The 57,671-nt window shown below is 43.2% G+C and carries 48 protein-coding genes (2 of these 48 cut by a window edge); 46 read left to right on the top strand and 2 right to left on the bottom strand.

The genetic code is table 11. The features are described 5' to 3' along the window. The 32 genes from BQ8014_RS18895 to BQ8014_RS18725 all read left to right on the top strand — a co-directional run. A protein-coding gene (locus tag BQ8014_RS18895) for a S41 family peptidase (RefSeq protein ID WP_080905717.1) crosses the window boundary here: on the top strand, nucleotides 1-1,493 show its final stretch. 1,741 nt of this gene lie to the left of the window's left edge; 1,493 of the gene's 3,234 nt are visible here — the last part of the coding sequence; its start codon lies beyond the left edge, outside the window; the stop codon is at nucleotides 1,491-1,493. 728 nt (nucleotides 1,494-2,221) lie between these two features. Then, on the top strand, nucleotides 2,222-3,028 hold the full coding sequence (locus tag BQ8014_RS18880; protein WP_080905714.1) for a MotA/TolQ/ExbB proton channel family protein: 807 nt from the start codon (nucleotides 2,222-2,224) through the stop codon (nucleotides 3,026-3,028). Nucleotides 3,029-3,097: 69 nt separating this feature from the next. After that, on the top strand, nucleotides 3,098-3,706 hold the full coding sequence (locus BQ8014_RS18875; RefSeq protein WP_080905713.1) for an ExbD/TolR family protein: 609 nt from the start codon (nucleotides 3,098-3,100) through the stop codon (nucleotides 3,704-3,706). A 55-nt stretch (nucleotides 3,707-3,761) separates the two neighbouring features. Continuing rightward, nucleotides 3,762-4,421, top strand: a complete 660-nt coding sequence (locus tag BQ8014_RS18870; protein WP_080905712.1) for an ExbD/TolR family protein — start codon at nucleotides 3,762-3,764, stop codon at nucleotides 4,419-4,421. Nucleotides 4,422-4,449: 28 nt separating this feature from the next. Beyond that, nucleotides 4,450-5,271: an energy transducer TonB gene (locus BQ8014_RS18865; RefSeq protein WP_080905711.1), complete on the top strand. Its 822-nt coding sequence runs from the start codon at nucleotides 4,450-4,452 to the stop codon at nucleotides 5,269-5,271. Nucleotides 5,272-5,338: 67 nt separating this feature from the next. After that, on the top strand, nucleotides 5,339-5,539 hold the full coding sequence (locus BQ8014_RS18860) for a hypothetical protein (RefSeq protein WP_080905710.1): 201 nt from the start codon (nucleotides 5,339-5,341) through the stop codon (nucleotides 5,537-5,539). 74 nt (nucleotides 5,540-5,613) lie between these two features. After that, a complete protein-coding gene (locus BQ8014_RS18855) occupies nucleotides 5,614-6,564 on the top strand; it encodes a PstS family phosphate ABC transporter substrate-binding protein (RefSeq protein WP_080905709.1) in 951 nt (316 codons plus the stop codon). A gap of 31 nt (nucleotides 6,565-6,595) precedes the next feature. Next, nucleotides 6,596-8,221, top strand: a complete 1,626-nt coding sequence (locus tag BQ8014_RS18850) for a tetratricopeptide repeat protein (RefSeq protein ID WP_080905708.1) — start codon at nucleotides 6,596-6,598, stop codon at nucleotides 8,219-8,221. Between the two features lie 210 nt (nucleotides 8,222-8,431). Beyond that, nucleotides 8,432-8,782 (top strand): NADH-quinone oxidoreductase subunit A, encoded by a 351-nt coding sequence (locus BQ8014_RS18845; protein WP_080905707.1) that lies wholly within the window; start codon nucleotides 8,432-8,434, stop codon nucleotides 8,780-8,782. After that, on the top strand, nucleotides 8,773-9,336 hold the full coding sequence (locus BQ8014_RS18840) for an NADH-quinone oxidoreductase subunit B (protein ID WP_080905706.1): 564 nt from the start codon (nucleotides 8,773-8,775) through the stop codon (nucleotides 9,334-9,336). Before BQ8014_RS18845 ends, BQ8014_RS18840 begins: the two co-directional genes overlap by 10 nt. Before the next feature lie 23 nt (nucleotides 9,337-9,359). Further along, nucleotides 9,360-10,988 carry an NADH-quinone oxidoreductase subunit D-related protein gene (locus tag BQ8014_RS18835; protein WP_080906070.1) on the top strand — a complete coding sequence of 543 codons (1,629 nt, stop codon included), beginning with the start codon at nucleotides 9,360-9,362 and terminating at the stop codon, nucleotides 10,986-10,988. 30 nt (nucleotides 10,989-11,018) lie between these two features. Further along, nucleotides 11,019-12,125, top strand: a complete 1,107-nt coding sequence (nuoH, locus tag BQ8014_RS18830; RefSeq protein ID WP_080905705.1) for an NADH-quinone oxidoreductase subunit NuoH — start codon at nucleotides 11,019-11,021, stop codon at nucleotides 12,123-12,125. A gap of 21 nt (nucleotides 12,126-12,146) precedes the next feature. Beyond that, nucleotides 12,147-12,761, top strand: a complete 615-nt coding sequence (locus tag BQ8014_RS18825; protein WP_080905704.1) for a 4Fe-4S binding protein — start codon at nucleotides 12,147-12,149, stop codon at nucleotides 12,759-12,761. A 20-nt stretch (nucleotides 12,762-12,781) separates the two neighbouring features. After that, on the top strand, nucleotides 12,782-13,285 hold the full coding sequence (locus BQ8014_RS18820; protein ID WP_080905703.1) for an NADH-quinone oxidoreductase subunit J family protein: 504 nt from the start codon (nucleotides 12,782-12,784) through the stop codon (nucleotides 13,283-13,285). Nucleotides 13,286-13,300: 15 nt separating this feature from the next. Beyond that, nucleotides 13,301-13,648: an NADH-quinone oxidoreductase subunit NuoK gene (gene nuoK / locus BQ8014_RS18815; RefSeq protein WP_080905702.1), complete on the top strand. Its 348-nt coding sequence runs from the start codon at nucleotides 13,301-13,303 to the stop codon at nucleotides 13,646-13,648. A 23-nt stretch (nucleotides 13,649-13,671) separates the two neighbouring features. Continuing rightward, nucleotides 13,672-15,609, top strand: coding sequence for an NADH-quinone oxidoreductase subunit L (gene nuoL, locus BQ8014_RS18810; protein WP_080905701.1), 1,938 nt, complete (start codon nucleotides 13,672-13,674; stop codon nucleotides 15,607-15,609). Between the two features lie 21 nt (nucleotides 15,610-15,630). Next, the gene (locus BQ8014_RS18805; protein WP_080905700.1) at nucleotides 15,631-17,109 is read left to right on the top strand and encodes a complex I subunit 4 family protein; all 1,479 of its coding nucleotides are present in this window, start codon (nucleotides 15,631-15,633) and stop codon (nucleotides 17,107-17,109) included. Nucleotides 17,110-17,156: 47 nt separating this feature from the next. Beyond that, nucleotides 17,157-18,590, top strand: a complete 1,434-nt coding sequence (locus BQ8014_RS18800) for an NADH-quinone oxidoreductase subunit N (RefSeq protein WP_080905699.1) — start codon at nucleotides 17,157-17,159, stop codon at nucleotides 18,588-18,590. A 98-nt stretch (nucleotides 18,591-18,688) separates the two neighbouring features. Next, a complete protein-coding gene (locus BQ8014_RS18795) occupies nucleotides 18,689-19,408 on the top strand; it encodes a MotA/TolQ/ExbB proton channel family protein (RefSeq protein WP_080906069.1) in 720 nt (239 codons plus the stop codon). Between the two features lie 27 nt (nucleotides 19,409-19,435). Beyond that, entirely contained in the window at nucleotides 19,436-19,846 is a 411-nt protein-coding gene (locus tag BQ8014_RS18790) for an ExbD/TolR family protein (RefSeq protein ID WP_080905698.1), read from the top strand. A 366-nt stretch (nucleotides 19,847-20,212) separates the two neighbouring features. After that, nucleotides 20,213-23,371: a SusC/RagA family TonB-linked outer membrane protein gene (locus BQ8014_RS18785; RefSeq protein WP_080905697.1), complete on the top strand. Its 3,159-nt coding sequence runs from the start codon at nucleotides 20,213-20,215 to the stop codon at nucleotides 23,369-23,371. Between the two features lie 18 nt (nucleotides 23,372-23,389). Then, nucleotides 23,390-24,871 carry a RagB/SusD family nutrient uptake outer membrane protein gene (locus BQ8014_RS18780; RefSeq protein ID WP_080905696.1) on the top strand — a complete coding sequence of 494 codons (1,482 nt, stop codon included), beginning with the start codon at nucleotides 23,390-23,392 and terminating at the stop codon, nucleotides 24,869-24,871. A gap of 273 nt (nucleotides 24,872-25,144) precedes the next feature. Continuing rightward, entirely contained in the window at nucleotides 25,145-25,732 is a 588-nt protein-coding gene (locus BQ8014_RS18775; RefSeq protein WP_080905695.1) for an RNA polymerase sigma factor, read from the top strand. Nucleotides 25,733-25,791: 59 nt separating this feature from the next. Further along, a complete protein-coding gene (locus BQ8014_RS18770) occupies nucleotides 25,792-26,694 on the top strand; it encodes a FecR family protein (protein ID WP_080905694.1) in 903 nt (300 codons plus the stop codon). A 134-nt stretch (nucleotides 26,695-26,828) separates the two neighbouring features. Beyond that, nucleotides 26,829-30,254, top strand: coding sequence for a TonB-dependent receptor (locus BQ8014_RS18765; RefSeq protein WP_080905693.1), 3,426 nt, complete (start codon nucleotides 26,829-26,831; stop codon nucleotides 30,252-30,254). 18 nt (nucleotides 30,255-30,272) lie between these two features. Continuing rightward, entirely contained in the window at nucleotides 30,273-32,105 is a 1,833-nt protein-coding gene (locus BQ8014_RS18760) for a RagB/SusD family nutrient uptake outer membrane protein (RefSeq protein WP_080905692.1), read from the top strand. A 66-nt stretch (nucleotides 32,106-32,171) separates the two neighbouring features. Further along, nucleotides 32,172-33,242: a DUF4855 domain-containing protein gene (locus tag BQ8014_RS18755; protein WP_080905691.1), complete on the top strand. Its 1,071-nt coding sequence runs from the start codon at nucleotides 32,172-32,174 to the stop codon at nucleotides 33,240-33,242. Between the two features lie 77 nt (nucleotides 33,243-33,319). After that, nucleotides 33,320-35,596: a DUF6259 domain-containing protein gene (locus tag BQ8014_RS18750; protein ID WP_139785153.1), complete on the top strand. Its 2,277-nt coding sequence runs from the start codon at nucleotides 33,320-33,322 to the stop codon at nucleotides 35,594-35,596. A 65-nt stretch (nucleotides 35,597-35,661) separates the two neighbouring features. Beyond that, nucleotides 35,662-37,041, top strand: a complete 1,380-nt coding sequence (locus tag BQ8014_RS18745; protein WP_080905689.1) for a DUF5018 domain-containing protein — start codon at nucleotides 35,662-35,664, stop codon at nucleotides 37,039-37,041. Nucleotides 37,042-37,637: 596 nt separating this feature from the next. Continuing rightward, a complete protein-coding gene (locus BQ8014_RS18735; protein ID WP_080905687.1) occupies nucleotides 37,638-38,948 on the top strand; it encodes a Gfo/Idh/MocA family protein in 1,311 nt (436 codons plus the stop codon). A 22-nt stretch (nucleotides 38,949-38,970) separates the two neighbouring features. Continuing rightward, entirely contained in the window at nucleotides 38,971-40,620 is a 1,650-nt protein-coding gene (locus tag BQ8014_RS18730) for an alpha-L-rhamnosidase-related protein (protein ID WP_080905686.1), read from the top strand. 141 nt (nucleotides 40,621-40,761) lie between these two features. Then, complete coding sequence (locus tag BQ8014_RS18725; protein WP_080905685.1) at nucleotides 40,762-42,210, top strand: sialate O-acetylesterase; 1,449 nt, start codon at nucleotides 40,762-40,764, stop codon at nucleotides 42,208-42,210. Nucleotides 42,211-42,390: 180 nt separating this feature from the next. Here BQ8014_RS18725 and BQ8014_RS18720 read toward each other — a convergent pair whose 3' ends face one another. Next, entirely contained in the window at nucleotides 42,391-43,083 is a 693-nt protein-coding gene (locus BQ8014_RS18720; RefSeq protein ID WP_080905684.1) for an NAD-dependent deacylase, read from the bottom strand. Nucleotides 43,084-43,508: 425 nt separating this feature from the next. Between BQ8014_RS18720 and BQ8014_RS18715 the strand changes: the two genes are divergently transcribed. From BQ8014_RS18715 to folE, 14 genes are all read left to right on the top strand, one after another. Then, on the top strand, nucleotides 43,509-44,096 hold the full coding sequence (locus tag BQ8014_RS18715) for an FKBP-type peptidyl-prolyl cis-trans isomerase (protein WP_080905683.1): 588 nt from the start codon (nucleotides 43,509-43,511) through the stop codon (nucleotides 44,094-44,096). A gap of 14 nt (nucleotides 44,097-44,110) precedes the next feature. Continuing rightward, on the top strand, nucleotides 44,111-44,818 hold the full coding sequence (locus BQ8014_RS18710; protein ID WP_080905682.1) for an FKBP-type peptidyl-prolyl cis-trans isomerase: 708 nt from the start codon (nucleotides 44,111-44,113) through the stop codon (nucleotides 44,816-44,818). Between the two features lie 174 nt (nucleotides 44,819-44,992). Beyond that, nucleotides 44,993-45,448 carry an Lrp/AsnC family transcriptional regulator gene (locus BQ8014_RS18705; protein ID WP_080905681.1) on the top strand — a complete coding sequence of 152 codons (456 nt, stop codon included), beginning with the start codon at nucleotides 44,993-44,995 and terminating at the stop codon, nucleotides 45,446-45,448. 123 nt (nucleotides 45,449-45,571) lie between these two features. Continuing rightward, a complete protein-coding gene (locus tag BQ8014_RS18700; RefSeq protein ID WP_080905680.1) occupies nucleotides 45,572-46,969 on the top strand; it encodes a S8 family peptidase in 1,398 nt (465 codons plus the stop codon). Further along, entirely contained in the window at nucleotides 46,953-48,284 is a 1,332-nt protein-coding gene (gene xseA, locus BQ8014_RS18695; protein ID WP_080906068.1) for an exodeoxyribonuclease VII large subunit, read from the top strand. The genes BQ8014_RS18700 and xseA overlap by 17 nt, the downstream gene beginning before the upstream one ends. 7 nt (nucleotides 48,285-48,291) lie before the next feature. Beyond that, nucleotides 48,292-48,489: an exodeoxyribonuclease VII small subunit gene (gene xseB, locus BQ8014_RS18690; protein WP_080905679.1), complete on the top strand. Its 198-nt coding sequence runs from the start codon at nucleotides 48,292-48,294 to the stop codon at nucleotides 48,487-48,489. Further along, on the top strand, nucleotides 48,486-49,160 hold the full coding sequence (locus tag BQ8014_RS18685) for a 2-C-methyl-D-erythritol 4-phosphate cytidylyltransferase (RefSeq protein WP_080905678.1): 675 nt from the start codon (nucleotides 48,486-48,488) through the stop codon (nucleotides 49,158-49,160). The genes xseB and BQ8014_RS18685 overlap by 4 nt, the downstream gene beginning before the upstream one ends. Nucleotides 49,161-49,170: 10 nt before the next feature. Further along, nucleotides 49,171-51,267 carry an ATP-dependent DNA helicase RecG gene (gene recG / locus BQ8014_RS18680; RefSeq protein WP_080905677.1) on the top strand — a complete coding sequence of 699 codons (2,097 nt, stop codon included), beginning with the start codon at nucleotides 49,171-49,173 and terminating at the stop codon, nucleotides 51,265-51,267. A gap of 293 nt (nucleotides 51,268-51,560) precedes the next feature. Beyond that, complete coding sequence (locus BQ8014_RS18675; protein WP_080906067.1) at nucleotides 51,561-52,865, top strand: M23 family metallopeptidase; 1,305 nt, start codon at nucleotides 51,561-51,563, stop codon at nucleotides 52,863-52,865. A gap of 92 nt (nucleotides 52,866-52,957) precedes the next feature. Beyond that, nucleotides 52,958-53,503: a DUF1599 domain-containing protein gene (locus BQ8014_RS18670; protein WP_080905676.1), complete on the top strand. Its 546-nt coding sequence runs from the start codon at nucleotides 52,958-52,960 to the stop codon at nucleotides 53,501-53,503. Between the two features lie 3 nt (nucleotides 53,504-53,506). Beyond that, on the top strand, nucleotides 53,507-54,781 hold the full coding sequence (locus BQ8014_RS18665) for a BT_3928 family protein (RefSeq protein ID WP_080905675.1): 1,275 nt from the start codon (nucleotides 53,507-53,509) through the stop codon (nucleotides 54,779-54,781). A gap of 17 nt (nucleotides 54,782-54,798) precedes the next feature. Continuing rightward, nucleotides 54,799-55,554 carry a triose-phosphate isomerase gene (gene tpiA, locus BQ8014_RS18660; RefSeq protein ID WP_080905674.1) on the top strand — a complete coding sequence of 252 codons (756 nt, stop codon included), beginning with the start codon at nucleotides 54,799-54,801 and terminating at the stop codon, nucleotides 55,552-55,554. A gap of 115 nt (nucleotides 55,555-55,669) precedes the next feature. Further along, entirely contained in the window at nucleotides 55,670-56,152 is a 483-nt protein-coding gene (locus BQ8014_RS18655; protein WP_080905673.1) for an SPOR domain-containing protein, read from the top strand. Nucleotides 56,153-56,167: 15 nt separating this feature from the next. Further along, a complete protein-coding gene (gene folE / locus BQ8014_RS18650) occupies nucleotides 56,168-56,761 on the top strand; it encodes a GTP cyclohydrolase I FolE (protein ID WP_080905672.1) in 594 nt (197 codons plus the stop codon). Between the two features lie 8 nt (nucleotides 56,762-56,769). Here the strand turns inward: folE and BQ8014_RS18645 are convergent, their stop codons facing one another. Further along, nucleotides 56,770-57,671, bottom strand: the 3' portion of a protein-coding gene (locus tag BQ8014_RS18645) for a hypothetical protein (protein WP_080905671.1). The gene runs 310 nt beyond the window's last position; only the last 902 of its 1,212 coding nucleotides appear in the window; the start codon falls outside the window, past its right edge; its stop codon occupies nucleotides 56,770-56,772.

The following is a 57,671-nucleotide window of genomic DNA, read 5'->3' as shown; positions in this document are numbered from 1 at the left end:
AAGGCCTGAGCGACCGGATCGTGAAGCTACCTTTGGCACCTGCTTTTTACCGCAATTTTTATTCCGACGGAAAAAAGGTTTATTATGGGAAGGAACGCTCCACTTTTGTCTATGATTTGGAGGAGCAGAAAGAGGAGTTGGTGGCGGATGCCAACATGTCGATAGAGCCGGGAGGAAAGAAAGCGCTTTTCCTGAAAGGGCGGAGCGATCTTTATGTGACCTCCATTCCTACCGGGAAGATCAGTCTGACCGATGCGGTCGATCTTTCCGGCTTACAAATCCCGGTCGATTATCCGAAGGAATGGGCGCAAATCTTCAATGAAGCGTGGCGAGCCTACCGGGACGGCTTTTATCTCGAAAATATGCATGGATTGGATTGGAAAGCTATCCGGAAAAAGTATGCCGCCCTGCTTCCTTATGTGAAAAACCGGCTGGACCTGAATTATGTGATCGGCGAGATGATTGCCGAGTTAAAATGTGGACATGCTTATGTCAATCCGGGTGAACTGGAGCGGCCGGAACGCATTAAGACCGGACTGCTCGGCGCGGAGATATCGAGGGATAAGAGCGGATTCTTCCGCCTGGAAAAGATTTTGACCGGCGCTTCCTGGAGTAAGGAATTGCGTTCGCCTCTTACCGAGCCAGGTATAAAGGCCAGTACGGGAGAATTCATCGTAGCCGTAGATGGCGTTCCCACTAACGGGGTGAAGAACTTTTTCGAACTCCTGGTTGGAAAGGCGGACGTTCCGACGGAACTTTCCATCAACGACAAACCCCAGTTGAGCGGAGCCCGCAAAGTGGTTATCCGTCCCTTGGAAGAAGAATATTCCCTGTATCATTACGAATGGGTGCAGAATAATATGAAGAAAGTCGATCAAGCTTCGAATGGGAAGATCGGATATATTTATATTCCCGATATGGGACCGGAAGGCCTGAATGAATTTGCCAAACATTTTTATCCGCAACTGGATAAAGAAGGTTTGATTATTGACGACCGGGCGAACGGCGGAGGGAATGTGTCCCCCATGATTCTGGAGCGTTTGGCGCGGGAACCTTACCGGATGACGATGAGACGCGGGTCGAGCCGGGTCGGAACCGTACCTGATGCTGTGCAGGTCGGCCCGAAAGTCTGTCTGATCAATAAGTATTCAGCCTCGGACGGGGATCTCTTTCCGTGGGGATTCCGGGCCCTCGGATTAGGAAAACTGATCGGAACCCGTACCTGGGGAGGCATTATCGGGATTAGCGGTTCCCTTCCCTTCATCGACGGAACGGATTTGCGCGTACCGTTCTTTACCAGTTTTGATGTGGAAGGAAACTGGATTATCGAGAACCACGGCGTTGATCCGGATATCGTTGTCGATAATGATCCGGTCAAAGAATGGAACGGAGAAGACCAGCAATTGGACCGTGCCATCGAGGAGGTACTGAAGGAACTTAAAAGCCGGAAGCCGTTGCCTAAGGTGCCGGCTCCCCGCGTATGGAATAAATAAACCGTTCTATTTTTTGTATTTTAACACATTGAGTGCAAATATTACTAAAATCTCGGAGATTGTTTTTCCCTCCGTCTCTGCCTTTTGAACGTTCTTTCATCCGGATTCATTTTGTGTCCCTATTCTGTTTTCCGGATTGGGGTTCCGATTTTATCAAGCGGATTGCTCCGCTATCCGGTTTGAAAAACGGAAAGGAAGAGATGGGGAGAAAAGCTTTCTCTAAAGGGAGAAAAGTCCTTTTCAGAGAGAAATTTGCCATTAAAATGGGGATATTTAGGTTTTTTTTTGTTGATTGAATTATTTTAGGGAGTATAGCGTACAATTTATTGATTAAATTAATAACTTTCGCCACGAAAGATCTATTATCATCATGGGAAAGTATGTACGCCAATTGTTGTCATCACTATTAATCGGGTAGCATCAAAGGATGAATGCTCTAAAACGGGGTAAGTCCCCTTTTTTATCAGTTGTTTTTATGGGCAATTGCAAATGTGTTCAATAGATTTATTTCTTATTGGAAAGGAAAGAGTTGTGTAGTCGAGGGGAAGGAGGAAGAGTCACTTCCTATAATAATTGTTAAAGACGCCTTTAGTCATGAATCAATTACTAATTTTGCACGTAAGTCTTTTGTTTCGGATATGAAACTTTAGATACTACTCTTTAATAACAAATGAATAGATGAATGTAATATAGAATAAACAATTAATTAACAATTATTATTGATCATTATGGAAACAAAAAAAGGAACAAAGGTAAAAACGAGATCTAAAGGAGCTTCTGCCGGATTTATTATTGCAGGGTGTTTTATTGTAGCGTGTGTGTTTTTCTTCGGAATATGTGGAGATCCGGGGAATTTTGATGAAAAAGGACATCCTCTGACAGGTAATGTCTTCGGTACGCTTTATCAAGGTGGTGTCGTTATTCCTCTAGTTATGACTCTTCTTTTAACCGTACTTTCTCTTTCTGTTGAGAGATTTTTTGCATTAAACAGAGCAAATGGAAAAGGAAATGTAGATAAATTTGTGTATTCTGCAAAGCAAAAGATTGAAGCAGGTGATATCGCAGGAGCAAGCAAGCTTTGTGATGATCAGAAAGGTTCTGTTGCTAACATCCTGAAAGCCGGTTTGATCCGTTACGAAGATGTAGAGAAAATAACCAATTTGAATAACGATGAAAAAGCAGCGATCATCCAGAAGGAGATTGAAGAGGCAACGACCTTGGAATTACCTTATTTGGAAAAGAATATGAATATTATCGCGGCTATTTCCAGCTTGGGTACATTGTTCGGACTTTTGGGGACTGTGCTTGGTATGATCCGTGCGTTCGCCGCATTGGCCCAGGAAGGTTCTCCCGACTCGCTTGCCTTGTCAACCGCTATTTCCGAAGCCTTGTTGAATACCGCAATGGGTATCGCGACCGGTGCCTGTGCTATCATATTCTATACTTATTTCTCCGGTAGAATTCAAAATCTTACCAATGCAGTTGACGAAGTAGGTTTCGCAATCGGTCAGACTTATACAACAACTCACAAATAAGTATTGGTTCTTCTCACCGGGCAAATAAACCCCCGGATAGTTGGAACATAATAAAGAAAAAGAACGAGTATGTCAAAAGTAAAAACAAAGAAACATAGCGTCTGGATTGATATGACTGCGATGAGTGACGTGACCGTACTTTTGCTGACATTTTTTATGCTGACGTCCACTTTTATTCCTAAGGAACCGGTGCAGGTAATAACGCCCCAATCCGTTTCCGAGATTAAAATACCGGAGGCTAATATCTTAACTGTATTAGTGACTCCCAAAGGACAAATCTTTTTAAACTTGGATCGACCGAGCGATAAGAGGGAAGTATTGGAATTGATTGGTAAAGATTACGGAATTACTTTCACGAATAATCAGATCGCATCTTTCATTAATCAGACTACGATTGGGGTTCCGGTAGCCTCGCTTCCCAAATTCCTGGATCTTTCGATGGATGAGCAGGATGATGTCTTGAAGACGGGAGGCATACCGATTGATAGTACGAATAATCAATTTAAGCGGTGGGTAGAGCACGCAAGGGATGTCAATGAAAATTTGACGATCGCAGTAAAGGCTGACCAGGAGACTCCCTACCCGTTGGTTCGGCAAGTGATGAGTACCTTGCAGGATATCAAGGAAAACCGCTTTAACTTGGTTACAAACTTGAAAGGAATGCCTGAGGGCTTTTAAGCAACAAAGCAGAGAACATGCTGTATAAGTTTAATCAAATTAAAAACAGAAAAACATGGCTAGTATAGAAACAGGCGGCGATGGAGGAAAAAAAGGTAAACCCAAACAACAACAACTCAGGGTTGACTTCACACCGATGGTTGATATGAACATGTTGCTGATCACCTTCTTTATGTTCTGTACCACGATGAGCAAACCTCAGACGATGGAACTTGTTTTACCGACAAAGGATACAAAAGACATGACAGAAGAGGAGAAGAATAAGGTAAAAGACTCGAAGGCTATAACCGTCATCTTAGGTGAAAATGATAAAGTTTATTATTATTTTGGGAAGCCGGATTATGATGATTATACCTCGTTGAAAGAGACCGATTTTTCTCCGGAAGGCATCCGCAAGGTGTTAGTGGAAAGAAATATTGAGAATGTCCGTAAAATGCAGGAATTAAGGAAAAAGAAATATGCCAAGCAGATTTCTAATGAAGATTTCGACAAAGAGGCTAAGGAGATTCGTGCAAGTAAGGATGGACAGGTTGTTTTAATAAAGCCTACCGATGGATCGACCTTCAGAAATCTGGTCGATATATTGGATGAAATGGCCATTTGCAGTATTGGTGTTTATGCGATAGTGGAAATGACCGATGGCGATAACTTCCTGGTGGAGAATTTGCAGAAGAGCGGAGCTTTAACACAGCAGGCAGCTGCGGTTAAGCATTAATAATTAATCACATCTAAAGAAAAAAGAAATGTCAAAAGAAATTCGACTGGATTCGTCAGATTGGTGTGATTTTGTCTTTGAGGGTAAGAACAAAACATACGGCGCCTATAAATTGCGTGAATCGTCTTCCAAACGACACATGATCGCATTTGCAGTTGTTGTAGTCTTTGCTGCCTTCATTGCGGTCCTGCCGACACTGATCGAAACAGTTACACCAAAGAAAGAACGTACGCAGATGGTTGAGGTAACTCAACTTTCCGACGTGAAATTGGAGGAACAGATCAAGGAGCAAGACATTATTCGTCAACAAGAAGCTCCGCCGCCACCTCCATTGAAGAGTACAATTAAGTTTACGCCTCCTGTTATTACGGATGATGATAAAGTGAACGAAGAAGACCAGATGAAATCACAGGAAGATTTGATGGAAACAAAGATTCAGATCTCTGTGGCTGATATCAAAGGTACGGATGAAAAAGGAGGAGTGGACATCGCAGACTTGAAAGAACATAAGGTGATCGTTGAAGAAAAAGAAGAGAAACCGTATGTCGGAGTAGAGCAGATGCCGTCATTCCCCGGAGGTGATGCTGAATTGATGAAGTATATTACAAAGAATTTGAAGTATCCCGTTATTGCAGCGGAAAATGGTATCCAAGGACGTGTTATCATTCGCTTTGTGGTTAGCAAAACAGGAGATATCACGAACGTGGAAGTATTACGCGGGTTGGATCCTTCCTGTGATAAAGAGGCCGTTCGCGTTGTTCAATCGATGCCTAAATGGATTCCGGGTAAGCAGAACGGACGTAATGTTCCGGTTTACTTTACCTTGCCAGTGCAATATCGGTTGCAGTAATTTTAATGTATAATTAAAAGAGAAGGCATTGATAAGTAAATGTCTTCTCTTTTTTACCTAAAAAAGAATGATACAACAAGAAAAATCGAAATGGGGATTAATCTGGGGAGTCCTGATGGTCGTTATCTATGGAGGAATGGCCTATCTGTTGATTTTTACCGCTTTTTTTGAGGCGATTTTACCATTGGCGTTGCGTATCATTTTCGGTATTGTCTTTCTATTATATGGTATTTACCGAGCTTACCGCATTTGGAAAGGAAGATTCTGACTCGATTGTTTAGGCAGAAAGGAAAATTTGACTTCTGACAGTTGAATAAAGGTTGAAAATAAAAGGAGGAATAAATGAGAAAGCTATCGCTAGCTCTTGTTATATTGATAATTGTGCTTTTCTCATCCTGTAGAAGGAATAAGATAACACGGACGGATACTCCCACGAGCGGGGTTGCTACAATCGTTTGTGATGAATGTTACGCTCCTATCGTGAAAGAGGAGCTTGCCGTATTTCAGGGGATGAATCCGGATGCGGAAATTACTCCTGTTTTTACAAATGAAGTGGAAGCCATTAATTTGTTGTTAAAAGATAGTGTGCGTTTAATATTGGCGGCGCGAGAACTATCTACCGATGAGATGAATCTGATAAGGGAACGCAAACAAATCCCGCGGGTTCAGAAACTGGCAACTGACGGGGTTGCATTGATTGTGAATAATGCAAATGTGGATACCTTGATTAGCGTATCGACTTTGAAAAAAATAATGTCCGGTGAGATTACTCGTTGGAGCGAAGTGAGCCTGAAAGGAAAATCAGACTTAGGGGATGTAAAGGTGGTCTTTGATAATCCGAATTCGAGTACCATTCGCTTTGTAAAGGATTCCATATTGAAGGGGATTCCCCTTTCCGACCGTTTAGTCTCACAACCTTCGAATGCAGATGTCTTGGATTATGTGTCGAAAGTACCGAATGCCTTAGGTGTTATCGGCGTAAATTGGATCAGTAATCCGCGAGATACGACGAATCTCAGTTTTACGGAAAAGGTACGGGTTGTATCAGTCAGTTCATACGATGACCCGGATTTGGATAACAGCTATAAACCCTATCCGGCCTATTTGCAATTAGGTTTTTATCCGCTTGTCCGGAATCTTTATGTGATACTTACAGATGTGAGAGGAGGGCTCCCGGCAGGTTTTACCCATTTTTTGGGAGGAGATATAGGCCAGCGGATTATATTGAAAGCCGGTTTGGTTCCGGCCACAAGGCCTACCCGTTTAATTTCATTGAAAGAGACATTCGAGTAGAAAATAATATAAATAATAAATAATTAGAAAAATGAAGAAACAGAAGTATTTATTTACAACTCTTTTAGCCCTATTGGTAACCTCTTTTTCAACAGCCCAAAACAATATTGGCATTGAATATTTCAGTATGGGCGAATATGAGTCTGCAAAACAAATTTTCGAGAAAGAATTGTCGCAAAAGCCGGCGGAAGCCAACTACTATTTAGGAGAGATTGCTTTTGCACAAGGTAAATTGGAGGATGCTAAAACATATTATGCAAAAGGGTTGTCTGCTGATCCTGAATATCCTTTGAATAAAGTAGGCGAAGGAAAGCTTCTTTTGAAAACAAATAAGAATGCAGCCGAAGATGCTTTTTCTGCAGCGTTGAAGAAAAACAAGAAGAGTCCGGAAGTCAATGTAGCTATTGCACGTGCTTATTTTGAAAACGGATTATTGGAAGATGCGAAAGCAAAAATAGAAGACGCCCGGAAGTATGATAAAAAATATCCGGGGATTTATATCTTGGAAGGCGATATCTTATTTAAATCCAATCCGGGAGAAGCGGCAGGGAGATACGAACAAGCGATCTATTTCGATTCCAACTATGTGTTGGGTTATCTGAAGAGTGCGAAGGTTTATGAATCCATCCATCCTGCATTGGCTGTAGAAAAACTGCAAACGGTCATAAAGTTGAATCCTGACTATGTGCTGGCATATAAATACTTAGGTCAGATTAATACGTCGTCTGGACATTGGGAAGATGCTATTGCAGCATACCAGAAATATTTTGCTGCTTCTACTTATAACGTCGAAGATATTACCCGTTACGCTTCTGTCCTCTACTTTGCAAAAAAGTATGATGAATCGATTAAGCTCCTGGAAGAAGGTTTGAGTAAAGAACCGGATAACTATGTTTTAAACCGGTTATTGATGTATAACTTGGCTGATACGCAACAATTCGAAAAGGGCCTGCCGGTTGCAGACAAATTCTTTTCACTTAGCAATGGAAAAGAACATATCGGAAAGGACTATACGACCTATGCTATCCTTCTAAAAGAAGCAAAACAGTTTGACAAAGCTTTGGAACAATATAAGAAAGCGATGGAAGTGGATAAGGAATCTTCCGAAATATATGCTGAAATTGCAGATTTATACAGAGCGAGTGGAGATAATGCTCAGGCAGCCGAGGCCTATAAAAAGTATATAGAACTTCTTGGCGAAAATGTCGAAGCAAAAAATTATTATCAGTTAGGCTATTATTATTTGAACGCTGCCACGAATATTGATTCTTCCAAAGTAGATGCCGCTCAGATTAAAACACTGAGTGCAAGTTATCTTCATTCGGCTGATTCTGCTTTCGCAATCGTAATAGAACGTTTACCGGAAAGCTATACGGGTTATTTTTATAGAGCTCGCGTTAATTCATTATTAGATCCTGATACTGAACTCGGATTGGCAAGACCTTATTATGAAAAATTGGTAGAAGTTCTTACCAAAAAAGGAGATGATGAGGGAAGTAAAGACATGTTGCTTGAGTCTTATAAATATTTAGGATATTATTTCTATCTGAAAGAAGACAAACACAATGCCATCAACTACTGGGAAAAAATACTTTCATTATCTCCCGGTGATTCTACTGCAATCCAAGTGTTGGAACAGTTGAAAGGGAAAAAGTAATAATCATATAAACTGAAAGTGGCCTGTCAAGTAAAGAGACAGGCCCTTTTTTCTTGAATAGAGAGAGTGGCGGTTTTTTTTGTTAGTCATAAAAAAACGTTTACCTTTGCCGTCGAAAAAGAAAATACATTTTTAGTTTGTGTTTTTATAGTGTAAAAGTCTTTTTTTATGCCAAGAAAATAACAAAAACCGATATTATAAGATTACCGTATGAATTCTTCTTTATTTTTAGTTGTTCTTATTACGGGTATGTTTTTAGTCTGTGCGGGCTTAGGGTTGGCTTTGTTGCTTTCTCCAAGGTCTTTCAATGCACAAAAAGGTGAAGCATATGAATGCGGGGTACCCACTAAAGGCACTTCCTGGATGCAGTTTCGAGTAGGCTATTATTTGTATTCGATTTTATATTTGATGTTCGATGTGGAAGCGGTCTTTTTGTTTCCATGGGCGACTGTCGTTCGCGAACTTGGCGTGCCGGGTTTGATCAGTGTAATCTTTTTCTTATTTATCCTGGGCTTAGGCTTAGCTTATGCGTGGAGGAAAGGAGTCTTGAAATGGGAATGAAAAACATAAAAATAAAAGGCATAGCATACGATGAGTTCAAAGACAACGAATACCTGGAAAAGTACGTTGAAGAACTCAGATCACATGGTGTGAACTTGGTTGTGGGCGCTTTGGATGACTTGATCAATTGGGGACGCTCCAATTCTCTTTGGCCTCTGGCTTTTGCGACGAGTTGTTGCGGTATCGAATTTATGGCTGCTGCCGCTGCGCGGCATGACTTGGCCCGTTTTGGGATGGAGGTCACCCGAAACAGCCCCAGGCAGGCAGACGTGATTATTGTTGCCGGGACGATCGTCAATAAAATGGCTCCTCTGTTAAAACGTGTTTATGACCAGATGGCGGAGCCTAAATATGTCGTATCCATGGGAAGTTGTGCGATTTCCGGCGGGCCGTTTGTTAATTCTTACTATGTAGTAAAAGGAGTGGATGAGGTTATCCCGGTCGATGTCTATGTACCTGGTTGTCCTCCGCGTCCGGAAGCTCTTTTTTACGGATTAATGCAGTTGCAGCGAAAGGTTAAAGTTGAACGTTTTCTCTTTAAAGGCAATAAATGAATTTTCAGGCAGGGAGATTAATAATGGAAAAAATAAAAGAGATTATTTTGGCAGCCGTTCCTGAGGCTATTCTTGAAGACAAGCAAGTCTTAACCGTTACTGTTGAAGCAGACCAATTGCGTCTTCTGGCGAAAACTCTTCATGATAATAAGGAATTACCCTTTGACTTTTTGTCCCAACTGATCGGAATGGATTGGGGGGATTCTTTAGGAGTATTATACTTGCTCTCTTCTTCTGCTGATTTATCGAAGCAACTTCTGATAAAAACAGCCGTCAAGGATCGTCAAAATCCATTATTGTATACTGTTTCGGATATTTGGGAAACGGCAAACCTGAATGAAAGGGAAGTGTACGCTTTCTTCGGAATCCGTTTTATTAACCATCCGGATATGCGTCGTTTTATTCTTAACGACGACTGGCATGGTTTCCCTTTTAGAAAAGATTATGATGAAGATCCGGCTATCAATCCTCTGAGCCTTGAAAGCAAGGAGATTGTGGATGTGGCTCCACGCATTATAGAAACTCCCAACGGGCTGAAAGAGGAAAAAGTTCCGGTCTTTGATAAAGACGACTATATTATCAATATAGGGCCGCAGCACCCGTCTATGCACGGTGTGATGCACTTCAGGACCTCTTTAGAAGGTGAAATCGTAAAAAAAATAGATGTCCATAGCGGTTATATCCATCGGGGAATCGAGAAACTAAGCGAAAAGTTGACTTATCCGCAAATACTTCATTTTACAGATCGTCTGGATTACCTCTCGGCAAACATCAACCGGCATGCCCTTTGTATGTGTGTAGAGAAGGCCGCTTCCATCGAGATCCCGGAACGAGCCGAATATATTCGTGTTATTATGGATGAATTAAACCGTATCGAGTCGCATTTATTAGCTTGGGCTTGTATGTGTAATGATTTGGGAGCCATTACAGCTTTTATTTACGGGATGCGGGAACGTGAAATGATCCTTGATATTTTTGAGAAGACGTCCGGCGGACGATTAATCATTAATTATAATGTAGTCGGCGGAGTCATGTTTGATATCTATAAGGATTTTCAAAAAGATACAAAGGCCTTTATTATTCATATGCGGGAAAGCTTGAAAGAGTATCACCGCTTATTCTCCGGCAATGTCATCGCTTTAGGGCGTATGGTCGGAATCGGAATAATGAAAAAGGAAGATGCCGTTTCTTATGGAGTTACCGGTCCTGCCGGCCGAGGCTCCGGCTGGTCTTGCGACCTGCGGAAGTATCTCCCTTACTCAATATATGATAGGGTGGAATTTACAGAAGTTATCCGTACAGAATGTGATTCCTATGCGCGTTATTTGAATCGTTTGGATGAAATTGAAGAATCTTTGAAAATTATTGAACAGTTGGTCGATAATATACCTGAAGGAGATTTTCAGGCGAAGACCAAGGCGATCATTAAAATACCGGAAGGCCAATATTTTCAACGGGTGGAGACGGCAAGAGGTGACTTTGGCGTCTTTATCGAAAGCCATGGAGACAAGAATCCCTATCGTTTGAAATTCCGTTCTCCTTCAATGGCATTGGTTTCTATTATGCCTTTGATTTGTAAGGGAGAAAAACTTTCAGATTTGATTGGTATCGGAGGATCGATGGATTATGTTATCCCGGATATTGACCGTTAATAAGAATATTTACTCAAGCAAGAAAGATATATGTTGTTGGAAATTTCACATCCCTTGGAACTCTTTAAGCTAACCGCTTGGTTGGATAGTATGCTCCGAAGCCTTATGCCCGATTGGGGGGCACTCTTAATAGAGTTTGTGCTGATCGGACTTGTCTTATTGCTGGCTTATGCGGTGATTGCATTGGCTTTGATTTATATAGAAAGAAAAATTACAGCCTTTTTCCAGTGCCGTTTAGGACCAAACCGGGTGGGGAAATACGGAATCATCCAGTCGGTCGCGGATATGGTTAAGATTCTTTTAAAAGAAATCATTCCGATAGATCATGTAGATAAGATCTTATTTTACCTGGCACCATTCTTTGTTATTGTTTCTTCCATGTTGACTTTTGGGGCTTTGCCTTTCGGTAATGGGCTGCACGTTGTAGACTTTAATATCGGTCTATTTTATTTGATCGCAGTTTCTTCATTGAGTATTATTGGCGTTTTATTAGCCGGATGGTCCAGCAACAATAAATATTCGATGATCGGAGCCATGCGAAGCGGCGCGCAATTCATAAGTTACGAATTATCGGCCGGCCTTTCACTGATGACAATTGCCGTACTTTCCGGTTCTTTGCAGTTATCTACTATTGTTGAAAGTCAGACTTACGTATACCATTGGAATCTTTTCAGAGGACATATCCCGGCGCTGATTGCCTTTGTGATCTATTTGATCGCAGGCCATGCCGAGACAAACCGCGGGCCTTTCGATTTACCGGAAGCGGAGTCGGAACTTACGGCCGGATATCATACGGAATATTCCGGATTGCAATTCGGATTTTTTTATTTGGCGGAATACCTGAATATGTTTATCATTGCGGGTATCGCAACAACAGTCTTTTTGGGAGGATGGAATCCTGTCCAAATAGAAGGATGGAACGGCTTCAATGAAGTGATGAACTGGATTCCTTCTTATGTTTGGTTTTTTGCTAAAACAGGCGTATTGATCTTCTTAAGTCTGTGGGTACGTTGGACGTTCCCCCGTTTGAGGATCGATCAACTGTTAAATCTGGAGTGGAAATATCTGTTGCCGATCAATTTGGTGAATCTTGTTGTGATGGCGGTATTGGTCGTTTTCGGATTATATATTAAATAAGAATAGATTGATATACATCATATGAGTTCAGTTGGAAAATATTTTACGGGTATATTTAAGGGCATCGGGTCGTTGCTGTTAGGTATGTCTGTTACGCTTAAAGAGTTATTTACGAAGAAAGTAACCCAGCAATATCCCGAGAATCGGGCTACGCTTGTCATCTCCGACCGTTTCAGGGGAGAGTTGGTCATGCCGCATGATGAAAATAACGAACATGCATGTACCGCTTGCGGTATCTGTGAAATGAATTGCCCGAACGGAACAATTACCGTTAAATCGAAAATGATTGAAACGCCGGAAGGAAAGAGAAAGAAAGTGTTGGATGAATATTTCTACGATTTAGGGCAATGTACTTTTTGTAACCTTTGTGTAATTAGTTGTCCTTCTCATGCGATTCTATTCAGCAATCATTTTGAGAACGCCGTTTTTACTCGTTCCAAACTTCTTGAAAGATTAAATCATGAAGGTTCCAAGCTGCGGGAGAAAGCACCTGTAAAGAAGCCGGCTCCGGCTGTGGTTCCTTCGGACGGTGGAGAGAAGGTAAAGACGGAGGGAGAAGCAAAGCCTCAGCCTAAAGCGGAAGTGAATGTGCCGGTGAAAGAAAATAAAGAAGAAAAAGAAGAGAAAGAACAATAACCATTGGATATTCATACATCATGATAGAGCAAGTTATATTTTACATTTTAGCATTCTTTATTGTTGGTTTTTCCCTGTTGGCGGTTACGGAAAGACGCATCATTCGTGCGTCCGTTTACTTGTTATTTGTACTGTTGGGAACGGCCGGTTTGTATTTAATACTGGAATACCATTTTCTGGCTGCGGCGCAAGTTGCCGTTTATGCAGGAGGAATCATGGTCTTGTTTGTCTTTTCCATTCTTTTGACCGACCATCCCGGAGCTGAAGTAAAATATGAAAAACCGAAACGAATGATCATTTCGGCTTTTGCCGCTTTGGCAGGCATTGCCATTTGCGGGCATATCATTTATTATAATGTAAGCCGTGCATACCAATACATCGCCCAGGGAGAGATTGACATGAAGGACTTGGGGATGACTCTGATGGGGACGGGAAAATACCAATACATGTTGCCGTTTGAAGCAATAAGTTTGTTGTTGCTTGCCTGTATCATTGGTGGAATTTTGATTGCAAGAAAAAAATAAAAGATAGATATAGTTATGGGAGAATTAATTACAAGTTTTTTATCGGGAGGGCCGATACCCATGTTTGCTTATCTCATAGTGAGCACACTCATGTTCTTTATCGGGGTCTATGGGTTTCTCTCCAGGAAGAACATGTTGATGGTTTTGATCTCGATAGAGCTGATGTTGAATGCAGCGGATATTAATTTTGCCGTTTTTAACCGTTACTTATATCCGGAGCAGCACGAAGGACTTTTCTTTGCCTTGTTTGCGATAGGTATCGCTGCAGCGGAGACCGCGGTTGCGATTGCGATTATCATCAATATTTACCGGAATGTGAAGAGCATTTATATTGATGAGAATATAACAGAAATGAAAAACTAATTCAAAAGGCTATAAAATTAGATATGGATACATTTAATTATTCGATACTGATCCTCCTGTTTCCGGCAATATTTTTCATTATTATTGGCCTTTTCGGGAAATATATGAAGCCGATTGTGGCCGGAACATTAGGTACGATCTCACTTTCTGTTATTACGATATTGGCCTACATTACTGCGTACCAATATTTCTTTGTTGTAGGAACCGGAGCGGATGGAGCTTATCAGGCAATCAATGTTTTCCATTTCGAATGGCTTCGCTTCACAGATACTTTGCATATTGATTTGGGAATGTATTTGGATCCTATTTCAACCTTGATGCTGGTGGTCATTACTACCGTCTCGTTAATGGTACATATCTATAGCTTAGGCTATATGAAGGGAGAAATTGGTTTTCAACGCTATTACGCCTTCTTGTCTCTTTTCAGTTTTTCCATGCTGGGGTTAGTTGTTGCGACTAATATTTTCCAGATGTATATCTTCTGGGAGTTGGTGGGAGTTTCCTCTTTCTTACTGATTAGTTTTTATTATGTGAAACCTTCTGCGGTTGCCGCTTCCAAAAAAGCATTTATAGTGACCCGTTTTGCCGACTTCTTTTTTCTGGTCGGCATCCTGGTACTTTCTTTCTATACAAAAACGTTTGATTTCGAAGTTCTTACTACTGTCGGTTCCCCTGTCTTCGCCTCCTTTGCCGGAGCCTCTTTCCTGGGAATTTCGGTTCTTTCCTGGGCGATGATGCTTATCTTTATGGGAGGCGTAGGTAAATCGGCCATGATGCCTTTTCATATATGGTTACCCGATGCCATGGAAGGCCCAACTCCGGCCTCTGCTTTGATCCATGCTGCGACGATGGTCGTCGCAGGCGTTTTCCTGGTAGCCCGCCTATTCCCTATTTATGTATTCCAGACGCCGGAGGTCTTGACAATTATCGGATATGTCGGCGGTATTACTTCGATTTTCGCGGCGGTTGTCGCTTGTACACAAACGGATATTAAACGCGTACTCGCCTTTTCTACTATATCCCAGATTGCTTATATGATTACTTCGCTGGGTGTTTCCGGATGGGGCGGTCATGAAGGATTGGGCTATATGGCCTCCATGTTCCACTTGTTTACACACGCCTTCTTCAAGGCTCTGTTATTCCTTGGAGCCGGCGCGATCATTCATGCCGTGCATAGCAATGAGATGGATGCTATGGGAGGCTTGAAAAAATATATGCCGATATCACGTTGGACATTCCTTATCGCCTGTCTGGCGATTGCAGGTATCCCACCGTTCTCCGGCTTTTTCTCAAAAGACGAAATCCTGGCGGCTGCTTTCCACCATGATTTGTTTCTGTTTGCCTGTCTGTTTATTGGGGCAGGTTTGACCGCCTTTTATATGTTCCGTCTCTATTTCCGGATTTTCCATTACGAAAACGACAAAGTTTATCATCATACGCCGCATGAAGCGGAACCTTCCATGACGATTCCGTTAATTGTTCTGGGTGCATTCTCCGCTTTTTCCGGTTTCGTGCCTTTCTCAAAATTGATAACGACGGATGGGAAACCCTTCGAAGCGCATATCGATCCGCTTGTCGCCGGATTAAGCATCGGGGTGGCTGTGATTGGAATTGCCATTGCCTTCGTCATGTATCGTAAGAAGACATCCATCCCGGATCAGATTGTGGAGAAGATAAAATGGTTGTACACCGGAGCTTATCATAAATTCTATTTTGATGAACTCTGGCTGTTTGTAACCCGGAAAATCATATTTGCCCGGATCTCCATTCCGATAGCCCGTTTTGACCGCCGTTTTGTGGATGGATTCATGAACTCACTGGCTTATGTGACGAATGCGACTTCGGAAGCAATCAAAGGATTTCAGTCCGGCAGAATCCAGCAATATGCCTTTGTATATCTATTGGGTGCATTGATTCTGATCATCGGATTTACTTTCAGTATTTGGCAATTGATTTGTTAATAGATAGAAAAAGATAAAAAGATGAATATTCTTTCGTTATTTGTTCTCGTCCCTACATTGATGTTGCTGGCATTTATTCCTTGCCGCGAGATTAAACAGGTTCGTACCGTTGCACTGACCGGTGCGTTGATTAATATAGTTATGGCTTTGGCTTTGCTGTTCCTGTTTTATGCAGAACGCAATGCCGGGAATACAGCCGAAATGCTTTTTACTTATGACGCCGTATGGTATCAATCCCTGAATATTCATTATGCCATAGGAGTGGACGGTATCTCTGTCTTAATGATTCTCCTGACGGCTGTTATTGTATTGACGGGGACATTTGCTTCCTGGAACCTGCAACCTCTGACCAAGGACTTTTTCATGTGGCTGACAATGCTTTCCATTGGAGTTTACGGATTCTTCATCTCACTGGATATGTTTACGATGGTCTTCTTTTACGAAATAGCCCTGATCCCCATGTATTTGCTGATAGGCCTCTGGGGAACCGGAAGAAAAGAATATTCGGCAATGAAACTGACCCTGATGTTGATGGGCGGCTCCGCATTCCTTATGGTCGGAATCTTCGGAATTTATTACGCAACTTCTCCTACGGGAGACTTTACGTTCAATATACTGGAAATAGCGCATAACCATCCCATTGACGGAGCGGTTCAGCATTGGACATTCCCATTGGTTTTCCTTGGATTTGGCGTTTTAGGCGCTTTGTTCCCGTTTCATACCTGGTCTCCCGACGGTCATGCTTCCGCACCTACCGCGGTTTCCATGCTTCATGCCGGGGTGCTGATGAAACTAGGCGGATACGGTTGCTTCCGTATTGCCATGCGGCTTTTACCCGAAGCGGCTACCGAATTATCCTGGATATTTATTATCCTGACAGGCATCAGCGTTCTTTATGGAGCGTTCGGGGCGATTGCGCAGAATGACTTGAAGTATATCAATGCATATTCATCTGTGAGTCACTGCGGACTCGTATTGTTCGCCATTTTGATGGCGAATCATACGGCGATGACCGGCGCTGTTATGCAAATGCTTTCCCATGGATTGATGACTGCCTTATTCTTTGCTTTAATCGGCATGATTTACGGGCGAACCCATACGAGGGATATTCGTGAACTGGGGGGATTGATGAAGATCATGCCCTTCTTGGCGGTGGCTTATGTAATCGCCGGCCTTGCTTCCTTGGGATTGCCGGGACTAAGCGGTTTCGTGGCAGAGATGACCATCTTTGTCGGCGCTTTCCAACATTCCGAATTGTTCTATCGGATATTCACGATCATAGCCATTTCTTCGATTGTGGTGACCGCTGTCTATATTTTAAAAGTCGTTGGAAAAATATTATACGGCCCGGTGATCAATGAGCATCATAAGGAGCTGACGGATGCCGTCTGGTATGAAAAATTAGCTGTGATTACATTGATTGCTTGTGTAGCAGGAATGGGACTGTTCCCCGGATGGATTTCGAATCTGATCGGATCGAGTTTGGCCTACATTCATTGAACAGTAAAGAAGAATAGTTTGTAAACGTTGTAATATTAATAGATAAGATGGATTTAAGTAATTACTTGTTGTTGAAGCCCGAATTGTCACTCTTGGCGGTTTTTTCCTTGCTTATGCTTTATGATTTGTTCGCTTCAGACAAAGCTAAAAAATACTATTTCCCCATAGCATGTACCTTGTTTCTGGTACATACGGTCGTTTGCTTTTTCTTTCAGGATGCGGGAAGCTCTTTTGCCGGCATGTATGTGACGGGAACAGCTCAGATCACAATAAAATGCATTTTGAATATCGGAGTATTCATAATTTTCCTGCAGGCGAACGAATGGTTATCCAAACCGGAATCGGTGCTTAAACGGGGAGAGTTTTTCCTCTTGACCTTGCTGACATTGATGGGAATGTATTTGATGATCTCCTCCGGAAACTTCCTTCTGTTTTATATCGGGCTTGAAACCGCTTCCTTGCCGATCGCCGCTTTGGTCGCTTTTGATAAGTTTTTTCACCATTCGGCCGAAGCCGGCGCCAAATTCATCTTTAACGCCATCTTCTCTTCCGCCATTACGATCTTTGGACTCTCTTTTGTCTACGGCGCTTGCGGAACATTATATTATACTGATCTGACGACAAGCATAAGCGCCTCGCCTCTGATTATCATGGGGATGATCTTCCTTCTATCGGGGCTCTGCTTCAAGATCTCTTTGGTGCCGTTTCATTTATGGGCGGCCGATACTTACCAGGGAGCTCCGACAAATGTCACCCTTTATTTGTCTACCATTTCCAAAGGTGCGGCTGTTTTTGCATTGATGGTTATTTTATATACTGTCTTCCCTATTCTTGCTGAAATCTGGAAGCAAATGTTCTGGCTATTGATCTTGTTGACCATTACGATCGGTAACCTGTTTGCGATTCGCCAGAAGAATATGAAACGGTTCCTGGCTTTTTCTTCTATTTCGCAGGCCGGTTACATTATGCTGAGCGCCTTTACCGGAACAGCGCAAGGGATGGGGGCTACCATGTATTACATCTTCGTCTATATCTTCTCCAATGCCGCTGCTTTCGGAGTCATTTCGGCAATTGAAAACAAGACAGGGAAAGTAAATATGACGGATTATAACGGCTTGTACAAGACAAATCCCAAATTGTCATTGGCAATGATGATTGCCATGTTTTCGTTAGGAGGTATTCCTCCTACGGCTGGATTTTTTAGCAAGTTGTTTGTTTTCATGGCGGCGATGGAGCAGGGACAGGTGGTCATTGTCTTCTTGGCCTTATTGAATACCGTTATTTCTTTATATTATTATTTATTAGTTGTTAAAGCGATGTTCATTACGCCGAACAATACTCCGATTGAGACTGTTCAAACAGATAAGTACCTGAAGACTTCATTGGTGATATCGCTTGCGGGTATTGTTGTAATCGGCTTGATTAGTTGTTTCTATGAATATATAAGTACAACAGGATTTGGAATTATTAAAATTGGATAAAAATAAATAGGATTGCGATTGAATTCGACAAATATTCCCCGTAGAATGTTTGCCGGATTTTGTCGTGAGGTACAGGTAATTTAAATACTATGGATAATATGCTTTTAATATTGCTTCAAGCTGTGTCGGCAGAATTGACACCTCCGGCCGCAACTGAACCGGTAGTGACTCAAAGTTATTTTGATCTTTTATTAAAAGGAGGATGGATCTTATTGCCTCTCTTTTTATTGTCATTGTTGTCACTATACGTTATCATCGACCGCTGTTTAGTGCTCAAGAGGCTGGGATCCAAAGATCCGGTCTGGTTCTCGCGCGTATGGGAATTGGTGCAAGAGCAGAAACCGGAGAAAGCCGTCAAATTCTGTCACGGACGTTCGAATGCTTCGGCCAAAGTAGTCGCCGCCGGACTCAAGGAATATAAAAGTGATGACCAAGCGATACAGGATGCCATGCAAATAGAGGCCCGGCAACAGATCTCGATTATGGAAAGCCAGATGAACTATCTGGGAATTACAGCCTCCATTGCACCGATGCTGGGTTTTTTGGGAACTATCTTCGGAGTAATCACGATTTTTTATAATATTTCGATTACAAACGATCTCAGTATCGCGAGTATTTCGGATGGATTGTATCAGAAGATGATCTGTTCAGGAGCGGGTCTTTTTGTAGGTATTATCGCCTACACCGGTTATTACCTTTTAAATAGCCGGATTGACAGGATTGTATTGGGAATCGATAAAGACTCCAATGAAATACTGAAAGCCATCCGCTCGATTAAGAGGGGAGAAATCGCCGAGGTCGAGGCGGAAGAGGATTGAACAAGGAAAGAATAAAAAGCGGAGAATATGAAAATAGAACGTAGAAGAACCAGAAGTGCGGAGGTTTATACCGCCTCGTTAAACGACATCATGTTTTTCTTGCTGTTGTTTTTCCTGATTATCTCGACGATGATTACGCCGGCTGCTATTCGTGTTGCTTTACCTAATTCCAAAACCTCCAACGAGGTGGCGTTGAAGAAAAACATCAATCTAATCATTACGGCGGATCGCCATTATTTCATCGACAAGAAGGAAATAACATTCGAACAAATCGAACCGGAGCTATCCGCTATCCTTGCAACCAAAAAAGAAGGTGAGGAAGTGAATGTCCTTCTCCAGGCCGATCGTTCCCTGAATCTTCAGGATGTTGTAGATGTTATTGACATAGCCAATCAATTAAAGATAAAAATGGTACTCTTTACCCAAAAAGAGAAATAAGAATAAATCATAGTGAAAAAGTTAAAAAGGTTATTTTGCCCGGCAAAATAACCTTTTTTTATGCCCATTCTTCAAACTTTCTCCGGTGGAAATTGGAATCTTTCCGTTTGGATATGTGAAAAAGTTTACCTTAATAATAAATCAAATTGTAGATAGTTAACAACCTCTCTCTCTTATTCCTCATTTAGTGACCATTCGGAAGGAGTTTATTTGCTTGTTTTTGCGACAAAAGGTTTTCAAATATCATAAAAAGCGACTAAAATGAATTTAAAACAAACAAAATGCTTTCTATTTGGATAATATGATTATCTTTGCGCAGAGATATATTAAAAAGTGTGCCGGTAGGTTAAATTTAATCTGTGTTTTATGAGAAAAATGATCTTATGTTTTATCTCTCTAATGGTTATAGTAGGGATGAAGGCCCAAACATCTAAAATCACCGGAAGGGTGCTTTCAGAGGAAGATAAAGAGCCGATTATAGGGGCCTCTGTATTGGTAAAAGGAACAACGCGGGGAAGCGTAACTGATATCGATGGAAAGTTTTCGATTTCAGGCATACCGAGTGACGCAAAGACATTGCGTGTCTCATTCCTTGGCATGGAAACAGTAGAAATGCAGATTAAGGAAGGAGAAATGCAGATTCTATTGAAGTCCAACGCCGAGATGTTGGACGAGGTAATGGTCGTAGCTTATGGTACGGCCCGGAAAAGCAGCTATACAGGTTCGGCTTCATTAGTCAAATCAGATGCTATTAAAGATCTGCCGACGACCAATTTCCAAAATGCCTTGAATGGTAAAGTTGCCGGACTTCAGATAACCAATTCGTCCGGTCAGGCGGGCTCGACTCCAAGCATCCGGATTCGGGGAAACGGTTCGATTAATGCAAGTAATGAACCTCTTTATGTGATAGATGGAGTTCCTGTAGTTTCAGGAAATATCGGTCAGATGAGTGATTATACCTATTCTACGAATAATGTAATGAATTCTTTGAATCCTGAAGACATAGAATCAATATCCGTATTGAAAGATGCCGCCGCTTCTTCTTTATATGGTTCGCGTGCTGCAAACGGTGTGATTCTGGTTACAACGAAAAAAGGGAAAGTAGGGAGACCGGTTGTCAGCCTGAAAGCTACAATGGGGTTTACTCCATCCTGGGCTACCGATAATTATGAAATAGCAGGAGTGCAGGAACAGGTGAATATGCTGTATACAATCTTCCATGACTATCGTACGACTGGCAGGGGTGAGACAGATGCTCAAGCAAGTGCTTATGCTTTAGGCCAGTTAAATACGCGGTTTAACAAACATGGCTATGCTTTCAGTACTTCCGGTCCGGGAGCTTATGAAAACGTAGCCATCACGGAATATGACAATTCGGGGCGGGGCGGTAAATATTATGACTGGGAAGACGCCTATTTCCGTACCGCTATGTACCAAACCTATGACTTGGCGGTAAGCGGCGCCACGGATATTACGAATTATTATTCCTCTTTATCCTATACGAAAGATGAAGGACGTTTAAAGATCAACAGTTTCGATCGTGTTTCCGGACGTCTCAATTTATCCCAGAAGGTCGGAAAGCTCTTGGAATTCGATACGAATGTCAGTCTTTCGCGTACCTCTAAAAGCGGCTATAATGATACGCGTAATACCGGGGCAAACTATTTCATGCAAACGCGTAATTTATTATGGGGGCTTTACTGGCCTACCGACTATAAAACGGGAGAGCCATGGACGATCCGTTATGGAAGCTATGCCCAGAATGGAATTTATTATGATAAGGAGTGGGAAAATGAATCTCTTAACACACGTATTTCCGCCATCGAGACTTTGACTCTTCATCTTTTTCCGGGCATGGATGTACGTTCTATTTTTTCATACGATAATACGGCGGTAAAAGACCATTTGTATTATAGTGCCAATCATTTCTCCGGATCGTCTACCAGCGGGAGCGTGAACGAAATGCGTACTATTTATGAAAAAATGGTTTCTTCCACTACAGCTAACTATAACGCCAAATTCGGCGTTCATACCATTGGCGCTTTAGCCGGTTTCGAAGCCGAGAAGAACAAAACGGACTTTGTGCGTGCCACGGGCGAAGGACTTCCAACCAGTACGTTACATACGGTATCCACGGCCGGAACCCTTTCTGCCGCCGGGTATGACTGGGGATATGCGATGGTTTCCTTTCTTTCCAAATTGGATTATAACTACGATCAACGTTATTTTGCATCCGCTTCCTACCGGCGTGACGGTTCTTCCCGTTTAAGTCCGGATACCCGCTGGGGCGATTTCTGGTCGGTGGCCGGTGCATGGAAAATAGCGGGAGAAGATTTTCTCAAGGACAATCCGGTAATCAGCGATTTACGCCTTCGTGCTTCATACGGCGTAAACGGTACGCTTCCCTCCAGTAATTATGGGTATATGAATTTGATGTCTTATACCAGCAAATATATGGGTAGTCCGGGCGGAGCCATCACGACGCTGGCTAACAAGAACCTTTCGTGGGAAACAAGTTATACCTCCAATATCGGACTGGAGTTCGGCTTCTTCGGACAACGCCTCCATGGATCGGTAGAGTATTTTAACCGGGATTCCAAAGATCTTTTGCAGGACGTTCCTATTTCAACGGTAACCGGATTCTCTTCTACTTTGCAGAATATCGGCGAAATAAATAATAAAGGGGTCGAAATTGAAATAAGCGGAGATATTTTTCGAAACGCGGATTTCGTATGGAGCGCTTCGGCAAATGCGGCTTTAATTAAATCGAAAGTGACCAAGCTTTATAATGGAGCGGATATTATCTGGTATGATCCGACGGGAGGGGATGGCCGTGCCCAATATCTTTATAAGGAGGGAGAATCCACCCTTGCTTTCTACGGTTACGAATGGGCGGGCGTTGACAAGACGAATGGAAAAAGCGTTTATTATGTGAACGATCCGGATGACCCCAATGCCGGGGATTTTGAATTGAACGGTCGGGGGGCTACCTATGATTACAATAAGGCCAATTACAAGATCATCGGAGATGCCATGCCTAAGATGAGTGGCGGTTTCAGTACGAATGTTTCTTATAAAGGAATTGACCTGGGATTAAACTTTATTTACAAGATTGGCGGCAAATTATATGACGGGGCCTATAAAGATGTGGCGGATGACGGTTATTATTGGGAACGGATCCGTTCGAAGAGTTATTATGAAAACATGTGGACTCCGGATAATCCGAACGGTTCGCAGCCGGCGCTTTCAGGTATGGACCTCATGGATGCCATGCAGTATAGCACCCGTCAGATGCATGATGCCAGTTTCCTGCGTCTGAAAAATGTATCTTTAGGATATAATCTGCCCCGGACATGGACAAACAAGGCTTTGATCAGTAACGCCCGTCTTTTCTTTAACGCTTCCAACTTGCTGACTTTCTCAAAATATAAGGAAGCCGATCCCGAGGTGAACCAGTATGGGACCCGCGGTTGGGAAACACCCTATGGAAAAACATTTGTATTCGGTATTGAGTTGAAATTTTAACGAAGGAGGACACGAACAATGAAATATATTAAATCTTTAATTCTTTTTGCCGCTCTTGGAGTGCTGGGGCTTTCATCTTGCGATGGCTTTCTGGATATGCAACCCACGAGTTCCGGTAATGCGGAAACGGCTATTGCAACCCCTGCAGATGCGCAAGTGGTGATGAACGGTATCATGCGAGGGATGAGTTCATCCAACTATTACGGACGGAATTTTATAATGTACGGAGACGCCAAAGGGGGAGACCTGACGATCTATTCCGCCGGCCGGGGATTGGATGCCCTATACTCTTTTAATCATTCGGCGACAAGTAACAGTTATTCGGGATTTTGGAGTACAGGATATTATTGTATTATGCAGATTAATAACCTGCTTGAAAATATTGAGCGTTTGGAAACGGAGGGGGTAGAGGGTTTCTCCTTCTATAAAGGACAGGCCCTGACCTTGCGGGCGCTTATATATTTTGATTTGGTACGCCTGTACGGCCTGCCTTATAATTATAATAAGTCTTCCTACGGAGTCCCCAATGTAACAGAGACGCTTGGTGCAGACGCCCAGCCGGTACGTGCTTCCGTGGAAGAAAACTACAATCAGATTCTCGCCGATCTGGAGGCAGGGAAATCCCTTTTGGAAAGTAACAAATCTCTTCAAAACGGATATGTCGGTTATTATGCGAATATTGCCTTGCAAGCCCGAGTGAAACTTTATATGGAGAATTATGACGGAGCGCTTGCAGCAGCGAAAGAGATTATAGAAAAGAGCAACTATAAACTTTACGGACCGGCTGACTGGGTTGCATCATGGACTAAACAATACGGTTCGGAATCGATCTTCGAGATAGGTATCGATACGGAATCCGACCTGGGTACGGCCTCTCTTGGCCTTTATCTGATGCGTTTCAGACAAATAAGCGCTGCGTCAGGTTGGTTCCTGGCAAGCGACTATTATCTGGATCGGCTGAATGAAGACAATACGGATGTGCGCTGGGGTGTGATGGGCAATGACGAATATTGGGTGAATAATGGCATAGAACGCAAGGGCGCTTGCTATAAGTATCTTGGAAGCACTTCTTTGGATGGTGACGGCAAAGAGACGTACACGGCAGTTAATATCAAGGTTATCCGTCTTTCCGAAATCTATCTGATCGCTGCTGAAGCGGCCTTGAATGCTTCCACTCCGGATAAGGCCGCCGCTGCAGGTTATTTAAATGAGATTCGCAAGCGTGCTCCGGAATTACCTCTGGCCACGGCCGCTACCATTACGGACGATTTGATTTTGGAAGAACGCAGCAAAGAACTTTTCTGCGAAGGACAGCGTTTCTTCGATTTGATAAGGAAGAATAAAACGATCGAATTTAATGATGATTTTCAGGGCGTACCGGTCAGCAGACGCGGAAAGACGATCGATCGCACGTTCGGCATGATTGTTCTGCCTATTTCTCAAAGTGAGATCAATGCCAATCCTGCATTGAAAGATCAGCAGAACGAAGCCTACAAATAATAGGTATAGACTAAAACTATGCCGGAGAAAATGTGTCAAAAGTCATCATTTATCAACTGAAAAAATTGATAGCTATGAATGAATTCATTCATAGCTATCAATTTTTTCAGTCATAACTATGAACAAACGCATTCATAGTTATGAGTTTTTGTAGAATTTTCTTTTGATACATTTAGCCTCTTTTTCATGCCATCCCTATCTCTTTCAGTAAATTTTCAAGAAGAACGAATGCTTTATTAAAAAAATCTTTAATATTGTGCAACGTTAACTGTAATGGAAATCGAACAACTGATATACTTAATCTCCCAAGATGATCAGAAGGCATTTGAAAGCTTTTACCACCATTATTATGAGCAGATTTTTCGTTTTTGTTTTTACCTTCTAAAAGAGAAAGAGGCCTGCCGGGAGGTTGTCAGTAATGTTTTTTTTTCCGCATGGCAATCCCGGAAGAAATTACCGGAGGTACGGAATATGGAAACGTATCTATACGTGGCAACCCGTAATGAAGTAAACCGGTATTTATCCCAATCCTCCGGCTTTCGGGAAACGTCATTAGGAGAGATTCCGATGCAGTATGAAGCCTCCGATGATCCTTCGCCCGAAGAGGAATTGCAACGCAAGGAATTATCCGGACTGATAAGCCGCTTCGTCAGCGAACTTCCCGAGAGATGCCGTGTCATTTTCCTTCTAACGCATCAGGACGGGCTAAAGCCCAAAGAAATAGCCGAAATACTCTCCATAAGTGAGAGTACGATCCGCGTACAATTGAAGATTGCGCTCGAAAAGATTGCCAACCAGTTAAGGCCTTATTTTCCACAACTTGGTTTGCTGATTTTGCTTCTGTTAAATATAGTTAAGTAGGAGGTCTGGTTTAAACGGATTCCTTATCCGTTTACTCCTCATTATAAGAAAACAAAAGAATGAAAGACCTGGAAGACAAAAAACTTTCTGATTTGCTGGACTGCATCCATGTTTCATCCGAGGTGAAAGCGATGGGCGAAGAACTGCGCGATCCCATCTTCGGGGAAGTGCGTGGGAGAATCCGGAGGGCAAGCCGTCGCACATTACGCATGAGGATTGCTGTTGCCGCCGCTTCCGTCGCATTAGTGCTCGGCCTGACCGGTTATTTTTCCTATCAGGAAGGGTATAGGCAGCAAAAAAACCAATTGGTAGAAATGATGAATCCTTTAGGGATGAAATCTTCTGTCATATTACCGGATGGAAGTAAAGTTTTATTGAATGCCGGTACTGTCCTTCGGTATCCTTCCGCATTCGTGTCAGGTAAGCGGGAAGTTGAAGTCGATGGCGAAGCTTTCTTCGAAGTCACACATGACGCCGGTAAACAGTTTGTCGTGAAGTCCGGTGAGATCAGCGTGAAAGTCTTCGGAACCCTATTTAATGTAAAGTCATATAAGGAAGATCCGACGGTCGAAATCACGTTAGTGGAAGGGAAAGTAGGAGTCGGACTTTTGGAAAATCCGGATTTGGTTTATATCCATCCGGAATACCAATTCACTTTTGAAAAAGGCAGCAATAAATATGTTGTTCACAAGGTCGACATTGATCAATATACCGGATGGCGCGATGGCAAATTTCATTTCAGAAACCTAAAACTCGCCGAAATCGTTAAGCAATTAGAAAGAAGTTTTAATGTAAAGATACATATTGCTTCCGATTGTTTAAAGAATACCCTCTTCACTGGCGACTTTGTAAATGGTGAGAATATAAATCAGATCTTACGTGTCATGACAGCCGACCGGCGAATGAACTATCGAATGGAGAAAGATCAGATATATATAGAAGAAAGTAAAGAACTTAAATAAAATAGCCTATGGAGAATCCCCATTGAAAGAGATAAAAGAAAAACGGAAAATGTTTGCCGCATTTTCCGTTTTAGAAAGACTTTAAGTCTACATTGTCACAACACAATTTAATAACCTAAAATCAATACAAAGATATGAAATTATTTTCAAATCGTAGGCGGATCACGCCTAATTCAATGCTTGGTAAAATCCTTACTATTATGAGATTGTCAGCCTTGTTTTGTCTTTTGTCCATTTATTGTGCCTCTGCATCTATCAGCTATTCGCAAGTCACTAAAATTTCATTGAACATGGAAGACGCGACCTTGGAAGAAGTTTTTGATGCTATAAAAGCGCAAAGCGAATATTCATTCTGGTATCGAAATGAAGAAGTCAATTTAAACCAAAAAATATCAATCCATGCGGATGCCCAGAATATCGCCACAGTACTTGATCGTGTTCTTACAGGAAATAATCTTTCTTATAAGATAGATGAAAAAAGTATCATTATCTACAAAAAAACAGCTTTAGTTAGACAAGTCCCAACTCCTACCCAAATAAATCAACAGGTCCGGCGAATAATTGGGACAGTTAAAGACAGAAACGGAGAGCCTTTAGTAGGAGTAAATATCCAAGAAGTAGGCACTAATAACATTACTGTATCCGACATAAATGGCAACTACACAATAAATATAACGGGAAGTTCTTCTATACTAAAATTCACTTATGTCGGATTTAGATCTTCAGAAATAAAAGTGAATGATCAAAAAACCATTGATGTTATCTTATCGGAAGATACACAAGGATTAGAAGAAGTCGTGGTCGTCGGATATGGAACTCAGAAGAAAGCCAGCATCATTGGTTCTATTGCGACCATAGAACCTAAAAAACTGATTACATCGAATGCTAATTTAAGTAATAACCTGGCCGGACAATTAGCCGGAGTACTAGCTGTTCAACGTTCAGGAGAACCAGGTAGTGATCAGAGTGATTTTTGGATCAGGGGAGTCAGTACATTCAATGCGGGTTCACAACAAGCTTTGGTATTGGTAGATGGGATTGAACGAAGCATTGACGATGTGGATCCGCTTGATATCGAATCTTTTTCAATTCTGAAAGATGCCACCGCAACTGCTATTTATGGGGTAAAAGGTGCGAACGGGGTAATCCTGATCAATACAAAGAAAGGTGCAACCGGTGAACCCAGCATTCAGTTTCGATTTGAAAGTAATCTGAATGCTCCTGTAAAACTTGTTGATTATGTAGATGGGGTAAAATATATGCAAATCTTCAACGAAGCATGCCGGAATGTCGGGATACCCGAAACATATTCGCAAGAAACAATTGATCAAACCAGCTCCGGGAAAGATCCTGATTTGTATCCTAATGTGGACTGGATGAATGAGGTTTTCCGTGATTTTGCCCAAGATCAAAAAATAAACCTGAACATCAGCGGAGGTGGTAGAAATATTCGTTATTATGTATCCGGCGGATATTTACACCAAAATGGGATATTGAAAACCGATGAAATGGAAGATAAAAAATCAGAATTAAAATTTGACCGTTTTAATTTCAGAAGTAACATAGATATCGACTTGAGCAAAACAACTTTGTTCCAGCTAAACCTCGCCGGTTTTTATAAAGAAAAAAGAAATCCGGGATATAATCTATCCACTATTTTCACAATGGCGTCGGCCGTAACTCCGATCAGTTATCCCAAAATTTATTCGGATGGTTCGTACGCCCATTTGAAGGGTTCTCAATGGAATCCATGGATGGCTTCTACGCATTCGGGTTACCAGATGAATGAAGAAAACCAGGTTGAATCGAGTATTTCACTTCAGCAAAAGCTTGACTTTATAACCAAAGGTTTGAGCGCGAAAGGCGTTTTTTCGTTTGATGCATATAACAATCAAACAACGGTTCTAGGAAAGAATCCGACCACTTATTATGCAACAGGGCGGGACGAGGATGGAAATTTAATTTTTACATCAAGCGAGGAAGGTACAGATTATATAAGTCTGAACGGGGAAACGAATGCCAGTACAAGAAGTACCTATCTGGAAGCCCAGTTAAATTATCAGAGGACATTTTACAAAGTGCATAATGTTTCAGCTCTACTTCTTTATAATCAACGTGGCGAAAGAATCGCTCCGGCAAGCAGCGAAGTCGGCTCACTACCCTATCGGAACAATGGTATCGCAGGACGACTAACCTACAATTATGATGAACGTTATTTTATAGAAGGTAACTTCGGATACAACGGTTCTGAAAATTTTGCTGCCGGTAAAAGATATGGATTTTTCCCTTCTTTAGCCGTCGGTTGGTATATCTCACAAGAACCTTTTTATAAAGACGGATTAAAAAAATACATGAACAAACTTAAGCTGAAAGCCTCTTCCGGGCTGGTAGGAAATGATCAGATCTCAGCGAGTCGTCGTTTTGGTTATCTCACTCTTTTTTCCACGGGATTAAGTGGATATTCATGGGGAGCCGATGGAAAATACACCTGGACTGGCGTCGGGGTTAATGAATATGGTGATACGGATATGTCATGGGAGAAAGCGAGAAAAACCAATGTGGGGATAGAGCTTGGGATGTTGAATATGATTGACCTTAATGTTGATTACTATTGGGAAAACAGGAATGATATTTATATGAGAAGAAACTCCATACCTGCAACGACAGGGATCAAAAATTTGCCTTATGGCAATGTGGGTAAAATGTCGAATCATGGAGTTGATATAAGCCTGATTGTTAACAAGCAAATAAATAAATCTTTGTTTTTGTCGATAAACGGTTCATTTACTTTTGCCCGGAACAAAATAAAAGAAATGGATGAACCAGAGTCAATATATTCTTACCAGAATCAAACAGGAAAACGGTACGGACAATATTTTGGATTGATAGCCAAGGGGCTGTATACTGATGATGATTTTAATGGAGATGGAACTTTAAAAGAAGAAATTCCTGTGCCGGCTTTTATGAATAAAGTCCAACCAGGAGACATTAAATATGTCGATGTTAACAAAGATATGGTGATAAATGATTACGACCAGATAGCCATTGGCTATTCTGCAATTCCGGAAATTGTATATGGATTCGGTGCTACTATTCAATATAAGAAATTTGATTTAGGATTCCTTTTTCAAGGCGCTAAGAACACTTCTGTCATGTTGGGGAAAAACTCCTCTTTCTTTTATCCGGCCGAAACCAGCGGAATCCAAGGAAACATCTATGCGAATATTGATGATCGCTGGACAGTGGATAATCCACGTCAGGATGTATTCTGGCCACGTCTGTATACTGGAGGTACAAATAGTAACAACAGACAACCATCCACTTGGTGGTTACGGGATGCCAGTTTTTGCCGCCTGAAAAATGTGGAAGTCGGTTATAATATTAAACTAAATATAACAAAAAATAAAATTATCCCGACAAGAGTCTATTTGCGTGGGACGAACTTATTGACCTTTAGTAAATCTTTCAAAGATTTGTGGGATCCGGAATTAAATTCTACAGATGGGATGTCATACCCCATTAGTAAAATTATAGCCTTGGGCATTGATATAAATTTTTAATCTGAAAAACTTACAAACATGAAAAAAATACTTTATATATCATTCATTGTAGCTCTTTCAATGGTTACGTCATGTGAAGATTACCTTGACCAGGTACCGCAAGGATTGCTGACCCAAGAAGTCGTTTTTGACAATTCGAAAACGATAAAAAGATGGATTGCAAATTGTTACTCATATATTCCTATTAATCATTTGAGCATAGGATATCCGTATGGAGGCTCTCCTGTTGGTCAGGGAGGATGGAATGCCATGTCGGACGAATTGGATTATACCAGTAACTTCGGCGCGAGTTATTGGGCAGACGCCATTCAAAAAGGAAACTGGACTTCCAGTTCTCCAACCAGCACTTATTGCGATTATTGGACTTACTTCTATACAGCTATACGGCAAATACATTTATTCTTAAATAATGTACATACAACAAATGACTTTAATGAAGAAGATATGAATAATGCCAAACTGGAAGTTCGTTTTTTGAGGGCTTATTACTATGCCTACCTGTTACAGGTTTATGGATCGGTACCTCTTATTCTGGATGAGATTTCATTTACTGAAGACATGAATGTTATGCGTACCCCCTATGATGAAATTGTGGACTGGCTTGACAACGAGTTAAAAGATATAGCTGCCTCACTACCTCTCAAAGCTGATGATAAGAACTGGTATTACGGCCAACCGACTAAAGGTTCTGCTCTGGCAGTGAGAGCCCGAATGTTGTTATATGCTGCACGTCCGTTATTTAATGGGAATAGCGATTTGAAGGATGTGAAGAATCCGGATGGTACGGCGTTATTTAATGCGACCTATAATGTTGAAAAATGGAAACGGGCGGCCGATGCGATCAAAGATCTTTTCGATCTGGGCGTTTACGACTTGCATAAAGAATATAATGCCGATGGTTCTATTGATCCGTACATGTCATTGATTAATACATTTTTTGACGCTGACAATAAGGAGATTATATTCGCAAGAACCGACGGGAATCAAAATTTTAATTGGGATAGTTTTTGTACTCCGCCATGTGCGGATTATACCGATGGGAATGCTTTAGGGTTCCTATCAATAACGCAGGAAGCTATTGATGCTTTTTTTACTAAAAACGGATTGGATATTAAAGAAGATCCTGATTATTCCGAAACCGGATTTTCGACTACCGATCTTTATGCAACAAATACCGAATGGGAAGATGTCTCCGATTACCCCGGCCTACTTGCTCCCAAAGGGACCTATAATATGTATATCAATCGTGAACCTCGTTTTTATGTAGATGTCATGTTTAACGGACAGATGTGTCCGCAATCGAAAGTAATTGTTGATTTTCAATCATGGGGTGGAAATTGGTATCACAATCAAACGGGATATACACCTAGAAAACAAGTCGATCCTACTTTTTCCAGTTTCAAAAGTGTACTTTATCGTCCGGTCGTTCTATATCGTTTAGCCGAATTCTATCTAAGCTATGCCGAGGCTTTAAACGAATATAATCCCGGTAACCCCGATATCCTGAAATACATAAATTTAGTAAGAGAACGAGCCGGGATACCCGACCTTTCCCCATCACTGGATCAGACGGCAATGCGTAAGGCTATTTTAAAAGAACGTCAGGTAGAACTTTTCTGCGAGAGCCATCGTTATTTCGATATAACCCAGTGGAAAATGGGTACAACTCTCTTAAATAAAGAATTTTATGGAATGAATATCAGTACGACAAAAAATGCTGCAACAACGCCGAGTTTCTATGCACGTACGGTTTATCAAACGCGGGTATTCAAAGAATACTTCAATTTATGGCCCATTCCTTTCGATGAAATAAATACAAATAAGAATTTGGTACAAAATACGGGATGGTAACATTCTTTTTCTATAAAGTACCACCTAATTCGGTTAAAGTATATCGATTTATTAAAACGACTCGAAATGAACATTAAATTTTTTTTTCTAATCATCTTCTTCCTAATTGGATTCCTACTGCCTTCTCAAGCGCAAGATCAATATGGTAAAACCGATATTGCCGATCTTGTCCTTATATACCAAGGAGGGGTACACCGTCCAATGGAGTGGAGTAAAGAGCAGTTTTTGCCTTATGTGGTTCATCAGGATCAGAAAGGAAATGTAAATTGGCTTTTCGATGGTTTTTTGTTTCTGGAATTTACTGATGGTAAAGGACGGAATTTCGCCCCTGGTTATAACAAGCAGAATGCACGTAGAGGTGAATGGGAATGGTTACAAGGTAGGCAATTCGCCAAAGACAAAGCGTTCTCCGCCTTAGATCAATGCATTACAGAACAAATCAAAATACTGGGAAAGCCGGGATTCAAGCATAAATTGGTAGTAGGTATCCCTTCTCCGATATCAGATCAAAAGGATTGGGGCGAGATCAACGGTAAAGTCATGGATTTTTCTAAAACAGAAGACCGGATTGAGGCTGGTAAGTGGTATATTGACCGTTTTTTAGAACAGTATACAAAACAAAAATATAAAAACTTAAAATTGGCAGGTTTTTATTGGGTGGATGAAGATGTCATCCGTTGTGCAGACATATTGATACCACTTGGCGATTATATTCGTTCTAAAAAGCTCAAATTTTATTGGATACCCTATTGGAAAGCCAGGGGTTATGATAAATGGAAAGAATATAAATTCGATTTTGCCTGGATTCAACCGAATCATTTCTTTGATACAAAAATCGGAGACGAACGCATTGATCAAGCATGTGATTTTGCCCGGGAAATGAATATGGGTGTCGAAATGGAGTTTGATAGCCGTGCGATGGCCGACAACAAGGCTAATATGCGCAGCCGGTTAGTTAGTTATATCAAAGCTTTCGAAAAGAATGGGACTTTTGAACAATCATCTATCGCCTATTATGAAGGTGGAAATGGTATCTACAATTTCTATAAATCGGATAATCCGATGGACAAAGAATTAATGGATATCCTTGCGAACTATATCAGTAAACGGAAGCAAAAAAAATCCTTAAGGAGATAACAATAGGCAAATAATGTCGAATTGCAACTAATTAGAAAAAGATTATGCGAATAACACAACCAAAAACTACATTTTATGTGGTAGCACTTATTAGTGTTTTCCTGTCCGCTCCGGTATCAGCTCACCTCAGTGAACAGAATCAAAACGTATACATAGAAAATGAAAAAATAAGATTAGGTTTTGATAAAAAAAACGGAACTTTTGCGGTGTTCGAAGATTTGTCTTACCATCAGTCTTTATTGGAAACGCCTGGTAAGGTAGAATCTCCCTGGCAGGTTAACTTACAAGGTCCTTCGGGCATAGTATCTGTCGATATGACATCTTCTTCGCATTTTAGTTTTGAGAAAACAGATGCTTCAACTTTACTTTTGCATTGGCAATATTTTCATGGAGTTAAGAACCCGGATTTTGAAGTGACGGTGTCTGTAAGGTTGGAAAAGGATCAATCGTTTTCTTTCTGGAAAATATTTCTTAACAGCATTAAAGGAGAGGAGATCGAGAAAGTAATTTTTCCCAAGATCACCGGCCTGAAAGATCTTGGAGAAGAGAACCTGGCGGTTGCCAGTTGGATGGGATACCTTTTGAAAAATCCGCGTTCTTACTTTTTGAATACGAATCAGAAATATTTTAGTTGGCCCTATCCGGGGCACATGTCCATGCAATTACTCACCCTGTATAATCCTGATAAAGTCGGTTTTTATGCATCATGTAACGACACCTTGTCTTACCGGAAAAACTTTGCCATAAGCCTGGATGCTTCGAATAATATGGTTTACCAAATTGATAATTTCCCGGAATTCGATCCTTCCCTTACTGCATATTCGCCTGCTTATGAGGCCATAGTAGGTTCTTTTAAAGGAGATTGGATTACTGCTGCCGAGCATTATCGTCAATGGGCAAACATTCAGGGATGGTCTAAAAGAAGTCGGTTGAAAAGGGGCTTGGTTCCGTCATGGGCGGAACAGACCGCCTTATGGGTTTGGAACCGGGGTAAGTCGCAAGGAGTCTTGTCTCCCGCTATGGATCTGAAAAAAAGGTTGGGATTACCGGTGAATGTACTTTGGCATTGGTGGCATGGATGTTCTTATGATGACGGTTTTCCGGAATATTTCCCTCCCCGTGAGGGTAAAGCTTCATTTATCAAACAGGTAGAAGTCGCCAGGAAGCAAGGTGTAAGGCCTTTACTATATATGAATCAGATACAATGGGGAACATCTACCGAAAGTTGGAAAAAAGAAAATGCATTCCGTTATTCGGTAAAAGATATAAATGGAAAAGAAATAACGACTGTTTATAATATCTTTTCTGGAAAAGCAATGACGACGATGTGCTTAGGTACTTCTTTCTGGAAAAATAAATATGCTTCTTTAGCAGATAGCGCCATCAATAACTATCATGCCGCCGGTATCTACATGGATCAGGCCTGTTTAAGTTATATGTGCTTTGACTCTACCCATACGCATCCGTTAGGAGGGGGTAATTACTGGGTGAGGAATTTTGAAAAACTAACGGAGCAAATACGTTCTCAGTCGAAAGGAGAAGAAAAACCGGTACTGTCGGGTGAAGGAGTCGGCGAAAATTGGTTACCCTATCTCGATCTGTTTCTTACCCTTCAGGTAAGTAAAGAGAGATACGCAGGAATCGAAGGTTGGGAAACCATACCCTTGTTTCAAGCCGTCTATCATCCTTATGCTATTTCTTATGGGAGTTATTCTTCCCTGCTTACACCCCCGTATGACGAATTATGGCCTGAGAAATTTGCTCCGACCGATACACTTCAACTTTTAGATAAGGAATTTAACGAACAATTTCTTATGGAACAGGCCAGAGCTTTTGCATGGGGAATACAGCCAATGATTTCAAATTACAAAAGCTTTTTGGCTACAGAAAGGGAAGATGAGATTAATTATTTGATGAAATTAGCTAAAGTCAGAGCACGCGGACTAAAGTATTTGCTACATGGTGAATTCGTAAGGGCACCGGAAATGCAATTTCCCGAAAAAGAACTGAAAATTTCCAAGTTGTCGATTTATGCCGGACGGGAAGGAAAAAGGGTGACTGAATTACAAAATAAATATCCTTTGATTTATTCTTCTGCTTGGAAAGCTGACGATGGAATGGTGGGTATTGCATTGGCCAGTATAAGTGATGAAATATTCCCGCTAAAATTCCATGTCAATGCCAATACATATGGACTTCCGCCCTCAGGGAAAGTTTTTGTAATCACTGAAAAAGGAAGAAAAAAATTGATTTCTTATCGGAAAGGAGAGATCAATATTGATTTTAAATTATCTCCTAAGAGTGTTTGTATCATAGAACTTGATCCTCTTAACAATAACCCTGAAAAGGAATGAGATAATGATTTTCAAAAAAGAGAATATCTAACTATTATTACTAAATCAATTAATATTAAAAACATATGGAACGTATAAAAACTTGTGAAAAATGGGTGGGATTGGCATTAGTCAATATCCTGCTATTTGTAGTTTCTATATCCTGTTCAGATCCTTTGTACAAGCTTCCTGACATAAAAGCAACCGGAACGGATATAACGGAATTCAACCTAAATGGACTGTTATGCACTATAAACGAGGAGAAAGGAACCATAACCATCGAAATATCTCCTGATTACGATATTAACTTACTGAAAAATCTGACGCCATCTTCCTTCAAGTTATCGCCCTATGCAACCGTTAGTCCAGATCGATCGGCAAGTCAGGATTTTTCGAAGGAGGTACAATATACAGTAACAGCAGAAGACGGAAATCAAAAAGTCTGGACAGTAGCGCCTGCAGAATATGAAAGGCTGAACGAAGGATTAGGCTATGCCAGGTTGCTATGGTACAAATCTTTGGCTGAATTGGGTTTAACCTCTAATACTGAAAACACAGTGGCTACATTTGGTGACTATATTGTTTTATCACGTACCGGACTTATCTTCGACGGTAAAACAGGTAATAGGACCGGTACACTTAATATGGAAGGTATTGTAGGTCCTATTGATTCTCAAAAAGTTCCTTTTATATTAACCAATGATTCGGAAGGGAATTTAATAGGAGGAACTCTATCTGCATGGAGTAATAATGTGTTTTATGTATATAAATGGACGGCATTGGATCAGCCGCCCTCACTGATATTGACGTATCCGTTACAATCAGGAAAAGATACGCAGTTTGGACGCAAAATGTCAGTAGTCGGAGATATAAACAATAATGCATTTATAATAGGAGACGATTATGCTGCCAATAACAACCAGAAAATGAATTGTTGGAAAGTTACCGGCGGAATAGTTGATCCGATACCTGAGATTATAGAGACAGACATGGAAAACTATAACCAAGCTGGCTATTCCCTTGTACTCCCTATAAGTGCTTTATCCTTAAATCCATATTTTTATTTCGATAGCGGCCATACAAGTGGAAGCAATCCGAGCACAGTATTAAAATATGTGGATGAGAATAATAATTCGACAGCCATCTTTCCTGAAGGCGGATGGGGCAGAAACATTCTCCATGCTTTGTATTTCAACTTTAATAATAAGAACTATTTATCCGTAATTTCGATAACAAGTGATTTTAAATATAAATTCTTTGTGATTGATCCTTCTGATTTAAGTAATCCGATTGTGAAATTTTCCGATATTATAGAATATAATTCTACTACGGAAGGCAATGGAAATAATACAGGAGGTGTGGCCATAAGAAAAGCCACTCTGGATGTAGTCTATGTGTATACATTAATGACATCGAAAGGCATAGCTTGCTATATGTTGACAGATTATTCTTTAATCAGCGAATAACATCAGTCTGAGGGCTGTCTCAAAAGTCGTGAATTGTACGGAAAAAATCCAGTGCACTGAATTTCATAAATGAGTGCACTGGATTTTATAAATGAGTGTACTGGATCAATTCATTGAGTGCACTGGATTTTCAGGTCGGCGCAATGCTTTTTAGACAGCCTCCTGGTATGGCGATTTCGTGAAAAACAGGATGAACCCCCTCAGAAAACTTCGTCGTACCTTATTTTTTGTGATTAATTTAATGACAACCTCTACCTATAGTTGAAACAAGAGCCACAACCGCCCGGATTGGGCTATTGTCGAATTTTATCTGCCTAATTTATCCGGCGATCCTCTTTAAAATGTTAGATGGTAGGACCATCACAATAATGATACTTTCCCATGAGAGTCATAAAAAGGCTATTCTTTATTATAGGAAAATATATCTTTGGCCTATTAAACAAACTTATATCGATAATAATCCTAACTTAGCGCCAAATAAATTTTGGCAAATTGGGGAAGTCCCATTTTTACTTCTAAGAAGGGCTGTTAAAAGAAGAACAGTCTTTCCTTGAAGCGCGGGTTTAATTGTCATTTTTAATCTTAAAATAAAAACTATGGTAACAAGACGAAAATTCCTCCGTCAATCGGCTTCAGCAATAGCTGCCGGATTAACGATTCCCTCTATGTTAGGAGATAATAAACTATTTGCACATCCGGTGGGCGCTAACGATAAGGTCAGAGTCGGTTTAATCGGATGCCGGAACATGGGTTGGAGTGATCTTTCGGATTTTCTTATCCATCCGGAAGTGGATTGCGTGGCCCTTTGTGATATTGATAAACAGGTTTTAGATGGTAGAGCGGGGGATATAAAAAAACTGCGGAATACAACTCCCGAATTGTATGGGGACTACAGGAAACTATTGGATAGAAAAGATATTGATGCGGTTATTATTGGTACACCCGATCATTGGCATTGCCTGCAAACAGTGGATGCCTGTGCAGCAGGAAAAGACGTGTATGTGGAAAAACCCATTGCAAATTCAATTGCGGAATGTGATGCAATGGTTGCAGCAGTCAAGAAATATAATCGTGTGGTTCAGGTCGGGCAACAACAGCGGAGTGGAAATCATTGGCATGAAATGAAACGCTATATAGATAGCGGTAAACTGGGAAAGATCGCTCGGGTAGAAGTTTGGGCGAATTTTAATTACGGAGCCTTGTCATTGCCCGTACCGGATAGTCCGGTCCCTGCAGGCGTTGATTTTGATATGTGGTTGGGGCCTGCTCCCAAGCGGACATTTAACAAAGAGCGTTTTCATGGTTCCTGGCGTATGTTCTGGGATTATGGCGGTGGCTTGTTGACCGATTGGGGAGTGCATCTGCTCGATATGGCTTTGTGGGGGATGAATGTAAAAGGAATGCCGAAGCGAGTGATAGGAGCGGGTGGAAAATTTGCTTATCCTCAGAATAGTCCGGAAACGTTTGACACCTTATCTGTCGTGTATGAATATGATGATTTCCTTATTCAATGGAGTAATGTAGCTGGCACGGAAACCGGTCCTTACGGTCGTAATTATGGATTGGCATTTAAAGGAACGAATGGAACCTTAGTTGCTAATCGGGAAAGTTGGGAAGTGATACCGGAAGGAAATAAAGCAGAAGCGATAAACTCCCTACCGAATTTTCAAGACCATAAAGACCATGTCGCTAATTTCCTTTCCTGCATGAAAAGCCGTAATTTCGATACGGCTTGTACGATTGATAACGGAAGCTTATGTGCAAAATATGCCCATTTGGGTAATATTTCCGCTCGGGTCGGCGCTTCATTAGTCTATGACGACCTGAAAAAAACTTTTAATAACAAAGAGGCGGATAAACTGATCAAACCAACTTATCGGAACCCATGGAAATTTCCTCAATTGTAAAATAGATAATAATTGCTTAGAAATGAATAAGAAACAAAGGACCATTAGATTAAATTTAGCATTAATTCTCTTTTCCATGGGCATGGCCCTTTATGCCCAGGATTTCTATACTGCAGGAGAGCGGCGTCATTGGTTGGAGAAAGCCCATGAATACACTCCGAAATTAGTGGAGACGGATATGAAACCGATGAATATAGTCGATATCGTAAAAGACCAACAAGCTTTTCAGGGCTGGAAAGCTGTCCGGGGATCTTCTATGGAACTATTTTATAAATCACCCATCAAAGAACAGTCAGGGGTTGTTGTCGATTTTGGAGAGCACATGACCGGTTATTTTACCTTTTCGGTTGCCCCGTTACAAACCACCCCCGATGCTCCGGCCCGATTTAAGTTTACCTTTGGAGAAGTCCCCGCAGAATTGGCTACCCCATTCGATCCGTATCCCGGCGGACTGAGCCGTGCCTGGTTACAGGATGAAATAGTTACTGTGATGACGGTCCCCGATACGATTACTATCCCGCGCCGGCTGGCATTCAGATATGTGAAAATAGAGCTGATTGCTGCTCCCAATTATGAGTTTACGATTTCGGATATGAAATGCAAAGCTGTTACGTCGGTTTCTACGATACCCGAATCTTTACCTGCTACTGTATCACCCATTATTCAAAAAATCGATAAGACTGGATTGAATACGTTAAAAGAATGCATGCAAACAGTATATGAGGACGGTCCTAAAAGAGATCAGCGCCTATGGATTGGAGATCTCTATCTGGAATCAATGGCCAACAATTATTCATATAAACAATATAACCTGACTCAACGGTGTTTATATCTATTAGCCGGTCTTGCTGATGAGAACGGGTATTTGAATGCAACCGTTTTTGAACGTCCACAGCCGCATCCCCAGGCGAAGCAATTTCTCTTTGAATATGCGCTATTGTATAATGTTACCCTAAAAGACTATCTGGTTGCTACCGGAGATCAGGAGACCGTATTGGATTTATGGCCGGTTGCCAAAAGGCAACTCGACATTGTCCGCCAATATTTGCAAAAAGATGGTATGATGGATTTTGAGCGGGTTTGCAAAGAATGGTGGGTCTTTTTTGATTGGAAAAGTGACTTGTATAAAGAAGTCGCCCTCCAAGGAGTCTCGATATATGCTTTTGCTGAATCATACGAATTGGCCAAAATGATTGGAAAAGAAAAAGAGGTTGCGGATTTACCTGTATCCGTGAAAAGAATGAAGCAAGCAGCCCATAAAAATTTCTATGATAAAAAGAGAGGGCTCTTTGTCGGAACAAAAAACAAACAAATATCTTATGCATCACAGATTTGGATGATCTTAAGCGGAGTCGCTTCCAAGGCTGAAGGCCGCCAGGCTCTCAGCGCATTGACCTCAACGGCGGATGTTTGCCGTCCGGGAACGCCATATCTATATCATTATTACATACAGTCGATGGTCGATTGCGGTATGGATAAGGAAGCCAAAGAAGCTTTAGTGAATTTTTGGGGAGGAATGATTGAAAAAGGAGCGGATACCTTTTGGGAAGCTTATGATCCGGATAATGACATTATCAGTCCTTACAACTTTTATCCGATGAATAGTTATTGCCATGCATGGAGTTGTACTCCGGTTTATTTTATCCGGAAGCATCCTTCTATATTCCAATAGCATAATAGAACGTTCACTTGTACTACTGAACATGTTAAAATTTAGTTTATTTTTGCATGATAGACTTTTGGGGGAAGATTGTCCAATGGTTTTTCAAGGCAATGCAGATAAAAAAGGAACTTACTTAAAAATGATACATGTATGAAAAAAATTACTTTGGGATTATTACTCCTCTTTCTTTTGGCCGTTTTCTCCTGCCCTTTATCAGCCAAGATTAGTTTGCCGGGTATTTTTACGGATAATATGGTGTTGCAACAACGGGCGGAGGCGCCGATTTGGGGAAAGGCTTCCCCGGGAAAGAAGGTGACGCTTCAGACTTCATGGGATCAACGGCTTTATCAGGTGGTAGCGGCGAAAGACAGTACCTGGCGGGTGGAAGTGAAGACTCCGGATGCCGGCGGGCCATATGAGATCACGATCTCGGATGGGAAAAAGCTGACGCTTCGGAACGTCCTTATCGGGGAGGTTTGGATATGCTCCGGGCAATCCAATATGGAGATGCCTTTAGCCGGTTGGGGAAAAGTGCTCAATTATGAACAGGAAATTGCAGCGGCGAATTATCCGCAGATACGGCTTCTTTATGTCGAGAGAGCAACTGCCGTACAGCCGAAGGAGGAAATGGAGACAAGAGGGGGTTGGCAGGCATGTAGTCCTGCAACGGTTGCCGAGTTCTCCTCTGTCGCTTATTTCTTCGGACGGGAATTGAATAAGAATTTGAATATACCGATTGGTCTGATCAATACCTCTTGGGGAGGAACGATTGCTGAGGCTTGGACCAGCGGTAAGTCTTTGGAACAGATGCCTGATTTTGCAACAGCCGTTCAGACGCTTGCCGAACCGGCAACGGAAAAGGAGGCGAAGAACCCTAACCGCCCCACGGTCTTATATAATGCGATGATAAAACCGATTATCCCTTATGCTATCCAGGGTGCGATTTGGTATCAGGGGGAAGCGAATGCCGGGCGTGCTTATCAATACCGGGAGCTGTTTCCTCTGATGATCCGCGATTGGAGAAAGCAATGGAAAACGGATTTCCCCTTCTATTTTGTCCAGTTGGCGAATTATATGGAGAGAAAGACGGAGCCGCAGGAGTCCAATTGGGCGGAGCTTCGGGAGGCCCAATTGCAAACGCTGTCCCTGGAAAAGACTGGGATGGCGGTAACGATTGACATTGGAGAGGCCAAGGATATCCATCCGAAAAACAAGCAAGAGGTCGGGCGGCGGCTGGCTTTAGCGGCTCTCGCACAGACCTACGGGAAGGCGATTCCTTACTCCGGGCCGATTTATGAGGCTTACCGGATTGAAGGAAACCGGATCAGAATCCAATTCAAACAAACCTCCGGAGCTCTTCAGGCAAAAGGCGGTTCGGAATTGCAGGGGTTTGCCATTGCGGGCCCGGATCATCAATTCCATTGGGCGAAAGCGACGATCGATGGCGATGAGGTGCTCGTTTCTCATCCGGATGTAGAATATCCGCTCGCCGTGCGTTACGCCTGGGGGGATAATCCTTTATGCAACTTGTATAATGCGGCCGGTCTTCCGGCATCTCCTTTCCGGACAGATGACTGGAGGAATGCTGACGATAAGTAGTGGAGAAATATTTTTCGCCCGCATCATGGGACTTCTCATAGAGTATCAAAAGAAAATCCGGCCCCTATTGATAACTATGAATGAGCGCATTCATAGTTATCAATTTTTTAAATGGATAAGCGATAGCTTTTGACACATCCCTCTTCATGTGGATAGGAAAATGGATATCATTGGATGCCTTCAGTGATAAGCCTTTAGCTTTTCGGTCAGTTCCTTCACCCCTTCTGTGGCTCCCTTATGGATAAATTCCACATCCCGGCGATACGTTTGCACCTCTTTCGGGTCGATTAAGAAGATCGGTTGGCCGCGGCGGACATAATTCAACAGTCCGGCGGCGGGATATACATTCAGCGACGTGCCTATGACCACCATGATATCGGAGGCTTCGACCAGACGGATCGCCGGCTCGATCATGGGGACAGGTTCGCCGAACCAGACGATAAACGGGCGGAGTTGCTGCCCGTCCGGATCCAAGTCACCCAGATGGATATCCGGATGGTCGGGAGATAAGTCGTAGGTCTTGTTCAGGTTATTCACCGGACAAGCCTTCATTAGTTCCCCATGCAAGTGGATCACGTGGCTGCTCCCCGCCTGTTCATGCAGGTTGTCGATGTTTTGCGTGACGATATGCATTTCAAAATCTTTCTCCAGGGCGGCAAGGCCGATATGCCCGCCGTTGGGTTTGGCTTTCAATAACTCCCGTCGCCGTTGGTTATAGAAGTCGAGAACGAGAGAAGGATTGGTCGCAAATGCTTCCGGGGTCGCTACGTCTTCCACCCGATAGCGTTCCCATAAACCATCCGAGTCTCTGAAGGTGGAAATTCCGCTTTCGGCACTCATTCCCGCGCCGCTTAAAACAACAAGTTTTTTCATTGGAGTACGTTTTTATATTGTTCGACTCTTATGGGTCGGATATACAAAAATACGATAATACTCCATAGGATGTCCTGTGTTTTCCCATTAACATCTTTCAAGATATTAAAATCACTTAATTTTTATTGCTTCTCTTTTTCCTGTCAGGGCATAGGCTAAATATTTCCGGGTAGTTCCGATTTATATAAAAACATGAATAATTTATTCATATTGGTAAGTTGCAATAAGACAGGGGGGAGCGGATCCATTGGCAAAACTTAAATAAAAGAATAGTATGCTAAAAATTAAATCGTTCCGGAGATTTTGAGACAAAAGCATGCTTTTCCAGCTAAAAAGAGGGAATTAAGCGAAATTTTTTGTTCAAAACGTAAGCCATATCATTAAAAGAGTTACTTTTGTGCCCTATAATCGGTTAAATAAAGAGGATGGATAAAGTAAGTTATGCGCTTGGATTGAGTATCGGAAATAATTTTCGCAGTTCGGGAATCAATGACCTGAACGTCGATGATTTTATCAAGGGAATAAAAGATGTTTTGATGGAGGGACAGCCTGAAATCAGTTATGATGAGGCAAAACAAGTAATTAACGAGTTTTTTATCAAGCTTCAGGAAGAAAAAGGTGTAATCAACAAAGCGGCCGGCAAAGAATTCCTACGAATTAACCGGGAGAAAGCAGGCGTTGTGGAACTACCGAGCGGTTTGCAATATGAAGTGCTGAAAAAAGGTACGGGCGCAAAGCCAAAGGCTTCGGATAGTGTGAAATGCCATTATCACGGAACGTTGATCGACGGAACCGTCTTTGACAGTTCGGTTCAGCGTGGCACGCCGGCAACCTTCGGCGTATCGCAGGTTATCCCGGGTTGGGTAGAAGCTTTGCAATTGATGGAAACCGGTTCCAAATGGAGATTATTTATCCCGTCGGAACTTGCCTACGGGGCAAACGGTGCGGGAGAGGCGATCGAACCGAACAGCACCCTGGTTTTCGAGGTCGAACTATTGGATATTGTAAAGTAAAATAATATTGTCAAATGAAAAAAATGAATGTTTTAGTTGCTACGGCTCTCGTAGCGCTGAGTGTATCAGCAACGTCTTGTGATTCAAAAAAAAGTGCCAATCTAAAGTCAGCCGTAGATAGCGCCAGCTATGCAATCGGGGTAGCGAACGGAGCGATGTTCAAGGAAAACCTGCACGGAATGCCGGGAGAGCCTGTTAATGTAGATGTTTTACTGGCTGGCTTCGAAGCCGCAATGAAGGGTGATTCCGCCAATTTCAAAATCACGCCGGAGCAAGCCCAGACTTATTTGCAGACTTATTTCGTAGAAGCGCAAGCAAAAGAAAGCGCTGCCCAGAAAGAAGCCGGCGACAAGTTCCTTGCTGAAAATAAAAAGAAGGCCGGTGTCGTTACGACCGAAAGCGGATTGCAATATAAAGTAATCACAGAAGGAACCGGTGTTAAGCCGACTGCCGATGATACAGTGAAAGTACATTATACCGGTAAAACTTTGGAAGGAAAAGTCTTTGATAGTTCTGTAGAACGCGGAGAACCTCAAGAATTTGTTGCTAGCCAGGTAATCAAGGGATGGACGGAAGGCTTGCAAATCATGCCCGCCGGTTCTAAATATATCTTCTGGATTCCGGCAGAATTGGCTTATGGCGATCGCGCTGCAGGGCCGGACATTAAACCGAACAGTACTCTGGAATTTGAAGTGGAATTACTTGAAGTCAAGAAAAAATAAGGAATAACCCTCCGATAGGAAAAGGCGGTAAGTAGGCATTAGGCGCTATTTACCGGCTTTTCTTTCTTTTTTTGTGTGTTTTTCTTTCATGTGGATATAAAGAATGATTTTTTTTTGTATTTTTGATAGGATCTATGGAAAGAAAACCAAATAAAGTCCAAAATATTACTAAAGATGGAAAAAATAGATAAGTTGGATCGGCAGATTCTAAGTATCATTTCGAAGAATGCCCGGATACCTTTTAAGGATGTAGCAGAAGAATGTGGCGTTTCACGCGCTGCCATCCACCAACGTGTACAGCGATTGATCGATATGAATGTGATTGTCGGATCCGGTTACCACATCAACCCGAAAATCCTGGGATTTAACACTTGTACCTATATCGGTGTTAAATTGGAAAAGGGTTCCATGTACAAGGATGTCGTCCCTGAGTTTGAGAAGATTCCGGAAATTGTGGAATGCCATTTTACCACAGGGCCATACACGATGTTGGTTAAGCTATATGCACGGGATAATGAACATCTTATGGAATTGTTAAACTCCAAAATCCAGGAAATACCGGGAGTCACTGCAACAGAGACGTTGATATCGCTTCGTCAAAGCGTTAAACGTGAGATCCCAATCATTTAATTGATTTTTTCATGAATAGACGGAACCCGGCCCTACTTCTGTAGGGCCGGGTTTTTCGTAATGTTTGCTGAGTTCGTAAAGGTTTATTATTTTTGTCGGTATAATCCATGAAAAGACAAAAGGATGGGATATCTAAAATTTTTGAAGAGAGTGACGCTTTTGGGGTGTCTCTTTCTTTCTTTCTCACATACCCTTTGGAGCGATAAGAGTTATTGCTTTCGGGTTTACCTGAGTGATAAGGGAGAAGCCGGCTTCCGGGTTGAGGAGCCGGAGGCTTTCCTGTCTGCGGATGCGGTTGCTCGGCGGACAATTCGGGGCATTCCCGTTACGGAAACGGATTTTCCGATTGCTCCGGCCTATAAGGACTCCCTTCTCTCTTCCGGAGGAACAGCGGTGACCGAAAGCAAATGGCTGCAAACCATTGTGCTGGAGTTGCGGGATAGCCTGGCTTCGGAGAGACTCAAACGATTTGCTTTCGTGGATTCGGTCAAATGTGTATGGGCCGGTGTAGACCGACTGGTCCGTCCGGAGGAAAGACCCGACACTTCCCGTTTTCTGACGCCGGATGTTCCGCTGGAAAATCTGTACGGTTATGCCGAATCGCAAATCAAGATGCTGAACGGAATCAAGTTGCATCAGGCCGGTTACCGGGGCAAAGGCGTCCGTGTGGCTGTGATTGATGCCGGTTTTATGAATGTAGACCGTCTGGCAGTTTTCGATTCGCTGAACGTGATCGGTACGCGTAATTTCGTATTTCCCGGCGCCGATGTCTACCGGGAGGATGATCACGGAACCAAAGTCCTTTCCTGCATGGCCGCCAATCTACCGGGTGTCATGATCGGGACGGCGCCTGAGGCTTCCTACCTTTTGCTTAAGAGCGAAGACTCCCGTGCGGAGTTCCCCATTGAAGAGGATTATTGGGCGGCTGCTGCAGAATACGCAGATAGCGTAGGTGTCGATGTGATCACCTCTTCCCTGGGATATTTCGAATTTGATACGGACGATTCCCTTTATTATACCCAAAACGACCTGGACGGGCGAACCGCTTTTATCAGCCGGGCGGCGAGCGCTGCGGCCAAGTGCGGGCTCATGCTTTTTTGCAGTGCAGGGAATGAAGGGGGGAGCAAGTGGGGAAAAATCACTTTCCCTTCGGATTCGCCGGATTTGCTGACGGTCGGTTCCGTAACGGAAGAACGGGCAAAGAGTGAATTCAGTTCCGTCGGCTTTACAGCCGATTACCGGATAAAACCGGATGTGGTGGCGTTGGGTACGATGGCTTGTGTCGTCGATCCGACGGGTAATATCCGTTATTCGAACGGCACTTCCTTTTCGACGCCTATTCTGGCCGGATTGGGTGTTTGCCTGGTGCAGGCATTTCCATGGATTCGTAATAGGGATCTGATTACCCTGTTGCAGGAAACGGCCCATTTGCACCGGCAACCGGATGCGGAATTGGGCTATGGTATCCCGGATGTATATAAAGCTTATAAAAAAGAATGCAAAGATGCTGTACGGAACTGATGAGCGTGAAGAACGGGAGGCCTGTTCCCTGTCGGAACTCAATACCCGGGTACGGGAAGCCGTTCACCGGGCACTTCCGGAAACCTATTGGGTCCGTGCCGAAATGACAGATGTCCGGATGAATCTGTCTTCCGGGCATTGTTATCTGGAATTCGTGGAGAAACATCCGGTAACGGGACAGCTCGTGGCTAAAGCCCGGGGAATGATCTGGAGCCGGACTTTCCGGATGTTGAAACCTTATTTTGAGGGAGAAACCGGGCAGGTTTTTGGTTCCGGATTGAAGGTACTGGTTAAAGTGTCGGTCGATTTCCATGAATTGTACGGATACAACCTTACGGTGCAAGACATCGATCCTTCCTATACCTTGGGGGATCTTTACCGGAAACGGATGGAAATCATCCGCCGCTTGCAGGAAGAGGGCGTTTATGCATTAAATAAAGAGTTGGAATTGCCTCTACTGATTCAGCGGATTGCGCTGGTGACTTCCCCTACGGCAGCGGGCTATGGAGATTTTATGAACCAGTTGCAGTCGAACCGGGCAGGTTATCAGTTCTACGTAAAGCTCTTCCCTGCCATCATGCAGGGCGGAAAGACGGAAGAATCGATTATCCGGGCGCTGGACCGGATTTATTCGCGGATGGATCTGTTTGATGTCGTGGTAATCCTTCGGGGAGGCGGGTCGGTTGCTGACCTCAACTGCTTTGATTCATACGCGCTGGCATCCCATTGCGCGCAGTTTCCGCTGCCAGTACTTACCGGCATCGGACATGAAAGGGATGATTCGGTGGTCGACTTGGTAGCACACACCCGGATGAAGACCCCCACCGCTGTTGCCGAATTCCTGATTGCGAAGCTGGATGAAACCGCTGATGAATTGCAGGAATTACAGGAAAGGGCGTTAGGCTCCGCTACGGAACTCCTGACCCGGCAGAAGACGCTTTTGCGACTGTTGGTTACCCAATTACCGGTATTAGCGGTAAATCGTCTGGAAGGGAACCGTTCCCTGATGCAACGGTGGGGCAACAAGCTGTCGGCTGCGGCCAATACGCTGTTGAATCGGCGAGGCACTATGTTAGCCGAGATAAACTACCGACTTAAGAACAATGTGCAGGCCGGATTGACAAAATCGGTCCGCTATTTAGACCTGACCGAACAATATATAAAGATGGCTTCCCCCGATTATATTTTGAAGCGGGGATACAGCTTGACGCTGAAGGATGGAAAGATTGTGAAACGGGCGGATGCCCTCCGGGTGGGAGATATCTTTGTTACCCGTTTCACGGATGGCGAACATACCGGGAAAGTGATAAAATAAAAAGGAAATGGCAACAAAAGAAGAAACCTATAATGAAGCTATCGAGAAACTGAGGTTGATCGTGGCGGATATAGAGAAAGGTGAACTGGACGTGGACGTGCTTTCGGACAAAGTGAAAGAAGCCAGCCGGTTAATCAAGCTCTGTAAAGAAAAGCTTTTCAAAGCGGACGAGGAAGTTAAAAAGGTATTGGAGGATCTGGAGTGAAGGACTATGTGCTGATTATGGCGGGAGGAAAAGGGATGCGTATGGGTGGAGAACTACCCAAGCAATTTATTCCGATGTATGGGAAACCGATCCTAATGCATACGCTGGAGTTGTTCCATCGTTGGAATCCGGCGGCGGAATTGATTCTTGTCTTGCCCGAGGCCTATCAGTCTTACTGGGAAATGCTTTGCCGGGAAATCGGCTGCCGGGCGCCGCACAAGATAGCGACCGGCGGGGATACCCGCTTCCAGTCGGTTCGGAACGGCTTGGAATACGTTGTCGAGCCGGGATTGATCGGCGTTCATGACGGTGTACGCCCGTTTGTTTCCCTCGAAGTGATTGCCGCCTGCTTTGAGGCGGCGGCGGAAACGGGCAGTGCTGTTCCTGCCGTCCCGATGGTCGAGTCGGTGCGTGAGATCCGGGCGGAAGGGAGCATAAGCGTCGACCGGGAATGTTACCGACTGATCCAAACTCCCCAGGTATTCCGGTCCGAAATCCTTCTGAGAGCCTATGAACGGGCGGATCTTCCGAACTTTACCGATGACGCTTCGGTGGTCGAGGCGGATGGAGGAGTGATTACATTAGTACCCGGTAACCGGGAAAATATAAAGATTACCACCCCTTTTGATTTGAAAGTGGCGGAAGCCCTTTTTACGGAATGGACCGATTAAAAAGAAGCGCATGCTGGAATTGGACAAACGATCTCTCATGTACTTGCCCGGCGTGGGACCACGAAAGGCCGAAGTACTGAAGAAAGAAGCCGGACTGGTTTCCTATGAGGATTTATTGTTCTATTTCCCCTACCGCTATGTCGACCGGAGCCGCTTTTACAAAGTGTCCGAGGTGGATGGAGAGATGCCGTATCTTCAATTAAAAGGCCGTATCCTGTCCTTTGATACGATAGGGGAAATGAGGGGAAAGCGGTTGATTGCCCGTTTTACGGATGGAACCGGAGTTATCGATCTGGTCTGGTTTAAAGGCTTGAACTATATAAAAGACAAGTACGTGATCGGGCAGGAATATATTGTTTTCGGTAAACCGACGGAATTTGCCCAGTCCTATAATATTGTGCATCCGGAGATCGATCCCGTTTCTCAGGAGGGACAAGTGGCTTCCGGTCTGACTCCCTTCTATAATACGACGGAAAAGATGAAAAAGTCTTTCCTTAATTCCCGTGCGATCCAGGATCTGGAATATACACTACTGAGCAATTTGAATTTCCAGATTCCCGAAACGCTTCCTCCCTACCTTCTGGGACGGATCCGCATGGTTTCGGTGACGGAGGCCATGCGGAATATCCATTTTCCGGAATCGACTGAAAAGTTACGCCGGGCCCAGTTGCGCCTGAAGTTCGACGAGCTCTTTTTTATCCAGCTGAATATCCTTCGCACTTCCCGGCTTCGCTCGATGAAGTTGAAAGGAATCGTGTTCCCAAAAGTCGGAGAATACTTTAATACTTTTTATAAAGACTACCTGCCCTTCGAACTGACGAACGCCCAAAAGCGCGTCATGCGTGAAATACGGGCGGATATGGGGAGCGGGCGGCAGATGAATCGCCTACTGCAGGGGGATGTCGGCAGTGGGAAAACCCTGGTCGCCTTGCTTGCCCTGTTGTTGACGATCGACAACCATTGCCAGGGTTGCATTATGGCGCCGACCGAAATCCTGGCGAACCAGCATTATGCAACAATCAAGGGATTCCTAAAAGACATGGATGTGCGTGTCGAGCTGCTGACCGGCTCGACGGGCAAGAAGGAGAGGGCCCGTATCCTTCCGGCGATCGCCTCCGGCGAGGTGCAGATCGTGATCGGTACCCATGCTCTGATCGAAGAGACTGTGGTTTTCGCCTCCCTCGGATTAGCAATCATCGATGAACAGCACCGTTTCGGCGTAGAGCAGCGCTCCCGGCTTTGGATAAAGAACCGTATTGTGCCGCACGTCCTTGTCATGACGGCGACCCCTATTCCGCGTACTTTAGCCATGACGCTCTACGGAGATCTGGATGTTTCGGTGATCGATGAGTTGCCTCCCGGCAGGAAACCGGTTAAGACCTTGCATCGGTACGACAATAAGAAGGCGGAACTTTACGAGTTTATGCGTCGGGAAATCCAAAAGGGGCGGCAGGTTTATGTCGTCTACCCTTTGATCGAAGGGAGTGAGAAGTTGGATTACAAAAATCTGGAAGAGGGGTTCAAGGTCTTTAAAGAGGTCTTTTCCGAATGCAAAGTCTGCATGGTTCACGGAAAAATGAAGGCGGTTGACAAAGAGGCGCAGATGCGGCAATTTGTTTCCGGACAGGCGCAGATATTGATGGCGACGACCGTCATCGAAGTAGGCGTCAATGTACCGAATGCATCGGTGATGGTCATCGAAAGCGCCGAGCGTTTCGGCCTCTCCCAATTGCATCAATTGCGTGGACGGGTCGGACGGGGTAGTGAACAGTCTTATTGCATTCTTGTTTCTTCCTATAAACTTAGCAGCGATACGCGGAAGCGGTTGGAAATTATGGTCAACAGCAACGATGGTTTTGAGATCGCCGAAGCCGATTTGCGCCTGCGCGGGCATGGAGATCTGGAAGGGACGCAGCAGAGTGGGGAAGGTATCGGCCTGAGAATTGCTAACTTGGCGAGTGACGGACAGATCCTTCAATTTGCCCGGGATCTGGCGAATGAGGTGTTGGATGCGGATCCGGAGCTTACTTCGGAGCAAAACCGCCCTTTAAGGGAGCGGTTGGCTTCCCTTTTCCGCCGCAAAATCAACTGGGGACTGATTAGCTAATTCTTAAGAGGCTGTTAATAAAGCAAGATGGCAATAAGATGTTAAATCTTGTTTTTGTTTATCCTTGTGTTGTATAACATAAAGCGTTTCTAACTTATTGAAGTATAGTTATTGGGGAGCATGAATTCCCTAAATAGCTCTTTTTTACATAGTTGTTTTTTTGTTAATAAGATTGGATTTTTGGATTGGATTTTGGATATTTGAATCCATTAAGTGATAAAACAGAACATTTGTCTATTATTTCCCGGATAAAAAACTCATATCACGGGAGAACTTCTATTAAAAAGGAAAGAATGAAACTAAGAAAATTACTATTCTTAACTTGTGCTGTTGCAATGATTTCTGCTACACAAGCCCAGGTTGCACCAAATAAGAGAGTACAGCATTCTACTCGTAAAGCAGCGAAGGCAAAAACACCTATAAAAAAGATAGAATACAACGTTTCCGAATTAATGGCGGATCGCGTTGGATTTAAAAAAGAGGTTGTCGCAAGTGATATGACAACGATTCAGGAGGCCGATTACGAAAGTTTGCTGAAAACAGAATCTTTAATGTTCCCCGCAGAAGAATTATATGGCTCCGATTGGGATAATCGTTTCGTCGATCCTTTCCGCAATAAAAATATCCATTTCCCTGATTCCTGCACAATTGATTGTTCTTCCTTTATCCTTCCTGTACTTAATGAGATTAAAGTTACTTCCGTCTATGGCCCGCGCCGTCGCCGGATGCATCGTGGCATCGACCTGAAAGTAGAGGTTGGCGATACGATCCGTGTAGCATTTGACGGGAAAATAAGGATCAAGAATTATGAACGCCGGGGATATGGTTATTATTTGGTAGTGCGCCATCCGAACGGATTGGAAACAGTCTACGGCCATTTGTCCAAATTCCTGGTTGATGAAAACGACATTGTTCGCGCTGGGCAGCCGATTGCTTTGGGCGGAAATACGGGACGTTCGACCGGCTCGCACCTGCATTTTGAAACCCGTTTCTTGGGACAAGCGATCAATCCGGCTGAAATTATCGATTTTGAAAATGGAGTTCCCCACAAAGACCTTTATGTTTTTCATAACGTGAAAGTCAATGGGCGGAGCAGTAATATTTATACCTCTTCCAACCAGCAACTGGTATACCACCGTGTAAAATCCGGCGATACATTAGGAGCGATCGCGCAGAGATACGGAACAAGCGTAAGTCATTTATGCCAGCTTAACGGAATAAAATCGACTACAAGGCTGCGGATCGGACAATCGCTACGTTGCGGTACGCACGTCGTAAGGGATGCGGGAAATCAAACGCCAAAAGAGGAAATTGCAAAAGGAAACTCGAAAAAAGAAGACAAGGTAACGTCAGAAGCCGGATCCGACGAGTCAATGGTGTCCACTACGGTCGAAGCCCGTTCGTCCGCCATTGCAGATCTATCCCAGGATAAAGCGTCACAATCTTCGGACCAACCCGTTTACCACCGCATCAAATCCGGCGATACATTAGATGCTATCGCCCGCAAGTATGGTGTTTCGATTCGTAAGATCTGCGAATTGAACGGAATCACAAAGTCGACGATCCTGAAAATCGGACGTCCGCTGCGGTGCTCCTAACGTTAATTTGTAAGAAATCACAAGAGGCATAGATGTTTTCACATTTATGCCTTTATTGTTTTTATTATCTTTGTCTTCACATTCGCAAATTTATGGAGGATACGAAGAAACAATTTGAGGCGGTCATTGCCATTTGTAGGGATGTTTTTGAGAAGAAGTTGCAGGATTATGGAACCTCCTGGCGTATCATGCGTCCTTGTTCCATTACCGATCAACTTCTCATCAAGGCCAACCGGATCAGAAGCCTGGAAATGAAAAAAGTGAGCAAGGTAGGCGAAGGCGTCCAGCCTGAATTTATCGCAATTGTCAACTATGGGATTATCGGGCTGATCCAGTTGGCTCTTGGCTTTTCCGGATCTGCCGACTTGGGCAAGGAGGATGCTTTGGTGCTTTATGACAAGTATATAACCGAAACGAAGGAACTGATGTATGCCAAGAACCATGATTATGACGAGGCTTGGCGCGGGATGCGGATTAGCTCTTATACCGATCTGATCCTGACGAAGATCTACCGTACCAAAGAGATCGAGGAACACGACGGACAGACGATTATCTCGGAGGGTATAGAGGCAAACTATATGGATATGGTCAATTACGCTTTATTTGCTTTAATCAAATTGGAATTCGGAGAGGGCTGAGCGATGAATAAGAAAGACATGATCCTGAAAATTGTGACTGAGTTTTGTCGGGTGCTGATCGGCTGTGTCTTTATCTTTTCAGGATTTGTCAAAGGAATCGACCCGATGGGCGGAGCGATTAAGATTGGAGAATATCTTTCCGCCTTCGGTTTGAAAGAATTGTCATCCTTGTCCGTAACCTTCTCCTTTCTTCTTTTAGCGGCAGAATTTGCCTTGGGTGTTTGTCTTTTGCTGGCGGTCTACCGGCGGATAACGACCTTCCTGATTCTACTTTTCATGTGTGTGATGACTCCCCTGACGCTTTACCTTGCGTTGTTCAATCCGGTTTCGGATTGTGGTTGCTTTGGCGACGCGCTGGTTATTACCAATTGGGAGACTTTCTTGAAAAACATCATCTTATTGGCGGCTGCGATTCTTGTCTTTATATATAACCAACGGATTACGCCTTTCTATTCCTATAAGGTTTACTGGGGGGTTGCTTTGTTTGCCTACCTGTTTGCCATTGTTTTTTCTTCCTGGAATTACAATCATCTACCGATGATTGATTTCCGTCCATACAAGATAGGGGTGAATATTTCCCGGCAGATGGCGATTCCGGCCGGAGCGTCGCAGGATGAATATTCCTACTCCTTTGTCTATGAGAAGGACGGAGTAAAGAAAGAGTTTTCTTTGGAGAATGCGCCGGTAGACGACAGTACATGGACATTCGTCGAATCCAAAACCGAATTGTTGAAAGAGGGATACGTCCCGCCGATTCTCTCCTTTGATGTACGTACGATGGAAGGGGAAGACCGTTCCGAGGCCATATTGAGCGATTCTGCTCTTTTTCTGTTGATCTCTTCAGATCTGGAGCAGGCTAATGACGATCCGGTCGATGAAATCAATACGGTGTACGACTATGCGCATGAGAATGGGATTTCGTTTTATTGCCTGACTGCCTCTTCGGAGGCTGCGATTCGCAATTGGACTGACAATACGGGAGCGGACTATCCTTTCCTGATTGGGGACGGTGTCATGCTTAAGACGATGATCCGCTCCAATCCGGGACTTATTCTGATGAAGCGGGGTACGATCCTGGCCAAATGGCATTATAATGATATTCCCGAAGAAGAGGCCTTGCCGGCTATTGTAACAAGTTATCTGCAGTCGAAGGAGACTCCTCGGAAAGAAGAAGCTCCTTGGCTTTGTATCGTATTATGTTTTACACTACCTTTGTTATCCATATGGATTTATGATTTCTTCCGTATTCGAAAAGGTAAAATGAATGCTAATATATAATTATTAATTTTAGAATTATGAGAAAGAATATTGTTGCAGGAAATTGGAAAATGAACACGACGCTTCCTGAAGGTCTGGCTTTAGCAAAAGGCTTGGATGAAGCTTTAAAAGGGAAATCCGTGAATTGCGATGTGATCATCGGAACTCCGTTTACTCATTTGGCAAGTATAGCCGCCGCAATTGATACGACAAAGATCGGAGTAGCTGCGGAAAACCTGGCCGACAAAGAAAGCGGAGCCTATACCGGTGAAGTTTCAGCCGCCATGGTTGCTTCCACAGGTGCTAAATATGTTATCTTAGGGCACTCTGAACGGCGCGCTTACTATCATGAAACGCCTGAGATCCTGAAACAAAAAGTATTATTGGCTTTGGCCCACGGATTGACTCCGATATTTTGTATTGGTGAAGTTTTGGCCGAAAGGGAAGCCGGCAAGCACTTTGAAGTGGTAGACAGCCAGATTACAGCTTCTTTATTCGATCTGTCCACCGCCGATTTCGGTAAATTGGTTTTGGCATACGAACCGGTTTGGGCAATCGGTACGGGTAAGACGGCTACGGCTGCACAAGCCCAGGAAATTCATGCGCATATCCGTCAGACAATTGCTGCCAAATACGGTAAAGAAGTCGCTGAAAATACTTCCATACTCTATGGTGGTAGCTGCAATGCCGGAAATGCAAAGGAACTGTTCTCTAATCCTGACGTGGATGGAGGCTTGATCGGAGGCGCTTCTTTAAGTGTAGATAAATTCTTGCCGATTGTAGAGGCATTCTGATCGATTTCTTAAGAATAGAGAGGGGAGAGGGATCCGTTCCCTCCTTCTTTTCTTTCGAAAAAAGCTTATAGGAAGCTTTATTTCCTATCTACTTTTAATAATTGTATCTCCAGCTATGAGAAAGTCTTATTTTCTTCTTCTTTCATTCGCATTCAGCGTAACATCGCTTTTTGCCCAGTCGAACTCAACGATTATTGATGATTTGCAGCGTTCGGAACCGGGAAAAGGGGAGGTGAGCATCCATCAATCCGAAGCGATTCGTAATTTGGTGGGAACCCGTATGAAGGGAGATAAAATAGAACGGATCAAAGGGCGGGACTATCTGCTTGCCCAAGGGTACCGGACGCAAGTCTATTCGGGAAATGATCCGCGAGGTTCCAAGGCGGAAGCTTTTTCGCGTGAAAGGCATATACAGGAGGCCTTTCCCGGTGTGCCGACCTATGTCACTTATGTAGCCCCGTTCTGGAGGTTGCGTGTGGGAGACTGTGCGACGCGGGAGGAAGCCTTCCACTTAATGCAGCAGATAATAAGTATATTTCCCTCTTATGGGAAAGAAATGTATATTGTAAAAGAGAATATTCAAATCCCCTTGGATTGAAAAGCGCGGACGGAGATGGCAATGATTGAAAACGAAATCCTTTTGGAAAAAAGGAAGAAACTGGCAGGGCATTATAAAGAGATACTCGGCTTGTTAGGTGAAGACAGTGGGCGGGAAGGACTGTTGAAAACGCCCGAACGGGTAGCCAAGGCCATGCAATTTCTAACACAGGGCTATGAGCAGGATCCGCAGGCGGTGTTGCGCTCCGCCATGTTTCAGGAGGAAGATTATAAGCAAATGGTAATCGTGAAGGATATCGATTTCTTTTCGCTCTGCGAACATCATATGCTTCCTTTTTTCGGTAAGGCGCATGTCGCCTATATTCCCCGTAAATATATTACCGGACTTAGCAAGATCCCTCGTGTCGTGGATATTTTCGCCCGCCGTTTACAGGTACAGGAACGGCTTACCTTGCAAATAAAGCAATGTCTACAAGATACCCTCGATCCTCTCGGAGTGATGGTTGTCATTGAAGCGCAGCACATGTGCATGCAGATGCGGGGAGTCGAAAAGCAAAACTCCCTAACGACCACTTCCGACTTCACCGGAGTCTTCCAGCAGGCCAAAACGCGGGAGGAATTCATGAACCTGATCAAACATTCCCGCTGATTCCTTCCCTACATGAGCACGATGGAGGCCAGATAATGCGTGTCTTGGCGGACAGGGCAGAGCGAGAGATAACCGGAGACGATCCGGTTTCCTTCCATTTCCAAGGGATAGGCTTTTCCCCTGATTTTATGATTATAGAGCGCATCGCCCCGGTGGCTGAAATATTCGATGCTAAAGTTTCCTATTCCCCTTTTCTCTTTGAGATGTTTCCGGCTGATTTGAAGAGCTACCAATCCCATTGTATAGCGAAGGTTGATTTCCACCAGCGGATGAATCCGCATAATCCCGTCCTCATTGACATATAAAAGCATATCCACACCGAAATATCCCTCATAGACGGAGGCTAGGGCGGAGCGCATGACGGCCATAACCGCCTCCCGGGTCTTTTGCAAATCAAGAGGAGTAAATGCTGTGTTGAAAAGCAAAGCGCTTTCCATTTCCGCTTCCGTACCCAACGCACAATTCTGAAATTTTCCTTTGCTATTGTTTCCCATTAAAGACAGGCCTTCGTAGGATACATTTCCTTTCCCGTCAGAATAGAACTCCATGGCAAAGTCATTCCTTTTTTTCAGTACCGGTTCGATGCTGACCGAACCTTGTTTGCGGAAGGCCCCCCGAAGCCAAATCCGTTCTTTTTCATTTAGCGTTTGGTTCTCAATCCATAGCAAACCTCTTCCTGAACTGGAGTAGGGCGTTTTTAGCAGAAAAGGAGGGCGGTGAAGCCGTAAATATTCTTCCACTTCTTGTTCCGTACTACTAAAACGCGGAGTAGAAATCTCTTGGGCAAGAGGTAATATTTCCTTTATTTTGTCGAGACAGTCCGCTGCTGTTTGACGCCCGGTCAGCGTCCGGTATTCCTCTTTCCAAAGTGGAGGGAGGATCGATTCATGATTCAGGCGTTCGAACAAGG

Origin of the sequence: Parabacteroides sp. Marseille-P3160 (genome assembly GCF_900162725.1) — a bacterium.
In the GTDB taxonomy this organism is placed as follows: Bacteria; Bacteroidota; Bacteroidia; order Bacteroidales; family Tannerellaceae; genus Marseille-P3160.
Note: the sequence above shows the minus strand (reverse complement) of the source record. Positions and strands in the feature narration are given on the sequence as shown.

What these genes read in the sequence shown, in the direction of transcription:
- BQ8014_RS18845 (WP_080905707.1), top strand. Translation starts at nt 8,432, where the DNA reads ATGAATTCTTCTTTATTTTTAGTTGTTCTTATTACGGGTATGTTTTTA.
- BQ8014_RS18840 (WP_080905706.1), top strand. Translation starts at nt 8,773, where the DNA reads ATGGGAATGAAAAACATAAAAATAAAAGGCATAGCATACGATGAGTTC.
- BQ8014_RS18775 (WP_080905695.1), top strand. Translation starts at nt 25,145, where the DNA reads ATGGAAATCGAACAACTGATATACTTAATCTCCCAAGATGATCAGAAG.
- BQ8014_RS18730 (WP_080905686.1), top strand. Translation starts at nt 38,971, where the DNA reads ATGAATAAGAAACAAAGGACCATTAGATTAAATTTAGCATTAATTCTC.
- BQ8014_RS18710 (WP_080905682.1), top strand. Translation starts at nt 44,111, where the DNA reads ATGAAAAAAATGAATGTTTTAGTTGCTACGGCTCTCGTAGCGCTGAGT.
- folE (WP_080905672.1), top strand. Translation starts at nt 56,168, where the DNA reads ATGGCAATGATTGAAAACGAAATCCTTTTGGAAAAAAGGAAGAAACTG.
- BQ8014_RS18765 (WP_080905693.1), top strand. Translation starts at nt 26,829, where the DNA reads ATGAAATTATTTTCAAATCGTAGGCGGATCACGCCTAATTCAATGCTT.
- BQ8014_RS18715 (WP_080905683.1), top strand. Translation starts at nt 43,509, where the DNA reads ATGGATAAAGTAAGTTATGCGCTTGGATTGAGTATCGGAAATAATTTT.
- BQ8014_RS18720 (WP_080905684.1), bottom strand. Translation starts at nt 43,083, where the DNA reads ATGAAAAAACTTGTTGTTTTAAGCGGCGCGGGAATGAGTGCCGAAAGC.
- BQ8014_RS18825 (WP_080905704.1), top strand. Translation starts at nt 12,147, where the DNA reads ATGAGTTCAGTTGGAAAATATTTTACGGGTATATTTAAGGGCATCGGG.
- nuoL (WP_080905701.1), top strand. Translation starts at nt 13,672, where the DNA reads ATGGATACATTTAATTATTCGATACTGATCCTCCTGTTTCCGGCAATA.
- recG (WP_080905677.1), top strand. Translation starts at nt 49,171, where the DNA reads ATGCTGGAATTGGACAAACGATCTCTCATGTACTTGCCCGGCGTGGGA.
- BQ8014_RS18835 (WP_080906070.1), top strand. Translation starts at nt 9,360, where the DNA reads ATGGAAAAAATAAAAGAGATTATTTTGGCAGCCGTTCCTGAGGCTATT.
- BQ8014_RS18850 (WP_080905708.1), top strand. Translation starts at nt 6,596, where the DNA reads ATGAAGAAACAGAAGTATTTATTTACAACTCTTTTAGCCCTATTGGTA.
- BQ8014_RS18755 (WP_080905691.1), top strand. Translation starts at nt 32,172, where the DNA reads ATGAACATTAAATTTTTTTTTCTAATCATCTTCTTCCTAATTGGATTC.
- BQ8014_RS18655 (WP_080905673.1), top strand. Translation starts at nt 55,670, where the DNA reads ATGAGAAAGTCTTATTTTCTTCTTCTTTCATTCGCATTCAGCGTAACA.
- BQ8014_RS18875 (WP_080905713.1), top strand. Translation starts at nt 3,098, where the DNA reads ATGTCAAAAGTAAAAACAAAGAAACATAGCGTCTGGATTGATATGACT.
- BQ8014_RS18795 (WP_080906069.1), top strand. Translation starts at nt 18,689, where the DNA reads ATGCTTTTAATATTGCTTCAAGCTGTGTCGGCAGAATTGACACCTCCG.
- BQ8014_RS18770 (WP_080905694.1), top strand. Translation starts at nt 25,792, where the DNA reads ATGAAAGACCTGGAAGACAAAAAACTTTCTGATTTGCTGGACTGCATC.
- xseB (WP_080905679.1), top strand. Translation starts at nt 48,292, where the DNA reads ATGGCAACAAAAGAAGAAACCTATAATGAAGCTATCGAGAAACTGAGG.
- xseA (WP_080906068.1), top strand. Translation starts at nt 46,953, where the DNA reads ATGCTGTACGGAACTGATGAGCGTGAAGAACGGGAGGCCTGTTCCCTG.
- BQ8014_RS18790 (WP_080905698.1), top strand. Translation starts at nt 19,436, where the DNA reads ATGAAAATAGAACGTAGAAGAACCAGAAGTGCGGAGGTTTATACCGCC.
- BQ8014_RS18675 (WP_080906067.1), top strand. Translation starts at nt 51,561, where the DNA reads ATGAAACTAAGAAAATTACTATTCTTAACTTGTGCTGTTGCAATGATT.
- tpiA (WP_080905674.1), top strand. Translation starts at nt 54,799, where the DNA reads ATGAGAAAGAATATTGTTGCAGGAAATTGGAAAATGAACACGACGCTT.
- nuoK (WP_080905702.1), top strand. Translation starts at nt 13,301, where the DNA reads ATGGGAGAATTAATTACAAGTTTTTTATCGGGAGGGCCGATACCCATG.
- BQ8014_RS18880 (WP_080905714.1), top strand. Translation starts at nt 2,222, where the DNA reads ATGGAAACAAAAAAAGGAACAAAGGTAAAAACGAGATCTAAAGGAGCT.
- BQ8014_RS18780 (WP_080905696.1), top strand. Translation starts at nt 23,390, where the DNA reads ATGAAATATATTAAATCTTTAATTCTTTTTGCCGCTCTTGGAGTGCTG.
- BQ8014_RS18860 (WP_080905710.1), top strand. Translation starts at nt 5,339, where the DNA reads ATGATACAACAAGAAAAATCGAAATGGGGATTAATCTGGGGAGTCCTG.
- BQ8014_RS18800 (WP_080905699.1), top strand. Translation starts at nt 17,157, where the DNA reads ATGGATTTAAGTAATTACTTGTTGTTGAAGCCCGAATTGTCACTCTTG.
- BQ8014_RS18665 (WP_080905675.1), top strand. Translation starts at nt 53,507, where the DNA reads ATGAATAAGAAAGACATGATCCTGAAAATTGTGACTGAGTTTTGTCGG.
- BQ8014_RS18820 (WP_080905703.1), top strand. Translation starts at nt 12,782, where the DNA reads ATGATAGAGCAAGTTATATTTTACATTTTAGCATTCTTTATTGTTGGT.
- BQ8014_RS18855 (WP_080905709.1), top strand. Translation starts at nt 5,614, where the DNA reads ATGAGAAAGCTATCGCTAGCTCTTGTTATATTGATAATTGTGCTTTTC.
- BQ8014_RS18700 (WP_080905680.1), top strand. Translation starts at nt 45,572, where the DNA reads ATGGGATATCTAAAATTTTTGAAGAGAGTGACGCTTTTGGGGTGTCTC.
- BQ8014_RS18725 (WP_080905685.1), top strand. Translation starts at nt 40,762, where the DNA reads ATGAAAAAAATTACTTTGGGATTATTACTCCTCTTTCTTTTGGCCGTT.
- nuoH (WP_080905705.1), top strand. Translation starts at nt 11,019, where the DNA reads ATGTTGTTGGAAATTTCACATCCCTTGGAACTCTTTAAGCTAACCGCT.
- BQ8014_RS18670 (WP_080905676.1), top strand. Translation starts at nt 52,958, where the DNA reads ATGGAGGATACGAAGAAACAATTTGAGGCGGTCATTGCCATTTGTAGG.
- BQ8014_RS18805 (WP_080905700.1), top strand. Translation starts at nt 15,631, where the DNA reads ATGAATATTCTTTCGTTATTTGTTCTCGTCCCTACATTGATGTTGCTG.
- BQ8014_RS18870 (WP_080905712.1), top strand. Translation starts at nt 3,762, where the DNA reads ATGGCTAGTATAGAAACAGGCGGCGATGGAGGAAAAAAAGGTAAACCC.
- BQ8014_RS18735 (WP_080905687.1), top strand. Translation starts at nt 37,638, where the DNA reads ATGGTAACAAGACGAAAATTCCTCCGTCAATCGGCTTCAGCAATAGCT.
- BQ8014_RS18705 (WP_080905681.1), top strand. Translation starts at nt 44,993, where the DNA reads ATGGAAAAAATAGATAAGTTGGATCGGCAGATTCTAAGTATCATTTCG.
- BQ8014_RS18760 (WP_080905692.1), top strand. Translation starts at nt 30,273, where the DNA reads ATGAAAAAAATACTTTATATATCATTCATTGTAGCTCTTTCAATGGTT.
- BQ8014_RS18745 (WP_080905689.1), top strand. Translation starts at nt 35,662, where the DNA reads ATGGAACGTATAAAAACTTGTGAAAAATGGGTGGGATTGGCATTAGTC.
- BQ8014_RS18785 (WP_080905697.1), top strand. Translation starts at nt 20,213, where the DNA reads ATGAGAAAAATGATCTTATGTTTTATCTCTCTAATGGTTATAGTAGGG.
- BQ8014_RS18865 (WP_080905711.1), top strand. Translation starts at nt 4,450, where the DNA reads ATGTCAAAAGAAATTCGACTGGATTCGTCAGATTGGTGTGATTTTGTC.